We start from the raw sequence: 57,671 nt of genomic DNA, 5'->3' as shown, positions 1-57,671 counted from the left end.
CTAGCCATTTTTCAACGGTTCGTTTCCAGTATACCAATCAAAAGGGTACTAACTTCGATGGAATAGAAGACGATAACATCTTCACTATTCAATACATTATGTCTCTGGGGGCTCACGGTGCGCATCAATTCTAATTTAGCTAAATTGGCCGCAGTGGCCTTATCTGTCACTTACACTGGTTTGGCCCATGCCGAGCTGAATGTGTTTGCCTGTGAACCTGAATACGCGGCATTGACCAAGGAGCTTGCTCCAACGGCTAGCATCTATTCGGCAACGACGGCATTACAAGACCCTCACCAAGTGCAGGCGCGTCCGAGTTTGATCGCTAAAATGCGTCAGGCGGATCTTGTGGTGTGCGCAGGTGCCGATCTTGAAGTGGGTTGGTTGCCTATGCTGCAGATGAAGTCGGCAAACGCAAAAGTGCGCTCGACCGAGCAAGGCTTATTTTTCGCTGCCGATCAAATCGAGACCTTAGATAAACTGGCCACTGTCGATCGCAGCATGGGTGATGTGCATGCTCAAGGCAATCCACATATTCATTTTGACCCGACCCGACTGTTAAAAGTCGCCACGGCATTGAGTGCTAAGCTGGTTCAGTTAGATCCTGCTGGCGGGGCCGATTATCAACAGTCACTGGCAGATTTTACCACTCGCTGGCAAGCTGCTGTCCCACGTTGGGAAGCGCAAGCTAAGGGATTACAAGGTAAAAAAGTGATCGCTTACCACTCTAGCTTTAGATACTTATTCAACTGGATTGGTATCGAGCAAGTGGCAGATTTAGAGCCAAAACCGGGTTTAGCCCCCACTAGTGGCCACTTAGCGAGTCTGCTGACGCGCGCCGAGCAGGGGGATATTCTGGCCGTAGTTGTGGCATCTTATCAGGATGAGCGCGGTGCAAAATGGCTGGGTGAAAAAGCGAACTTGCCCGTGGTAATGCTGCCTATGTCTGTGGGGGGGAATGATAAGAGCCAAGATTTATTTAGCCTGTATGACAGCGTGATTTCCCTCTTAAATGGAGTGAAATAAACCTATGTTTGATCTTGAGCTGATGTCGATTCTGTTACCTGCATTGGCAGCGGGGATCTTAGTGTTGTCGACGCATATTGTACTTGGGAGACAAGTGCTTAAGCGTGGCATCATTTTTATTGATTTAGCGATAGCGCAAGTTGCCGCTTTAGGCGCGATTGTCGCTCACATGGACCACAGATTAGAAGATATGCCGTTTGCTAATGTGTGGATGCCAGCGCTGTTTGCCCTTGCGGGTGCAGGGTTTATCGCTTGGTTAGCTAAGCGTATGGCGGGTGAGTTGGAGGCTATGATTGGCTGCTTTTACGTCTTGTCTGCGGTGGCCGCAATGCTGTTGCTGGCAAACGACCCACATGGCGCCGAGTTGTTAAAGCAATTGATGTCAGGTCAGATCCTGTGGGTAAGTTGGTCACAACTGATTTTGCCGGCCGTAGTGTATTCACTGGTGTTATTAGCGATATTCCTACGCCCCCAGATGTTAGACGGGGCAGGATTTTATCTGCTATTTGCGCTAGTGATTACCTTATCGGTGGAATTAGTAGGCGTTTATCTGGTGTTCAGTACCCTGATATTGCCAGCTTTAGCGTTGAACAAGTACCGTGGTAAAGGTCGGCTATTTTACGCTTACCTCGTCGGTTTACTGGGCTATGTTTTGGGCTTAGTTCTATCGGCGACCTTAGACCTCCCTAGTGGTGCGGCAATTGTCGCGACTTTGGCCGTGAGTGCCTTAGTGATCCGCTTTGTGTTAAGTAAAGTCTCGCCTCAGGCAACTGAGTCTGAAATCCTACCCAAGCACCACGCTTAGTTCGATATTAATCTTAAAGCCCATCGATACACTGGAGGTTCAGTATATCGATGGGCTTTTTTGCTTGCTTGTTAGCAAGTCAGCTTACAGATGTAAACAATATATTGAGTCCCAAAGCCATGGTGGCTATACTGTCGCCACTTTTACAGTCGGAGTAAATCGTGCTTTTAATCGTCAGATCAATGTTGTTGGCGGTATCTTTGTTGCTTGCCTTTATTTTTGGTGGCTTAGTGTGTTTATTAAGGCCTCGCCATCGCGACAATGTACATATGTTCGCCAAGATCTTCTCATCGGTTGCGCCAATCCTTGGGATTAAAGTGATTGTTCGCCGGCACGAAGATGTGCAGGACGGCCCGTATATTTTCTTAGCAAATCATCAGAATAACTTTGATCTCTTTACTCACACGACAGCAGTTCCTAAAGGTACAGTGAGTTTAGGCAAGAAGAGTTTGGCGTGGATGCCGCTATTCGGTCAAATCTATTGGTTGTCAGGTAATATTCTTATCGACCGTAAAAACCGTCACAGTGCCTTTGATACTATGGCTAAAACGGTTGAAAAAATTAAGCAGAAGAATCTATCCGTATGGATTTTTCCTGAAGGTACACGTTCGCGTGGTCGTGGTCTGTTACCTTTTAAAGCGGGAGCTTTCCATACTGCAATCGCGGCGGGAGTGCCAGTGGTGCCAGTGGTTGCTTCGTGTCAGAGCCATATTAAGTTAAATCGCTGGAATAATGGTGTCGTCATCATCGATATGATGGCACCTGTGCCGACCGCAGGTTTAGATAAAGCCGATGTGAAAAACTTCTCTGCGCAAATTCATGCCAGCATGTCGGCGAGATTTGCTGAGATAAATCAAGAAGCGGCAGCACTTATGGGTAAAACTCTCGCGAGTGATGACGTATAATATACCCAAGCTACCTGAAGATACGAGTTTCAGAGCGCCTAGGGTGCTTCAATTCAAGGCGCATCAATGAAAGAATGTCGGTCACCTTTTGAATTGATGCAACACGGAAATGGAGTGCCCTAGGCGCTCCGTCCCGGCGGGTTTTAAAGCACTTTATGCTGAGTTGGTTATTTTTAACTTAGCCCGCTAGGTCTGCAAATAACCGCCTTGCCTAAAGTGCGTTAAATTCCCGCTGAATCCTGCATCTTCAGGTTGTTTGGGTATAATGCCAATTTGAGCCAGATTTACCTTAACGGAGACAAATCCATGTCTATTGAAAGTCAGTTAAAAGCCCAACTTGCAGAGAATCGTGACATAGTGCAAGCCCTGCTTGACGATGGCTCAGAGCCTGATGCGGAATATGTTATTGAGCATCACTTTTCATCGACCAATTTTGACCGTCTTGAAAAAGCGGCTGTGGATGCCTTCAAATTAGGTTTTGAGGTGAATGATGCCGAAGAAATGGAACTGGAGGATGGTTCAATTATCTTCTGTTTCGATGCTGTCGCACACCACAAACTGGATGTTGAATTACTGGACAAAGCGGCCGAGCAATTGCTGCAATTAGCGGTAAAGCAGAAAGTGGAATATGACGGTTGGGGCACCTATTTCGTCGGCGATGAAATGGATGACGAAGAAGATGAAGACGAAGAAGATGATGGTTTCCCTCATTAATTCGTTTGCGGATCTCGAGTTTAATCTCCACTCGTTTTAAATAAAAATGCCCATCATTGATGGGCATTTTTAATGGGTATATTTAGGATTTACTTGTTTTACTCGTATGTAAAACACTGCAGTTACGGCCTTTTTGTTTCGCTTCGTACAGGGCTTTATCGGAGCAAGAGATCCAGCTAGAACTGCTGGTAATATGGGAGCCAATTTCACATACGCCTAAACTTACCGTCACAGTAATCTTAAGGCTTTCATACACTATGACGGATGCGGCGATTTTCTCCCTGAGTCGCTCGGTAAAGTTCATCGCATCTGCGCCGCTGGTTTTAGGCAATACAACCGCAAATTCTTCGCCGCCATAACGCCCTGCACAGTCAGTATCACGTAAGGATTGGCTGAGTAAGTGGGCGATATGCTGAATGACTTTATCACCCGCCACATGACCATAGCTGTCGTTGATATGTTTAAAGTTATCGATATCTATCATGACTAAACTTGCTATACCTGAGTAGCGGGCATACAAGTCGTACTCGTGGTCTAAACACTCTTGCCAATGACGACGGTTGTGCAACTGAGTTAGACCATCGGTTTGGCTAAGGCGTTCGAGTTGTTCGTTGGCAGCTTTAAGTTGCAATTTGTTGATGGCGATATCTGTCACGTCATAAATAATCACACTGATATGGGTCACTTGTCCCGTGAGCGATGCCAGCGGCAGCAGGGTCACGTTCTGGTACATATAGTCTGCACGGCCTGTAATCGGGCGATAGTTTTTAAATTGGAAAACGTACGGACGTTGTTCCCAGCTGATAAAAGCACGGTTTTTAAGCATGAAAACCGATTCCATTTTCTGCTTTAACCAAGTGGCAGGCAGATCGGGGAAGCGGGTAAATAGGTTTTGACCTTTGATTGAATTAGGGGAAACACCGCTGTGATTCTCCATAAAACCGTTCCACAGCTGGATATTGTAATGGCGATCTAATACCACTAATCCCACCTCTATGGTTTGTACCATATCGATGAGCCAGTGTAGTTCGTTCATTGCGCTTTGGTCATTTGACATAGGATAAAATCCAACTGGTTAATCGAGTAAATAGCCGAGTTTATAGCTAAGTGTGGGGATAGAATCCTCGGTGAAGAGCAGTAGCAAATCGCATTGAATATTATGATCTTCAATCCGATAGTTGATCTCCATTGCCAAAGTTCGGTGCCATTTCTCTGAATTATCATGGATCAGATCGTTAACCGTGCAGTGCCGTCCCAGCACGACAGGGTGAGCCTGACTAAATTTCATATCGAGCTGTTCAGAAATGCCGTTAAGGAAAGCGCCTATCAGTACGTTTCCAGTATCAATTAGGACTTCTATCTCAGTATTTTTGTCTTCTGGATTAGCTAATCCCATCAACTTGGCCATGTCTTTAAAGCTGGAATCATGGAACAAAAGCAGGGCTTCTCCCGCAATACCCGCACCGATAAAACCTTGGCAGAGCGCTGATACAGTTGAGCTTTCTTCCGTGGCTTTGAGCGCCATGGTTAACTCACTGACTTCAAGCACGTTCACATTAGGGATAGGTAGTAACACGAATACATCGAGTAACTTAGCTAACAGATCGGCGGCGCGTCCCATGGCAACGTTGGCTATTTCTTGGCAAGCGTCGCGCATGTCGACTTTGATCATCGGGACTTCGTCGGTGAGATCTTTCTGCGTCAGCGTTAAGATGCCGTAATCTTGTAAAATGTTGCTGATGGCATCGGCGCTCACCGGTTTTTGAATAAAATCTAACGCACCCAAGGCTTTAACCCGCTCGTGAGCTTTGATTTGAATATCGCCGGATACCACAATAATCAGCGCGGGTAAGTCCTGTTGCTGCACTGTTTGCAGTACTTCATAACCGTCCATTACAGGCATGTTGAGATCGAGAAACACCACTTCGCCTTTTCCAGCGCGGATGGCATCAAGGCCTTCGGCACCATTGGTCGCATAAGTTATTTCCACATCCCACTCTTTGGGGAGTGTGCGGGCCATTTGCTTACGTGCCATGGCGGAATCGTCACAGATGAGTACAGATATTGACATGCTGACTAGTGATCCTTATTTGCCCATTTATTGAAGATAACACTTATTTTTTAGGTCTGACTGACGAATTGCGTTCTTCGGGCAAGTCTGATTAATATCTTTTATATGTAACTTATAGATATCATTGATAAATTTATATTTTCTGATGGCATTAAAATTTGAATCATTGTTGAATCATTGTTGAATCAAATCATGCTGAATCTTAAATCGAACTGGCTAATGTTTAGTAAATAACAAGGATATAGTGACTAAAAAAGGACTATAGAATCCATATATGGCTGCCCAATCATCCTTCGCTGCAGGTAGCATTGCGATACTGGTGTCGATTTTTAGCAGTTAAATAGCTAGCGGTTAAATACGCTTAATTATTGAGCTTGCTAAGGCTATCTAATCGAAAAATACATTAGGATTACTGCACGTAGTGATGACAGCCTAACATAAGTTGCCTTCAATCCATGATGGAATTGGCAATATTTTGACTTAAGTCAAAAAACAGGCTCATGTTATATCTTTTAGTGAATTATGCCAAACGTGTTAACATTTATTCTGGACTGACCAGTAACGGAATATTTCATGAGTGGCCAAAGTGTACAAGTTAAAATCGATGATGGCATCGCCTACGTGTTGCTTAATCGTCCTGAAAAAATGAATGCTATTAACTATTTAATGTTTAGTGAGCTTGACTGCGCGATTAAAAGTATTAAATCCAATCGTGCGGTGCGAGCCGTGATCCTCTCGGGAGCGGGTGGGCATTTTAGTTCAGGGCTTGATGTCAAAAGCGTGATGTCGGCACCGATGCATGCAGTTAAGTTACTGTTTAAGGGTTTACCGGGGAATGCGAATTTGGCACAGCGGGTGTCACTAGGTTGGCAAACCTTGCCTGTGCCAGTGATTGCTGTGCTTGAGGGCTGTTGCTATGGCGGCGGTATGCAGATCGCTTTAGGCGCAGATCTGCGTATTGCTAGCCACGACAGTAAGTTATCTATCATGGAAGCCAAATGGGGACTCGTGCCAGATATGGCGGGTTTAGTCGCATTAAGGCAAATTATGCCTAAGGATCAAGCCATGTTACTTAGCCTGACGGCAAAAGTGCTTGAGAGTCATGAAGCGCTGGCCTTAGGACTCGTGACACAAGTGAGTGAGACGCCCATGGAAGCCGCTGAGCAATTGGCGCGGCAACTGATGCAAACCTCACCGGATGCTGCTGCGGCCATCAAACTTAGCATTAATCGCAGTTGGACTGCTTCTATCCGTAGTCTGCTGTGCCGCGAGTCTATTAGTCAGATTCGGTTATTGTTAGGCAAAAATAGCAAGATAGCGGCGACGCGTCAGCTGAAAGATCCGCAGAAACCCTATCGGGATCGACAATCGGGTTGGTAATGCTATTTTGTCTGAATTAGCTTGAATCGCCGTTTTTACTGCGCGCCGCTCATTCGGGCAGAAAAGCCTTTAATCGCATTTAAGCAATTCTGCCATGCGCTCTCGTTATCTAAATTGAGCGCTAGGGTAGTTTGGCGATAGTTAGGGCTTTCTAAGGTCACCGCGAGTTTTTTGCGATTGTCGGCTGTTTCTAATGAGGCTGGGTGACCGTCTGGCGATTGAATATCTAAAATGGGCAGCGTGAGTTTTGCCAGTTGTTCTGCGAGTGCTTGATTACGCTGTTCGTCTTCTCGATAGGGATTGATGACAATCAGCACATCGGGATCGGCAATCTTCTTCTGGCTTAATAGGCTAATCAATAATCCTGCACTTTGGTCGGCGGTGATCAAAATACGTTTTCCTGCATAATCTGCACCGACGGCATCTAACTGCGACATGCTTTTGACGAGAAAATCTTCCTGCTCTTGCTGGTGCTTGCTGTTATCTTCGGGCTTGATTTTAGGGCTTGGTTTGTTGGACGGTGAGCTTAATTGCGCGGCGCCAGGCGAGGTCACTTCAGTAGCGGCGGTAGCAAAGTTAGCTGCGGGCATTTCAGTTGGCGGAGTTAAACTTAAGCTGGCCCAACCGGCAGGATTGATATTGCGGCGTACAAACGCCATCAATCCAGGCGCGTCTGCGGTACCATTGGTGGCGGGCAGGATTATCGCCGCACCAAGTTTCTTTTTACCTTCCCATGGTCGCACTAACAAATCGTAGGGCTGATTATCAATCGTGATTTGTTTAATTTCATTTGTGGGTAGATAGCTGTGATTCGACTTTTTGGCACTGATTTCGGCTGGCGCGGATGTTGGCGGAGTTGTTGTCGTGTCTGCCGCGTAGGTAGCGATGGTTGTGATGCCGAGAATGAGGCAAAAGAGGAGTGAAAGAATGCGCGGCATAGAATTGATAACCACCTGTGTAGTCTCATAAATTCATCAGTGTTTGAGTATAACCTGAACAATTACCAAAAAGTGAATTTTCCTCGCCAAAGAATTGCACCTGTCATTTAGTATAAAAAGTCACTTGTAATAAAAGGCCACTTTGAATCGAAAGCCACAGGGCATAAAAAAGCCCAACGCTGAGGCTGGGCTAATTGATGGAAACCTGCTGTTCCGCTTGGATCTATACGTGGCTGACGAGCACCATACGGATCGCATCGAGTTGTAACTGGCTGGCATCTAGATAAGTGTTTAACTCTTGCATCTGATTGCGCAGGTATTCCAATTCTTCCTCACGGATATTGGGGTTCACCGCCTTGAGTGACTCTAAACGATCAAGCTCTGCGCTCAGTTGCTGAGTCATTTTCTCTCTGGCTTGGGCGACCATTTCATCGACAACCACTTGAGCATATTCTTCACCCTTAGCAAATAGTGGATGCAAAATAGGCTGAGATGCCGTGACTAACTTGCCGCCAATGTGACGATTCACCGCGCTTAATTGCTTATCGAAACTGGCGTAATCCACTTTAGCCGATAGGTCGTTACCGTTTTTATCCAGCAACACACGAATGGGGGTAGGCGGTAAATAACGGTACAACTGGCTCGACTTAGGTGCAGAAGCATCGGCCATGTAGATGAGTTCTAAGAATAAGGTGCCTGCTGGCAGGGCTTTATTCTTTAGAATTGCGACGCTGGTGGTGCCAGTTTCAGAACCTGTGATCAGATCTAGCCCCGTTTGCACCAGCGGATGCTCTTGGGTGATCAGCGCAATATCATCGCGTGATAACGCTGTGTCACGATCAAAGGTCACTGTTACGCCATCTTCTGGCAAGCCAGGATAAGTTGGGAACATCATGTGCTCACTCGGTCGCAGAATAATCGAGTTTTCACCCTTATCTTCTTGATCAACACCGATAATATCCCACAGACGGATCACTGAGCCGATTAAATGAGTATCACCGTCACTTTGGGCAAGGCGGTTGACGATTGCCAGTGCCTTCTCGCCGCCGTGTGAGTTGATTTCCAGCAGCTTATCGCGGCCTTGCTCCATGGCGTGCTTGAGTTCTTTATAACGGCTCTGGGTGTGATTGAGCAGGTTTGTCAGCTCATCGCTGTCATCACCCACAAGCACGTTTAGCAGATCTTCGGCAAATTCACTGTAAAGCACATGACCACTCGGACAAGTGAGTTCAAAGGCATTTAGCCCTTGGTGATACCACTGCATCAAACGTTCTTGGGCAGTATCTTCAAGGTATGGCAAGTGAATTTGGATATCATTTTTCTGGCCGATACGGTCTAAACGACCGATTCGCTGTTCCAATAGATCGGGGTTTAGCGGCAGATCGAACAGCACTAAGTGGCTGGCAAACTGGAAGTTACGACCTTCAGAACCAATTTCAGAACAGATCAGCGCCTGTGCGCCGCCTTCCTCTTGGGCAAAGTAAGCGCCGGCTTTATCGCGCTCGATAATCGACATGCCTTCGTGGAATACCGTCGCTTGAATCCCTTCGCGAGTGCGCAGGGCTTCTTCTAAGCTCAGTGCCGTTTCCGCTTGGCTGGCGATGATCAGCACTTTTTTGCTGCGGTGGGATTTTAAGAACTCAATTAACCAATCCACACGGGGATCGAACTTCCACCAACTGGCGCTGTTATCTTCAAATTCTTGATACAGTTTTTCAGGGCTCAGGGCTTGCGCCGCTTTCGCCTCTAATGACTTGTGTCCGCCCATCATGCCGCTGACGCGTGCTGCAGTTTGATATTGATCTGGCATGGCGTGTGGGTAAGCGTTAAAGAAACGCTTAGGAAAGCCTTTTACTGAGGCGCGACTGTTACGGTATAACACGCGGCCAGTACCGTGACGGTCGAGTAATTCTTGCAGTAATTCGCTGCGGGCGGCCTGTTGTACTTCGGCATCAATACCGTCGGCTTGGATTAAACGAATACTTGGGCTGATGTCTTTCTCGCCCAGTAATTCGGTCAAGCTGTTGATGGCGGCATCGGGTAATTTAGCGTTGCCAGCCAAGGCTTCGGCGGCAATGGCGACGTCTTTATAACTGTCTTCTTCAGCTAAGAAAGCATCGTAATCGTAGAAACGATTCGGATCGAGCAGACGCAAACGGGCGAAGTGACTTTCATGGCCAAGTTGATCCGGCGTTGCGGTTAACAGCAAAACGCCTGGGATGACTTCGCTTAATGCTTCAACCACTTGATAGGCGCGGCTTGGCGCTTCTTCGGTCCATTCTAAGTGGTGCGCTTCGTCAACGACTAACAGATCCCAATCGGCATCTAGGGCTTGATCAAGACGTTTTTTCTTACGCAGTAATTCGAGTGAACAAATCACTAACTGTTCTGTGTAGAAAGGATTGTCATGATCGGCATAGGCTTCCACACAACGGTCTTCATCGAATACCGAAAAGCGCAGATTAAAGCGGCGCAGCATTTCCACTAACCACTGATGGCGCAGAGTATCGGGCACGATAATCAGAATGCGTTCGGCGCGGCCGGTCAGCAGTTGTTGGTGAATAATCAGACCTGCTTCAATGGTTTTACCTAAACCCACTTCATCGGCTAACAGTACACGCGGTGCATAGCGACGGCCGACTTCATGGGCAATCCACATTTGATGTGGAATAAGTCCAACACGTGGACCTTGCAGACCCAGCAAATCCGATGAGGCCAGTTTGTGGCGCAACATTTGGCATTGATAACGCACACCAAAACGGTCGAGGCGATCGATTTGGCCAGCAAATAAACGGTCTTGGGGTTTGTTGAAACGAATATTGTGGTTCAGCAGGGTTTCACGCAGTGTCGCTTGCTCGCCTGTCTCACTGTGAATGCCGTGATAGATCACTATCCCGTCTTTCTCGGTCAATTCACTGACCGCAAGGCTCCAGCCTTCATGGCTTTCAACCGAATCGCCGGGATTGTATATAACGCGTGTCAGAGGGGCTTCTGCTCGGGAGAACATGCGGTTCTCACCCGTGGCAGGGAATAATACAGTGACCATACGGCCTTCTACTTGAACCACAGTTCCTAAACCAAGCTCTGACTCGGTATCACTTATCCAACGTTGACCTAAGGCGAACGGCATCTTAAATTCTCATTTCTAGGCGGACTCTAACAAAGGGCGCGTATGTTATACCAATACTCGTGATATTTAAATCGCCCTCTCACCCGTTAGAGCCTAATTCCCAGAGTGCTAGATTACAAATTGTACAAGCGACAAAATTGTCGAGCCAGTACATGAAATTGTCACGCTAATGTCACATCCGCGGTTATACACTGCTTCGAGTCTGTAAGGTAAACAATGGTTGCTGTATTGTTATCTTGTGAGTTTGGTGCCAATATCAACTTAAGGTTTAAGTGCGAGTAAAGTGCTATCAACTTGAACCTTATGATCATTCTTTGCCATATGCTTAGCCAGTAATAGGAGCCGTGTAACTTTTATTGAGACTCAAAAGTGTGTTTAAACTTTAATGAAGCACTCTGGAGGCGCCATGGAACAAGACGACAGAAAGTTGTTTGTACTGGATACCAATGTGTTACTACATGAACCTTTGGCGATCTATTCGTTTAAAGAGCACGATGTGGTCATTCCGATGACAGTGCTAGAAGAGTTGGACCAGATTAAAGATCGAAAGAGTGATGTGAGTCGTGATGCTAGGGTTGCTATCAGGGCATTGGAAGATACCCTAGGTGGTGAAACTACCCCTGAGCAGATTATCAATGGCGTCCCTTTACCCAGCCGAGAGGGTCATGCCGATGCCGTCGGTTCGCTCTCAATTTTCCCTGATCACCTTGTCGATTTTACCTTAGGCGCACTGCCAGGAGATGGAAACGACAATCGCATTATCAATACCGCGCTACATCTACAAAACCTACATCATCCCCGTACCGTTGTCTTAGTCACCAAAGATATCAATATGCGCCTTAAAGCCAAAGGTGCGGGTATTCAATTGGTTGAAGATTATCGAACTGACCAGTTGATCGATGATATCCGCTTCCTCAGTAAAGGCTTTTACCAGTTCGAAGGTAATTTTTGGGAGCACTTGAACAAGGTTTCCACCGAGCGCCACGGTAGACATACAGTGCATGAAGTACCGCTCAAAGACCTCGAAAATGATAATTTTTATATTAACCAATATCTTATAGACACAGAGTCTGATTTTTGCGGTCGTGTTATCGAGCGCACAGACACCCATTTACATATTTTAGATTTAGGCCGTGAGCGGGTGAAAAACCTCGAGGCATGGGGTGTTAAACCTAAAAACGTCTATCAAGGCATGGCATTGCAGGCGCTGCTCGATCCCGATATCGATCTGGTGATCTTAACTGGCCCAGCGGGTTGCGGTAAAACCTTGCTCGCCATGGCTGCAGCGTTGGAACTGGTGGTCGAGCGTAATCGCTACGATAAAGTGATTGTCACCCGTAACACCCCTGAAATCGCCGAATCTATCGGCTTCTTGCCCGGCACGGAAGAGGAGAAGATGATGCCGTGGCTGGCCGCGATTACTGATACGCTCGAAGTACTGCATAAGAATGATGTGAATCCCACGGGCAGCATGAACTACATCATGGAGAAGGCTAACATTCAGTTTAAGTCGATAAACTTTATGCGCGGGCGGTCGATCCAAAACTCCATAGTGCTATTAGATGAATGCCAAAACCTCACTGCCTCGCAGATCAAAACCATGATCACCCGTATGGGCGAAGGCACAAAATTGATTTGTTGCGGTAACTTAGCGCAAATTGACTCTAACTACTTAACTGCTGTTACCTCAGGTTTAACCTATATTGTCGAACGTTTTAAGGACTTTGAAGGCAGTGCCAACGTGTATCTGAATGGCGTGGTGCGTTCACGCTTAGCGGAATACGCTGAAGAGCATCTGTAAAGCAGGTCAGTTTAATTTAGGGTAATGACTAAGGCCTCAGATATGGAGGCCTTAATTTTGTGGAGTAGTAGATTTTTAATCGACTTATCAGTGGTATGAGTAGGCTTTATCTGACAATTATTTTATGTGATTGGCAGTTCCTTCCTGCTACTATATGGAGCTCATAGTTTTTGCCGCCGTAGGCTGAAATTAAGCGCTGCAATCAAGGGTAGTGGATGAAATCGAGTGAGCCGGATCTCCAACTAAAATCGCCGATCCAGAAGAACTACAACCGTGCCGTTTTTTATACGTACATCGGCGTTATCGTCATGTCTTTGTTGACCGCATGGATGTTTTTCGACCGCCAAAAAGCACAGCAGATGGAACAGCGTGAAGAGCAGGTTCAGCGCCATGTATTGCAAATCGATTTGCTACTTGAGTCGAGCATTAGAGCGGTAAAAAGCTTACGCAACGTTGCTGTGGATCATTTACGTTTGGGCGAACTCGTACGTAAAGAACGCTTACCCCAATACGGTAAATTCAACGAAAGCGGCCAGTATTTTACCTTAGAACCTAGCTACGCCCAGAGCGGTGAGCCTTTTACCAACATGGGTAGGATTACTGGTGCGGGTTCCCTCGACGGCCGCGACGACAAGTTCTATCAAGAGCTTGAGATGTTGTTTGAGCTGTCACTGTCATTTCCCGTCGCCAAAGAAGCCGCCCCGAAAGCCTCGGCGATTTATTACCTGTCGAAACGTAGGATCATGTCCTACTTCCCTTGGTCGAATGACGATCAACGTTTTAGGGACGAATTACTCAACAAGAAACAGTTCCAATACGCCACCCCAGCAATGAACCCGCAGCGCAGTGTATTTTGGAGTGAAGCCTATGTTGACTCCACGGGCAAAGGCTTATTGACCACTTTAGGTGTGCCCATTTATTTGGATGATGAGTTCATTGGCTCAATCAACTTAGACATGACGCTTGCCTCGTTAGCGCGGCAAATTCGGGTTTACTTTAAGATGCCGGGCACAGTGATTTTGCTCGACCAACAGAACAATATTTTATCCCACAGCGATTTTGATAGCTCAGATATCAATCGGGTCTATCACATCAGCCAACGTATTCCCTCTGAGCTGCATTCTTTACCTGAGTCGGAATTGTTCGATGCCCACGATGGCATCATTCGTAACGGCTATTACATTCACTCGGTTGCCCTGCATAACGCGCCTTGGCGTTTACTGTATTTGCAGGATGAAGACGACCTATTCCAAGACTCGTGGGAAAAACTGCAGCTGACCTTTATTTTAGTGGTTATCGCCCTGTCGGTGTTGGTGACCATAGTGCATTGGCAGACGCGTCGATCTTTTGTGAGTCCAGCCTCGCGACTACTGTCGCACCTTGAAGGTTGCTCCCAAGAGCCGCGTAAGCCACCGGAGAAGATCACTCGCGGCTGGGAACCTTGGTTCTTGCTGGTGAGTCGGATTTTTGAGGAAAATAAACAATATACCCACCATCTGGCTGAGCAGAATAAGCGGCTCGATAAGCTAGTGGCACGGCGTACCGAGCGCTTAAAAGACACCACAGAGCGGCGTGAGCGTGAATATGCGCTACTGCGATCCCTGCTTGACTCGATTCCCGAAGCGATTGTCTTTAAAGATAAAGAAGGCAACTATTTAGGTTGTAACAAGGCGGCTGAACGCATGCTGGGTTACACAGAGAGCGAGATGATAGGTTTATCATCTGAGGATCTGACCTCGCCTGAAATGGGCATTCGTATCCGCGCCGAAGACGAACAAGTCTTAAAAGATCGCACGCCGCTGCGTTACCAAGAAAAGGTCGAGCTTGCGGGCAAACCTGTGCTGCTCGATACCCTTAAGCTGCCTTTCTACAATCGCCGCGGCGAACTGCAGGGATTGATTGCCGTGTGGCGTGATGTGACGCGGGAATACGAATCCGCCGAACAATTACGCCTGTCCGAAGAGCGTTATCACTTAGCCATGGATGCGGTGGAAGATGGCCTGTGGGACTGGTATTTAGACTCTGAACAGATCATTTGTAACCCAGCCTATTATTCTATGTTGGGTTATAAAACCAATGAATTCCCAGCTTTAGTATCGACGATTGATGAATTATCCCACCCCGACGATCGTATTCGTGTCGAGGAATACCGTGCTCAGTATCTTGCTGATCCCGTCGGTGCTTTCGAAATTGAATTCCGTATGTTAGGTAAAAATGGCGGCTATCACTGGGTGTTATCCCGTGGCCGTGTGGTGGAGTTCACCGCCGAAGGTCAGCCCAAACGTATGCTTGGTACCCATAAGGATATTACCCGCCATAAGAGTAACGAAGTGGCGTTGCTTGAAGCCAAGCAAGACGCCGAACTCGCTAACCTCTACAAGAGTGAATTCTTGGCCAACATGAGCCATGAGATCCGCACACCGATGAATGCCATTATCGGTATGTTGCAGTTGGCACAGCGCACTTCGTTAACGGCGCAGCAGAAAGATTACCTCGAAAAAGCCGGTTTCTCGGCGCAATCGCTGCTGAGGATCATCAATGATATTCTCGACTTCTCTAAAATTGAGGCGGGTAAGTTGGAGCTTGAGCGGGTGCCGTTCCCGCTGGATAAAGTGCTCGATCACGCTCTGGATCTCAATGCGCTTAAGGCACAGGAACAGGGCGTTGAGTTACTCTTATATGCCCCTGTGACGGCAGGACTCATTCTTAAGGGCGATCCGCTACGTTTAGGCCAAGTGCTGATTAACCTGCTATCGAATGCGGTGAAATTTACCCAATCTGGCGAGATTGAGCTCGGCTGTGAAGATGTCGGCGAGCGGGATCATCGGATTACCTTGAAGTTCTGGGTGCGCGATACGGGTATCGGCATAGGTAAAGATCAACAGGATAAGTTGTTTGATGCCTTCGCCCAAGCTGACGGTTCGACCACTCGTAAATACGGTGGCACTGGCTTAGGTTTGTCGATCAGTAAGCATCTGGTGTCTATGATGGGCGGCAAGATGCAAGTGCAGAGTGAGCTTGGGGTAGGTAGTACCTTTAGCTTTACCATCAGTTTTGAAATTGCCGAAGCCGCTAAGATTGAACCTTTGGTCGTGCCGGAAAAACTCAATAGTTTACGCACCTTAGTCGTTGACGATAACCCGACGGCACTGCAAATTTATTCGACCTTGATGCGAGATTTCCACTTCGACGTCGATACTGCCGCCAGTGGCGCCGAAGCGCTTTACAAACTGTCGCGGGCACCAATCGATCTGTTATTACTCGACTGGATGATGCCAGAAATGGACGGCAGCGATGTGGTCAGCGCCATAGACACTATGGTTGCCGAGGGCCGCTTAGCGAAACGGCCTGTGATTATCATGATGACGGCCTATGCGGCAGAGCCCTTGCAGCATGAAGTCGATAGTGCCAATGTGTTTGCCGTACTACAAAAACCGTTTAAGGCATCGAGTCTGTTCGATGAGATCATTGCCGCCTTTGCCGATGAACCGAGATTGAATGTGGTTCAGCCTATGGTTGAAGTTCAAGTTGAGGAAGGAGAGCACACAGGTTTAGTGCTGCTGGTGGAGGATAACTTTATTAACCAGCAAGTGGCCACCGAACTCCTTAAGAGCGCTGGCTACGAAGTGGTGCTGGCCGACAATGGTCAAGTGGCGCTGGATACCATCGACTCGCGGCCGTTTGATGCCGTGTTGATGGATATTCAAATGCCAGTGATGGACGGGTTAACGGCCGCAAGGGCATTGCGTGAGCGTTTTAGTGCCGATGAACTGCCTATCATTGCCATGACAGCCCATGCAATGTCGGGCGACAGGGAAAAGAGTTTAGCGGCGGGGATGAATGCCCACATCACTAAACCCATAGTGCTCAACGAATTATTTGAAACATTAAATCACTGGATCAAACACAAGAACCAGCATCAGAATCGTTAATTTATTTGCTCGGGGCCAGTGATGGCCTCGCGTTATTTACTTTAAATCAATCGCTTGAGATAAGCAGTCATCCAAGATGCCAATGACTTATAAGGTAAATAACGCAGCCAGCCGAATCAGGAGGAAAGATGAAACCCCAAAGTGTAGCCTTAGCCTTATTTATAGCGCTGTTAGGATTTCCCACCGTTACGGTCGCGGCAGCCGCGCCTAGCGCCAAGATCATTAAGCAGGGCCAAGAGGCGAAAGGGTTTCTTAATCTCTATTACGAGGAGTCTGAGGGAGAGTTATATCTTGAGGTCAATCGTTTAAATCAACCTTTTATCTTAGTTACTAGCCTGCCACAGGGCGCAGGATCAAACGACATTGGTCTCGATCGCGGCCAACTGGGTCAGACCCGTATGGTGCAGTTTGAGCGCCAAGGTCCCTATGTTTTACTCAAGCAACTCAATACTCAATATCGTGCGAATACCTCTGATGCCGCCGAGCAAAGAGCGGTTGAAGAAGCCTTTGCCGATTCTGTGTTATGGCAAGGCAAAGTGATTGAGGGCAAGCCAGATTTGGTAGCGATTAACGATCTGGTGCTCAATGATTTACACGGCGTGTCTTCCGTATTGCAACAAACAGAGCAGGGCAATTATCAGCTCGATTTGAGCCGTTCTGTCATCTTACCCAAAGGGATTAAATCCTTTGAGAAAAACGCCGATGTGGATGTGCAACTGACGTTCAAAGGCGATGTTGCTGGCGCGCAGGTCGCACAGGTAACACCCGATGGCACCTTAATGTCGGTGCGGATGCGTTATTCTTTTGTTGAGCTTCCCGATGCGGATTACCAGCCGCGGGCTTATCATCCTATGAGCGGTTATTTGTCCGATGAGTATCGCGATTATGCCATGCCCTTTGACCAACCTTTAGTGCAGCGTTTTATCCTGCGCCACCGTTTACAGAAAGTGCATCCAGGCCCAGCGCCAAGCGAAGTCGTTAAACCTATTACTTATTATCTCGATCCTGGTGTGCCAGAATCTATACGATCGGCGTTGCTCGATGGCGCGCGCTGGTGGGAGACGGCTTTTACTCGGGCGGGATTTATCAACGGCTTTAAAGTTGAGTTATTACCTGTAGATGCCGATCCGCAGGATATTCGCTACAACATGATCCAATGGGTGCACAGGGCGACGCGGGGTTGGTCCTATGGCGCCGCACTGACCGATCCTCGCACAGGTGAAATCATTAAGGGTCAAGTCACGCTCGGCAGTTTGCGTGTGCGTCAGGATTACTTGATTGCTAAAGGCTTAACCGCAGGCTGGCAGGATAGAGTGGCTGCCGAGAAAGCGGCGACAGCCTTGTCGCTCGCGCGTATTCGCCAACTGGCCGCCCATGAAGTCGGCCATACCTTAGGGCTCGATCATAACTTTGCTGCTTCGACTAATCAGGATGCCTCTGTGATGGATTATCCCCATCCGAAAATCCAGCTAAAGGGCAATGATATTGATATTTCAGCACCTTACACTACAGGTGTTGGCCCTTGGGATGATTTTACTATCGTCTATGGCTATAGCGAACAAGGCGATGCCCGTACCCAACAAGCACTGCAAGTCGACTTGCTGGCCGATGTGGCGAAACGTGGCTTACGTTATATCGGTGAGGCTGATTCTCGCCAAAAGGATGCGAGTCAGGCCTATGCCAGTTTGTGGGATAGTGGTGACGATCCGATCGACCAGCTTGGTAAGTTAGATAAAATTCGCACTAAGGCGATTGCGGGATTCTCCAGTGCGGCCTTGTTACCCAATGAGCCACTGGGCGAGCTAGCCGATGCCTTTGCGCCAATTTATTTGCTGACGCGTTATCAAATCGATGCGGTCGCGAAGTTTATTGGTGGCACTGACTATAACTATCAATCTATCGGTGAAGGCAGCCGCTGGAGCTATATTGCGCCGCAGTTGCAGTTAACGGGCTTAGACGCGCTACTTAACACGCTCGATGCGGCGAGTTTAACTGTGCCGCAAACCTTGCTCGACAGTTTAGTGCCAAAGGCGGGGAATTATCATGTCACGCGGGAATCCTTCGATTCAGGTCTAGGTGCTATTAACGATCCTCTTGGTATGGCTGAAGTGTTTAGCCGTCATACCGTAAGCTTGCTATTGATGCCTAAACGCTTGAATCGTGTCAGCCAAGCATCCATGGCCGATAGTGAGCAGTTATCGGTGACGACATTATTGGATAAGTTATTCGCGGCGACCTTGTATCAAGAGGATAAGCTCGCGCTAGTCGAAGGCGTGTGGATGCGAGTGAACGCTGTGGTGATTGATGAAGTGCTGGCAACGCTGCATGATCCTCAAACCTCACCAGAGGTGAGGGCAGCGATCAACGATCGCGCTCAGTTTGTGATTAAGCAATTGAAAGCGAAGTCGAATCGAGCGAATGTGAGTCTTGCGGCGCACTATACTTGGTTGCAACAGGGTCTGGCTGCGGGTTTGACCGATGCTAAGGTTAAGCTTATTCCTAAGCCGTTAACCCTACCGCCGGGATCACCGATTTAATCCGATGAACATAGGCGCCATTAGGCGCCTATTTCTTTTGGATTTTTCGGATAAAAGTGATCGGCTTTACGCTCTAGATGAGTAAAGCGGCGGGTGTTTTTGTAGGGCAGTTTCATAAAGCCCGATACGCCGTGACCTTGTATTTTTCCGACATGGTGCAAGATGCGATCGAGGCTCGCGCGAAACGCTGCTTGCTTACGTGGATTGAGCAGCTTCAAGTAACTGTGAATTTTTAAGTGATTCGGCAGCGCCTCAAAAATGATGCAGCCTGTGTGGTGAATTTGGTTGATGCGGGCTAATTCTTCCATGATTTCATGGGGTAATTCGAGGTTCTCATCGGGATCTTTACCGTCTTCAAAATAAGAATGTAAGCGCGACTTATCTTCTAAGGTGGGTACGTCACCGACTTCGAAGGGCAACTGCAGTGCGGCACTGGCGACAAAAGGCTCGCTGGTGTCAGCTCGTTCGATATGCAGTGTGTCTTTGGCGTTAAAGAAACAGGCCTTAAACACCCCTATCCGTTTAATTCCCCGTGCTAAGTCCACCATATTGTTGACCGCTATGATCAAGGCACTTTTTTGTTTTGCATCGTAAATCGCAAGATTGGAGTCGATAAACACGCCGGTTTCCTGCCAATGAATAGCCAGACCACCCACGATCGGATATTGCGCTAAACGACCCACTGCGGCGATAAAGCCTTTTTCGGTATCGCCCATGCCTGCGAGGAAGTTGCGGTAATATTTTTCGAGCTGAATATCATCCATCTTAGCGATGGGATCTTGGGCGTTGTGCTCCTTTAAAAAGGATTTGCGCGAACTGTAGCTGACGGTTTCAACATCTTTGTCGCGGGATTGTACCCAAACAGGAATTTCACCCTGTAAATCAGCTTTGGGCAGTTCAGGTAAATGTAATCTGTGGCTGTGGCGCATACTTTTTAAAAAGTAATCGCCGGCAATGTTGCGCTGCTGCGGATCAGTGCTGAGCATGCCCTCTAAGGTACGGGCTAATTCTATCGGTAAGCCAATGCTGGTGGGCGAGATCACCTGTGCACCGAAGCGACTTGCTTGCCCAGAGGCGAGGGCATACAGAGTCGCGGCAACTCCTTGCTCGTCAAAGCGCGGGCTGGAGAGTGCTCCATTGAGTTGCTCTTCGCCGATAAAGTACACATCACCCATGCGGGCGTTGGTATGTTGTTGATCGCTAGACATTAACGCCATCACATTGTCTTCGACGGGTTTGTTATGTTCATCCCGCTGCGCAAATACCGCTGAGCCCCAATCGATTAACGATAAGTGTTGTTGTTCAATATCGTAAACCAGATTCGAAGGTTTGATATCGCCGTGCACTAAAGGCTTGCCCGTGCGCAGGTAATACAAGATATCGGCGAGTTGGCGGGCGATGCTCATGACCATAGCGGTCGGTAGGGCGCCCATGCGGCGGCAAAGTTGGTCGAGATCTTCCCCTTTTGCCCGTTCCATCACGAGTATTCCCTGCTTACCTACTCGCTCAAATTTGATCGCCCCTGGCACATTAGGGTGCTTGAGTAAGGAGAGCATAAAGGCTTCTTCTTCGAGCCGATCTTGAATATGTTGCGGCAAATTAATCCGTGAAAACTTAAACACATGGGCATCGCCCGCTTGATTGATACCCGCAAACACGAAACCGTAGGCGCCTTTACCGACCAATTCGATATCGGTATAACCTAACTTGCTCAGCTGTTGTTTACAGAGGCGGATCCATGCCTTGTGTTTACGGGCATCATTGGCTTTGAGCAAGTAAATGGATTGCTCTTCAGAAATATAAAAATGCTGCAGCTGCGGTGTTTGCAAATTGTGCTCCTTGTTTTGTTCATTTAACCAGTAAGCGGGGGAGATAATCAAATAGCGGGTGGCTTTATTTTAGTATTTTGAATGGCATTGATGATCAGCGTCAGGCGCGGCTTACCTATACGATCATTTCGTCACTGACTTTGACTTACATCAAATTAAATCCTCGCGACTATAGGTAATCTTTGGGGCATTAGATGGAATCAATTTTTGTTAATTAACCCACAGACAAAGTGCAGCTAAGGAGGGCGTATGCCCACCCAATATAAAGCCTTGTTGATCGAACTTTTGGAATATCCGCGTAAGCGTATTTTACAGTCAATGGAAGTGACCCATTGCCCGCATGCGGTATTTTTTAATGATAGAGACGAGCAATGTTTAACGTGTCATCAGGGCATGGAATGCATCTGGATGAACCAGAATGACGAGCTGGTGGCCGTGAACGAAAAATCGATTGCCGAGTTAAAACAGCAGTTGTTGATCGCCGTGGACTTTATCGACTCATCTTTAAGTCCACATCATTTATCACGCCGTCAATGCCAATGCGATAACTGTGTTTGGCTGCGTAAAGTGCAAGCCACGTTAGATCAGTAAGTGAGTCTTTACATTGCTGAGTTTGCCGAATGGCAGGAGGCTTTGCATCTACTTTAAAATGTCATTAGAGTAAGGACAATATTAGCGAATAGAGATAAACCCATGGAACCCGGTTTTTGGCATGAAAAGTGGCAGCAGCAACAGATAGGTTTTCATCAGCAAGACATCAATCCTTTCCTCGTTAAGTATTGGCAGCAGCTTGCATTACCCGCAGATACCAAGGTTTTTGTGCCCTTATGTGGTAAGTCGCTAGACATGTGTTTCCTCGCAGAACAGGGGCATCAGGTCATAGGGTGTGAGTTGAATGAATTGGCTGTACAGCAATTTTTTAGCGATAACCAACTCGAGATGACGAAAACGGCCGTGGGTGAACACCAGCATCATCAAACCGAACAGATCAGCTTGTATCAAGGCGATATTTTCACCCTACCTAAGACTATCACCCAAGCGGTGACGGCTTTTTACGATCGCGCCGCGTTGATCGCTTGGCCAGAGAGCATGCGTGCACAATATGCCAAGCAGTTAGCGAGCTTATTACCTAGCGGTAGTGTCGGTTTATTAGTGACTTTAGATTATCCGCAAGAATCCCTTATCGGCCCGCCTTTTGCTGTATCCCCTACTTGGGTAGAGCAGCATCTGAGTGAGGATTTTGATATTGAAGTATTAGCGTCGCAAGATGTGTTGGCCGAGAATCCACGTTTTATTAAGAAAGCAGTGCCTTGGCTTAATGAAGCGGCCTATTTGTTGAAACGTAAGTAGGCTTGACTCGGAAGTTGGATCTGTAACCCTATTGAATTATTCGCGGCTTTCGAGCTTGGAGTTCAGTGGGGCTTGTCATTAAAACATCATATCTAAAGATTAGGCTGGCAAGGCTATTTAAAGGTGAATTGACAGATAGAAGACTTTGTTGCCGCTGGATTTTGGGACTAAGTTTGCTTGAGTCAGCGTGGTTTTAACTTGTCGGAACTTTGTTCGTGAGTGAGTTACCCTTTACCATGCTATTCGCGATGAACTCTATGCGACTTCGTAATAATTAGGCTCAAGCTCTAGTTGATTTTGAATGATCTGCACTGCCATTCTGGCGCATTTACCACATTGATCGGCAACACCTAAGCGCTTTTTTACGTCAGCAAGCGAGCTATCGCCCTGGCTTACTGCGTTTTTAATTTGCGTATCAGTGATCGCATGGCAAAGACAAACGTACATATATTAGTCTCCAATCGAATTGCGCTAATTCTAAATGAAAACGCTTATCAAATGCAATCATGTTTTTGGGTGATTTTCATACTTTAACGTTTTTGTTACATGGCGCACGTTTTATCGTCTATGCTAGGTGTGTTTTAGCACTAAAAAGCTAGGCAGTTTTAGAAGTAGGTTTAGGAATACAGAGTCAGGGTGATGATGCCTCACGGATGGATAACTCATGGATGAATAACGAAGAATTAATCAAAGATCCATAAGGTTTCATGAGAACTAATCTACCAGTTACACAGCGAGAATATGATTATCCAGCGGATTGGATTTTATTGTCGACCACGGATACTCAAAGTCATATCACTTACGCCAATCAATCTTTCTGTACCGTTGCCGGTTACGACCTCGATGCCATGCTAGGCAAGCCCCACAACATGGTGCGTCATCCAGATATGCCTCCGCAAGCGTTTGAAGATCTGTGGCGATGCATCAAAAAAGGCGAGCCTTGGAAAGGGATAGTAAAAAACCGCTGCGCCAATGGCGATCACTATTGGGTCGATGCCTATGTCTCACCGATTTCAGTTAATGGCAAAGTCGTCGAGTTTCAATCAGTACGCACTAAACCCACACGCGATCAGGTTAAGCGTGCAGAAATAGCCTATGCGGAGTTGAACAAAAAGGGCAGCGTCAGCGCGTTAAAACGTACCTTGGATATGCCAGTTAAATTGCTGTTACTCGCATTGGTTGCCATGCTACCCATGCTTTACCTTGCTCTGCAAATTGGCTTAATGGGCTTTATTGCCCTAGCGATAAGTGTCCTAGTATTGCTGGTGGGCGGTAATCTGGTGCTGAATCGCTATTACGCGATAGTGGCTAAGGCAAAGCATATCTACGATAATCCGCTGATGGCTCATATCTATAGTGGTAACTGTGACGATCTTGGCGCGATTAATTTAGCACTGCAAATGCAGAATTCAGAGCTTAAGTCGATTCTTGGGCGTGCATCGGATTCCTGTTATAACGTGTCAGAACAGGCCAAAATATCTGCCGCTAAGGGCAAACAAATCCAGAGTACCAGTCAGGCTCAACTATCTGAAATAGAACAAGTTGCTACAGCGATGCAGGAAATGACCGCCACATTAGGCGATATGTCCTCCAATTGTGCCGATGCGGCGAGTGCCACGCAAATGGCATCCGCTGAAACCATCAATGGTGATAAAACGGTGTCGAGTACTATTCGCTCGATTCAAGCGATGGCGGAGCAACTGCAACAAACGTCAAAAGTTATTACTGAGTTAGAAGCCCATAGTAAAGATATTGGCACTGTGCTCGATGTGATTCAGAGTATTGCGGGGCAGACGAATTTACTGGCATTGAATGCCGCGATTGAAGCGGCTAGAGCGGGTGAGCAAGGTCGTGGCTTCGCTGTCGTTGCTGACGAAGTACGGGCGCTGGCACAACGTACTCACGATGCCACAAAAGAAATCCACAGTATGATTAATCTGTTGCAGCAGGGGACGAATAAAGCTGTTATCAGTATGCAGCAAGGAGTGGTTGCCGCTTCCGAATGTATTTCAACGGCGGATTTAGCGGGTACGGCATTACGTACGATTCGTGAGGCCATTTCGACCATTACCGATATGACACACCATATTGCCAGCGCGGTTGAAGAGCAATCGAGTGTGGCAAATGAGATGAATCGCAGCGTGGTGAATGTGTCGCAATTTACCCATTCTAGTCATCAACTCGGCAGTGAAATGGTCGGCTTGAATGACGAAGTGACCCGCGAGATGGATTCTCACTCTGTATTAGTCGAGCAATTCTTAAAGCGCAGCTTTAGGATTTAACTGCCTAAAATTTAAAATAAAAAAAGGCAATAGTCTGACTATTGCCTTTTCTTTTTCTGATTTCTAACTCAATTTCTGCTCTCTGAATCAATTCCTGATCGTTAACTCAATAGCCTTTACTAAAGTCGACTCTATTCTGCAGTGGTTCACCCATGATGTAGCGGCGATAGTTTTGGCTAAAGATATCGACGATTTGTGCAGGATGGCTTGGCGCCGAAATATGCGGCGTGATCACGGCATTTTCCCGTTCCCAAATAAGATGGCTATTGGGCAAAGGTTCCTGAGCAAATACATCGAGGATCGCTTGCTGACTAGGATTAGCGATAAGTTGGATATTGAGTGCATCGAGATCGAGTGCATCACCGCGGCCAACATTAAACAGCACTGCATCAGTTTTTAACATGGCTAACATGTCAGCATTGAGAAGATTGTACGTTGCAGGAGTGCTTGGCAGTAGATTTGCAACCACATCGGCCTGTGTCAACACTTGGCCTAAATTGGACATAGCTTCTATGATATCAAAACCTTCTACGGCATTACCGCTGCTATTGATACCAGTAACATGCATGCCAAAGTGTTTTGCCGTCTTCGCTAAATGCTGGGCTATTGACCCTGTGCCAAGCAAGAGCAATCGCATGCCCTGTAAACTTGAGTGGCGCTGCTGGGGTTGAATCAGCCACTGTTTTTGTCCTTGTTGCTGGCGATAAAAACGATGGCCGCGGATATGCGCGAGTAAATAGCCGAATAGATACTCGCTCATCAGCGGGCCGAAAATGCCTTTAATATTGGTGAGTTGATAGTCTTTTCTGCCCCTTGGACTCATCAGGGCATCTATGCCAGCAAAGCTTGATTGTAACCATTGCAGATTTTTAGCATGGGGCAATAGGGGCGCGGCAAGTTTAGGTTCGGCTAACCAAATATCTGCATCAATTATGCCCGTAGGATTATCGTCGAGTAACGTTAAATCTGGGAGACTCTGCGCTTCAATCAAGTCGCGGTACTGTTGATTTGCCTTTGTTAGCAAGAGTAACTTGTGCCCCATGGCGTCTCCCTTTATGCTTGGTTATTGTTATTTTTCAATACGCTGTCGCGGCCACTCAGATGGATTGCGCTGCATCTTTTTAGGTTAAGTCTATGTTTGATCAATTAGTCGCCATTATTGCCCAGTTAGGTAATATGCTTCGCCCTTGGGCCTTCGATATTGCTACCGCTATGGTGGTGTGTCTTATTTTGGTTTTTTCAGCGGATGTAAATCGTATCTTAAGGCGTCATTTGTTGGGGCATTCTTTTGTGCTGCGAACATTTGTTTTTATTATTGTGAATGCCTTTGGCTATGGCCTATTAATCGTGAAAGCCACGCCTTGGGTGGCAAGACACATAGTGGCTATGCCATCCCATTGGATGTTTCTGTTAATTGTGGCCATGTTTATTTTTATCGGTTATTGGGCTCAGCGAAATAGCCAAGCTTAATATCGTTATTATTTTTGCCGCTACTCAAAGTAGCCAGAGTAATTGGCCATTGCCTTTTGAGTTAAGGCTTGCATGGCGCGATCGGGGTAATTGCTGAACACACCATCGACGCCCATCTGCTTAAGTGCATGAATATCGTCGCTATGATCGACAGTATAAACATAAACCTTAGCGCCTCTGTTGTGGGCGTCATCTACTAGCGCTTGGCTGATAAAACTCACATCTAAATGCAATGAATAGGCATTTAGGTCGCTTACTACCGCAGCCCCTTCGAGTGGAATACTGGCAAGCAGTGGTGCGACTAAAGCATCTGGCAACGCCTGTTTAAGTTCATACAGATAGGGGTGATTAAAAGAAGAGATCAGTAACTGCTCCTTATTAAAACCAAGCTGACTCATAGCCTTTGGATATAAGTCGATTAACGGCGTGACGGTATTAATGCCTTTTAACTCTATATTGACTATGCAGCGCCCCGCAATCAGCTCAAGTACTTGCCATAGCGTCGGAATGGATTCACCTTTCACATTGATGCTTGCTAGATAATCCTTGCTCACTAAGTGAATGACGCCCGTGCCCGAGCTTTTATTATCGAGTCGTCTGTCGTGAAACACGACTAACTCACCTTCGACATTATGTACATCGAGTTCGACGGCTTGTACACCCAATTCTAACGCTTTAGCCATGGCGGCTAAGGTATTTTCGGCCTGATAACCGCTGGCGCCGCGGTGAGCAAAAATAAGCATGGTCTGCGATCCTATTAGCTTCTAATAATGCCTTGTTGCTCGCGATTTTGACCATTCTTAATATGGATTTCCATCTGCGGGTAGGCGAGTTCGAGATTGTTTTCTTTGAGTTTTTTAGTCACTCGTTTATGTAAATCATGGCGCAGTGGCCAGCGTGCCGACATATCTTTCGCATAGGCGCGCACTTCATAATCTTGGGTATGCTTACCAAAGCCGGCAAACCAGACTTCAGGTTCTGGGCTGGCAAGTGCATCTTCACACTCTTGCACCGCTTGATACAGGGTCGCTTCAACTTTGGCAGGGTCTGAATCCCGCGCCACCGACACATAAACAATGACCCGAGTAATAGGATCTGACAAGGACCAGTTGATCAGCTGCTCTGTGATAAAGGCCTTGTTCGGGATGATAATTTCCTTTCTATCCCAGTCAATAATGGTGGTCGCCCGAATTTGGATTTTACTGACAGTCCCTGTTAAATCACGAATTGTCACCGTGTCGCCAATCCGCACGGGTTTCTCAAACAAAATGATCAAACCTGAGATAAAGTTGGCGAAAATTTCTTGCAAACCAAAACCTAAACCGAGAGACAGTGCGGCAATCAGCCATTGCAACTTAGACCATTCCATCCCGAGATTAGAGAAGCCGATTAATAGGCCAAGGAAAACCACCAGATAACGGCTGACGGTTGTGATCGCAAAACCCGTTCCGGGCGAGAGATCAAGCCTTTGCAGGATCATTAGCTCAAGTAGGCCGGGTAAATTGGTGGCAATCATTAACGAGAAACCTACTACTATCAGTCCAAACATCAGTGATTTCATGGTAATAGGCAATTGTTGCTCTAAGCCATTTACACTGGTATTGGTCGTCCACAGCGTAATGCCATCGAGGAAGGAAAACAGCGCCGTATGGGTTTGAGTCCACAGACCAATCAAACTGGCTAAAAAGGCCAATAACAAGAGTGAACGCACTAGGCCAAGGGATTGGCTCGAAATGGTTTCGAGATCGACTACGGGTTCTTCGTAGGTATCGAGTCCATCGACGGAAGGGTGATGCGTTTCGCCTTTTTCCCTTTGTGCTAAGCGTTCGGCACGTTTTGCCTTAGCGCGATCGAAGGCGATACGGCGGCGTTCGATTAACATCCACCGTTTGATCAATTGGTATAAGAGCAAGAAACCCAGACCCAGCACGATAGATAATTGCAGTTGTAACAGCATTTGGAAAGCGGTGAAGTAGTAACCCCTAAAGGCTAACACTGCGCTTAAAAGCGGCACAGAAATCAGCAAGGTCCAGAGTATTTTCTGAATGAGTTTTTTGTTTTTACCGTCTTTTTTTGCATCTGAGTTTTTACGGCTCAGGATTAAAATATCTTTGTATAACAAGAATAAAACGATACAGAAAATAATGAATGCGCCGCGGCCTATGCTATTACGCACCAGTGATGTGTCGAGTACTTCGGTAAAGCCCATCAGACCCAATAATGGGCTAGCAATCAGCACAAAGTGTCTGAGCCGTGATTGTCCCGCTTGAATGAGTTTTGAGGGGCGTTTGAAATGGCCCACGAGTACGCCTTTGTCGAGCGTCAGAATAAAGATAAAGCGATATAAGAGATACACTAAACCAATCGCCAGTATGCCCATACCCACAGCCTGCACAAAATTGCGATCGGAATGATAGAAAATCAATCCCGCCATGATCACTGGGAAAGGTTTTATCAACGCATAGCTGATACTGCAGGCGAGCGCTTTGAGAGTGTAAATGAATTTATCTTGGGTCACATTGCCCACATAAGTGGTGTAATGATTTAGCAAGCGATTGAATTTAGGCGTGATCAAGTCTTGTACGACTAAACACAGTACCAGCAATATGATCCACCAAGACCAATAATCGTTTTGTTCATCCCAGGCTTTTCCCAGTTCATCCCACTGTGCTTGTTGCACAAGCCAAACCGTGCTGCGCTCAAGATCCGTAAGCCATAACTTACTGATACTTGCAGCGTTAGGCACCCAGAATAAATGTTCGTTAAGGGTATTTTTGAGGGTGAGATTCTGTTGGCTCAGTTGTTGGTAATTGACCTTCAGCTTGCCTAATTCACTTAAGTATTGGTCATAGCTTTGCATCAACTGCGAGATCAAACTCTGTTGCGAGTGTAAGAGCTTAATCTGCTGCTCATTGTATAAGCCGGGTTGTTCTAATTCTTGCTCATTGAGGGCTTGTTGCTGCTCTAAATGGTATCTGTCTAAGCGCGCATCGGCGATCAGCGTTTGCAGTTTTTCGTGATTCGGTGGTTTAGGCAGTGATTGCAACATCTGCAAAAAGCGCTCACCAAAGGCGGAGTTCATTTTGACCCAAGTGATCTGCTCTTGGATGTTTGCCAGTTGTTTAGCTTGGGATTGATATTGGGTTTCTGCCTGTTCCTGCTGTTCGACCACATTATTGATCTGCAAAGTTAACGTTTGCAGCTTTTGGCCGTAAATCTGGTTAGTGTCGGCAATATTACGGGTGATAGGATCGATGACTTTTTCGGTATTAACTAAGTTTTTGGCTAGGGTGGCATCCGTTTGTTGCTGACGTTGTTTATTGATTGCCTTGTTGATGGTTTCGATCAAGGCTTCTTGCTGCACCAGTTGTTGGCGGACTAGCTGTAATTGTAATTGCGTCAGTTCAATGCGTTTTTGGCTGCTGGCAAGTTCTGCTTCATCGGTGGCAAGGCTTTGTTCAAAGAAGAGTCGTTGAGTTTGCTGTAACTCTCCCGTAGGGGTATCTAGCGGGGCGAGTTCTGCTTTTTTGTTTTGGGCGACAGTTTGCCTCGCGCTGGCGATAACTGTAGGTAAGTCATTGTGACGTAGTAATAAATCGTTAACTTGTCGGCCAAGGGTGGATTCGCTTTCTTTAAGTTCAGACAAGCGAATATAGGCCATGGAAGCCTGCTGGCTGAGGTCAGTACCTTTTTCCAGAGATAAAGGCTTATAGGCATCTTTCAGTGCTTGGTTAGTGCGCTTCTTATGTTGCTCAAAATCAATCTGCGCTTGTTGGAAACTGGCTGCGTTGGCGGCTAGTTTTTCTATGTTAATTTTTAGTTCGTTAATTTGTTCGTCAATGCTGAGATTTTGTTGCTGATCTTGCTTGTTCATGCCAAGACGTTTGTCCAACTGCAAAGGCGAATTGGCAAGTGCGGAAAATGTGAAAAAAGCAATAATGAACAATAAAATACGTGGCATATAGGCTAAAGACATTTAGGGGCGAAAGACGCTCCATATTAGCCAAATTGCGTTGAGATTGGTATGTTTCAGGCGTTCTTTTTTCGCCGCTGTGATTGGTGCGATTGATGGGTTTCGAAGATGGCGGTAGCGACTATGATAGTGCCACCAATTAGGGTGTTGAGATTGAGCTCTTCACCTAAAATGATCAGCGCTAACATGGCGCCATAAAAGGGTTGTAAGCAAGAGACTAGGCCGACAGTCTTGGCGCTCAGTTGCCTAAGGGCCGAGGTAAATAAGGCGTGGGGTGCGGCGGTAAAGACGACGCCGAGTAAAATAATTAATCCCCACACTTCTAATGAGATACTGCCCAGTTCCGTTTGGTGCCACGGCATCAGGAACATCACAGCGACCAAAGTTTGATAGAACATGGCATGGGGGCCGCTGTACTGGGAAAAGTAGCGTTTGTGCAATAAGTTACGGGTGGTGAACAAGATGGCGGACACTATGCCGATGGCAATCCCTAGCGTAGTGTCGTTACCTAAATTGGCTTCAGGGATCAGTAATATCACCCCAATCAGCACTAACACACCACTGAGCATATCGTGTAATTTTATCTTATTACCTGTCAGTAACGGCTCGGCAATCACTGTCATCACCGGATAGGTGAAAAATGCAATCATGCCAATGGCGACCGACGATAATTGCATGGCCGCAAAATAAGTCACCCAATGCAGGCTGACGATAACCCCAAGCCCGATGGCGACTAGATAATCTTGTTTGCTTGCCAGCGTTAGCCGTTTACGGCTGAATTTGACTAGCAAACCTAACACTGTGGCAGCGACGATACAGCGCAGAAAGGTGATGTCGAGGGCGCTGAGCGGGATTAATTTAGAAAACAAAGCTGTGCCGCCAAATAGCAGCACAGCCAGATGCAATTCAATTAATCCCGAAGGTTTAGCAGAACTCAAGAAAACTTAATCCGCTTGCTTAACGTCTTTCAGGTTAGCGAAGGCTTGTCCCATACGCGTTACTGCTTCGGCTTCGACACCTTCAGCAAATGTCGCGATAGCGTTTTTGGCAAACAACATCACCACAGTACTGCCTAACTTGAAGCGACCCATTTCTTCGCCCTTGTCTAAGGTGATGGCATCTGGGCCTTGGGTTGGATATTCCCAAGTGAAGACTTGCTTACCTGTCGGCGGCGTGACTGTGCCAGCCCATACGGTTTCAATACTGGCAACAATCGTTGCGCCAACCAATACCATGGCCAATGGACCTAATTCGGTTTCAAAAATCGCCACAACGCGTTCGTTACGGGCAAACAGACCGGGTACATGTCTCGCCGTTAACGGATTCACTGAAAACAGTTCGCCAGGTACATAGGTCATTTTTGATAACGTGCCTTTAATCGGCATATGGATACGGTGATAGTCTTTAGGCGCCAGATAGATAGTCGCAAAATCACCGCCTTCGAAGCGTTTAGCATCTTCGGCTTGATCGCCAAGCAAGGTTAACGATGAATAGTGATGACCCTTAGCTTGGAAGATACGACCGTTTTTGATGGGGCCTAACTGACTTACCGCACCATCGACGGGATGCACCATGATATCGGCGTCCATATCTAACGGACGAATACCGGGTTTAAGGGCGCGGGTAAAAAAAGCATTAAAGCTTTTATAGGCTTCTGGTTCGCTCTGCGCCGCTTCGCTCATGTCGATTTTATATTGTTTGATAAACCACTTAATGGCGGCAGTGGTTAAGGCGCCAGCTTCGGCTGCAGCGAGTTTACCCACTAAACGAGATAACAAGTGTTTTGGCAACATGTACTGCAGCGCTATTTTGACTTTATCCAATTTCAATTCCTTTTCTTACTGCTCAATCTTTGCTGAGACTGTTGTTATTTATCAATAAGTCGTTATTCATCAGTGGCCGCACGGAAATGGCGGGCATGACGTTGTTCATCTAAGCTGGCGATAATTTTATGGTAATTATTAAAGCGATCTGCGCTGATCTTACCTTGGCTCAGGGCTTCTTGAAGTGCACAGCCGGGATCGTCACCGTGTTTACAATCGCGGAATTTACATGCGCCAAGATACTCGCGAAACTCGATAAAGCACCAGCCGACACGTTGTGCAGGAAGATGCCATAGGGCGAATTCGCGCACGCCCGGAGAGTCGATTAAATCGCCGCCACTAGGCAAGTGCAACAGCTTAGCAGTGGTAGTAGTGTGTTGACCTAAACCTGAGTTATCGGAAACATCGCCGATAATAAGCTCTGCATCGGGTAGTAATGCATTGATGATCGATGATTTACCCACACCAGATTGGCCGGCAAACACGCTGACTTTATCTTTGAGTATGCCTTTGATGGTATCGATACCATCGCCAAGCTTGCTGCTGACCTTATAAACCGGATAGCCAATGTCTTTGTAGCGCTGTAGCGCTTCATCGATTGCCTGCGCTTCATCGGGATTGAGCAAGTCAATTTTATTTAAAATGATGATAGGCGGAATATCGGTATCTTCGGCAGCCACTAAATAACGGTCAATGATCTGGGTGGTAAAGCTGGGTAATACCGAGGAGACAATCAAAATTTGGTCGATATTCGAGGCGATGATTTTCACGCCATCGTATAAATCTGGGCGTGTAAGTGATGAGCGACGTGGATGAACGGCTTCAACAATACCTGCGATACCGCTATTGGCTTGGCTCTCAATGGCTAAGCGTACGATCACTTTATCGCCAGTCACTAAACTGGTGACGGCACGGCGAATATTACAGCGCACAATTTGGCCGCTTTCAGTTTCTATGTCGGCATGTTGGCCAAAACGTGAAATCACAGTACCGGGCTGTTCTTGCCCCAATGAACTATCCTGTAACTCTGGCGTATTTTTATCGCCACTGTCACGATTGAGTCGCTTCTCGTGATTAGCGCGCATACGGCGTAATTGACCTTGGCTTAGGGGTTTCTTTTTACTCACTGATTCGTCTTCGTCAATTAGGTGATTTTTTGTGTTGGAAAAAAGCAGTATGATACACGCTCTTGAATAAAAAAGCCTGAATTTAGGCTAACTGACATGATAAGGCTGATTTATGACGGCAGATGTAAATAATCTCATTTGGATCGATTTGGAAATGACAGGGTTAGAGCCCGACGTCGACAGGATCATTGAAATTGCCACTTTAGTGACAGATCAAGAACTCAATATTATCGGTCAAGGTCCGGTTATCGCGATTCATCAGTCAGATGATGTGCTGGCCGCTATGGATGATTGGAATCAAAAGCACCATGGTGAGTCAGGGTTGATTGATCGCGTTCGTGCTAGCCAAGAAACCGAAGCGCAAGCCGTGGCTAAGACTATTGCCTTCTTAGAACAGTATGTTCCTAAGGGCGCCTCTCCAATGTGTGGTAACAGCATTGGTCAAGATAGACGCTTTTTAAATCGTTATATGCGCGAGCTGGAAGATTATTTCCACTACCGCAATGTGGATGTCAGTACGATTAAAGAGCTAGTGAAGCGTTGGAGCCCAGAAACTATGGACGGTTTTAAGAAGCAAAATACTCACCAAGCCCTGCAGGATATCCAAGAGTCGATCGCTGAATTGCAGTATTATCGCAGCAAAGTATTTAAAATTTGACCGATCAGTAGATAAATATGCAAGAAGGGGTTGCAGCCGCATGAATTTTTCATATAATGCGGCCTCAACTTTTTGATGCGAACAGAGATGTGCGGTCATTTAGATTGAATGCGACGTTAGCTCAGTTGATAAAGGTTGATAGGCGATACCTTTGTTAATGTTGAAGGCAAATGTAGCAGCGATGCAAAAAGCGACATTAGCTCAGTTGGTAGAGCGATACCTTGCCAAGGTATAGGTCATCGGTTCGAACCCGATATGTCGCTCCAAATTAAAATTTAGTGATTTGCCAAATCATTAATACAGATTATGCGACATTAGCTCAGTTGGTAGAGCGATACCTTGCCAAGGTATAGGTCATCGGTTCGAACCCGATATGTCGCTCCAAATTAAAACTTAGTGATTTACCAAATCATTAATACAGATTATGCGACATTAGCTCAGTTGATAAAGGTTGATAGACGATACCTTTTTGAATGTTGAAGGCTGATGTGACAGCGATAATTATGCGACATTAGCTCAGTTGGTAGAGCGATACCTTGCCAAGGTATAGGTCATCGGTTCGAACCCGATATGTCGCTCCAAATTAAAACTTAGTGATTTACCAAATCATTAATACAGATTATGCGACATTAGCTCAGTTGGTAGAGCGATACCTTGCCAAGGTATAGGTCATCGGTTCGAACCCGATATGTCGCTCCAATTTCGTTCTATTTCCTTATTATTGCTTTAATTTTCAATTAGTTCAGTTCCTAATATCGCTATAACTTTCTTAATGCTTAAACAGTTAGCTAGAACATAGGCTCAAATTGTTGTGATTAAAATCATTTCGCTGTACTTCTCACATCATTCCCTCAATTAGTTCGTCTATATTTGTCTTGATTCACTGCCATCTACCTCAAGCACTCTATCTCAGATTCACCATGCACAACCAAAGACTTACGAATACCCTTTGGGAAAAGTGTGTTGAGATCTCTTTTGGCTTTTCTCTTTTATACAAAACAGTGTGATAGGATTTAGATGCGTGATCTATAGCGTGTTTCTTCAAGTTTTCCTAAATTAGATAGCTGCGTGAAAGTTAAATTATGACCTTGTTCAAATATTCGTAACGCTTTTACTCACATAATGGAATTAGACAAAATTAATAGCGCCAAGTAGTTGGCCTGACAATGGAGTGCATTATATGCGTATTCAACAATTACGTGATCTACTCGAGTATGTGGCAAATTGCCGCTTAGATATGGCGCAACTCTATGGCCGACTCAACAATCAAGCTGACTCGGCTCGTGTGAAAATGATGTTGGAATATTTTGAATCACACCAAAAAACCATGGCAGAAAAACTGCGTGATTATATGGATGAAGCACCACATCGTATTCTTGATACTTGGTATAAAGACTTCACTTTTGAAGACTTTACTAAGCGTTGCCAAGATACTATGTTGCCCGCAAACATGAATGAAGATGATGTGCTCAACTTACATTTAGACCTAGAGAATCGTCTGATTGGTTTGTTAGAAAAAACAGTTAACTCAACCACGGCGGAAGATGCGCGCAATGCGTTAGCCAATTTGATCCGAGTAGAGAAAACTCAGCAGCAACGTTTAGTCCATAGTACGATTCGGATGGACGATATCTAAACCGTCATGTCTTCTCGAATCTCAAAGCCAGCCCAGTGCTGGCTTTGGTTTTTATGTCGACTTTGTATAGGCCACTTTTACTCTACTTTGCTCCATTTGGGCGGGTTTCTGCGCCTGAACTGATTTACGTCATAATTTCTCGCTGCTTTTTTTGCTACTTTCTTGATCTATTGGCTGATTTTTATTGGCCTTGCTCAATTCTGCCAAGACTTCTATGGTGAGATTACTCATTGTGAAATGGAGTCATTGGTGTCTAAGGAGATCCTTCATGGCACAAGATCTATCGCAATTTCCCAAAGCTCTATACACCCAAACACAAGTTCGCGAAGCTGAACTGAGTGCAGTGTCTCAGGGAGTATCTAGTCTCTATGAATTGGTCGAGCGTGCTGGCGCGGCGGCTTTTGAGTGTTTAGCGAAACATAGCTCCAAAGTCTCACCGGTGTTAATCCTTGCCGGCAGCGGTAACAATGGTGCCGATGCTTTAGTGTGCGCCTGTTTAGCCCGTGCCAGTGGTATGGACGTTTCTGTGATGATGACGTCAGCGGCAGGTACACCTGAGTGTCAGCAAGCATTGACCCATTATCTTGCTGAAGGTGGAAAATTACTGCCGTTAGAGGTTGAACCTATTCTCGCAGCGAAAATCATAGTCGATGGTCTGTTAGGTACTGGGGTACATGATGCTGTACGCGACGATATGGCTAAATATATCCGTGCCATCAATGACAATTCGGCTTGGGTATTGAGCCTTGATTTACCCTCTGGAGTCATTGCTGATACAGGCGCCGTAGCAGGTGTTGCTGTGATGGCGGATATCACCTTATGTTTTGGAGGTTTAAAGCAAGGTGTGTTAACCGGTAAGGCGCGGCATTACAGCGGCGAGCTTGAATTTGCAGATTTAGAATTAACGCCTTTCTTTGCTGAAGCGAGCGCACAAAGAGTAGGAAGAGAGACTCTTAAGGACTATTTTGCCGCCCGAGCACGGGATAGCCATAAAGGCCAATCGGGAAAAGTCACTGTCATCGGCGGTGATATAGGCATGGCTGGGGCTGTGAGACTGGCAAGTGAGGCTTGCCTACGTGCAGGCGCGGGATTAGTCACTGTGATCAGTCGACCTGAGCATCAACTGACGGTGAATGTCTCCCGTCCTGAACTGATGTTTTGGGGTTGTGATTTAGTCGATATGGAAGTGTATCTGCGCCTTGGTTGGGCGCAGGTTATCGTGCTTGGTCCTGGTTTAGGTAAGCATGACTGGGGGTATAATTTGTTTAAAGCCGTGGGCTTGAGCGATAAGCCTTGTGTTTTAGATGCCGATGCGTTGAATCTGCTCAGTAATGAACCAAGGCGCCAAACTAATTGGGTATTAACACCACATCCGGGCGAGGCGGCGCGTTTACTTGGTTGTACCGTGGCCGATATTGAACTGGACAGATTTGCCGCTGTTCGCGCGATACAGCAAAAGTACGGCGGTGTTGTATTGCTAAAGGGCGCAGGAACGGTCATTTTTGATGGTCAGCAAATGGTAGTGGCACCAGTCGGCAACCCTGGGCTTGCCAGTGGTGGGTGTGGCGATGTGTTATCTGGTATTATAGGCGCGCTCATGGCTCAGGGAATGGATAATATGCAGGCAACGGTGCTTGGCGTAGTCGTACATGGTTGCGCCGCTGATCTTGCGGCAATACAGGGAGAACGGGGTATGTTAGCGAGCGATTTAATGCCTTTTATTCGCCAATTAGTGAATAGTGATTTACTCTAGGCGGAATGTGAGACTCAAGCAGGGCTTTGCCCTGTGCATTAGCAAGATTGAGTCGCTTCTCCATCAATAACAGCAGTGATATAAGCGGATATGACAGAGTTAACTTTTTTCTTAGACAACGAAGACGACACTATTGCGGTTGGGCAAAAATTAGCCCGCCATGTCCAAGCGCCTTTGACTCTGTATCTTACGGGTGATTTAGGAGCCGGTAAAACGACGCTGAGTCGTGGCTTAATTCAGGGATTAGGCCATAAAGGTGCAGTTAAAAGCCCGACTTACACTTTAGTTGAACCATATGAGCTAGAAGGTGTCGAAGTTTATCATTTTGATTTGTATCGTTTAAACGATCCAGAAGAACTCGAGTTTATGGGGATCCGTGATTACTTTACGGATAAGAGTCTGTGCATTGTTGAATGGCCAGATAAGGGAGAGGGTTTACTGCCCGCTGCCGATGTCCATATGCATTTAAGTTATCAAAATAGTGGGCGAGAAATACGCATAGAGGCCTTGTCTGAGCCAGGTGAAAAGTTATTAAAAGCGATAAAATAAAAACTAAAATGATAAAAAATAACCCGTATTTTCAAATTATTATTCTTTCTTTATGTTCTTTTTTTTCTGTGGCGGCCCATGCTGCTAATCAGTTAGAAAGCGTACGTATTTGGGCCGCGCCTGAGTCAACTCGAATCGTGTTTGACTTGAGTGGAGTGCCTGATTACACCTATTTCTCTTTAGATGGCCCTAATCGTTTAGTGGTGGATTTAAAAAAGACCACTGCTAAAGTTGTGCTTAAAAATCTTGAAAACAACAGTAAGTTGGTTAAGGGCGTGCGGGTCAGTAAGTCACCGACTAAAGGTGATTTGCGTTTAGTGATCGATCTCGTAAAACCATTGAATGCAAGCTTGTTTTCTTTGCCTGTTACTGCGCCCTATGGCAATCGTCTAGTGGTTGATTTAGAAGATAAAACGTTAACTACTGCAACGGCTATCGTGTCATCTACACCCGTTAAAACTGTCACCCAAGCGGCGCAATCATCCCGCGATATTGTAATTGCTATTGATGCGGGTCATGGTGGCGACGATCCTGGCTCCATTGGTCCTTCTGGTGTTTATGAAAAAAAGGTCGCCCTAGAAATCGCCAGACGTGTTTCCAGCAAGATCAATGACACGCCAGGCATGCGTGCTGTGATGATCCGTACTGGTGATTATTTTGTGAATTTAAATAAACGCTCTGAACTGGCGCGCAACAGTAAGGCGGATCTGCTGATTTCTATTCATGCGGATGCCTTTACCTCGCCCAATCCACGTGGCGCCTCCGTATGGGTGCTATCAATGCGTCGTGCTAATAGTGAAATTGGTCGTTGGTTAGAGCAAAAAGAGAAACACTCTGAGTTGCTGGGTGGCGCGGGTGAGATTATCCAAAACACGGATAATGAACAGTATTTGGCTATGACGCTGCTCGATATGTCAATGAACAGTTCGATGGCAATTGGCCATTCTGTAGCGGGGGATATTTTAAAAGATTTAGGTGGCGTGACTCAATTGCATAAAAGTCGCCCTGAGTCCGCGAGTTTAGCCGTGCTGAAGTCACCGGATATTCCTTCAATCTTGGTTGAAACGGGCTTTATTTCAAACCCTAAAGAAGAGCGTTTACTGTCGAGTAGTCGCCATCAAGAGAGCATTGCCAATGCTATTTATAAGGGGGTGAGCCGTTACTATCATAACAATCCGCCAGCGGATACTTTGCTTGCCCAAAGAAGGGGAGGAAGCTCTAGCAGTGCTAAGCCGGCCAAAGCCACAGCAAAAGCATCAGCAGAAAGAACCTCAACAGAAAGAACCTCAACAGAAAGAACACCTACAGCCTATGTTGGTGATGCCGTATCGACAAAGGTTAAACATAAGGTCCGTCGCGGAGAATCTTTATCTGCAATCGCGCAACGTTACAGTGTGCCTATGTCCAGCATCAAACAAGCGAATGGAATGAAGTCCGATGTGGTGCAGTTAGGGCAAACGTTAGTCATACCCCAGAGTTAAATAGGAAAGCATGATGGGCATTCAGATCCTGCCTCCGCAATTAGCCAACCAAATTGCGGCGGGGGAAGTGGTTGAGAGACCCGCTTCCGTAGTCAAAGAATTGGTCGAGAATAGCCTCGACGCAGGAGCGAGCCGAGTCGATATTGAAATCGACAAAGGCGGCAGCAAGCTGATTAAAATTCGCGATAACGGATCTGGCATACCTAAAGATGAACTTGCGCTAGCCTTATCGCGCCATGCGACCTCAAAGCTGCACACTTTAGACGATCTTGAAGCAATCCTTAGTTTTGGTTTCCGTGGTGAAGCGCTAGCCAGTATCAGCTCAGTCTCACGTTTAACTTTAACGTCACGCACGGCTGAGCAAACCGAAGCGTGGCAAGCCCATGCTGAAGGTGCCGACATGGCCGTTAAAGTGATGCCCGCCGCGCATCCAGTAGGTTCGACGATTGAAGTGGTGGATTTATTCTTTAATACACCGGCTCGCAGACGCTTTTTAAAGAGTGACAAAACCGAATTTACCCATATAGATGAATGGTTAAAGCGCATTGCATTAGTGCGCGGCGATATTCATTTCACGTTGACGCATAACGGCAAGACAGTACGTAATTATCGTCCTGCCATGAATGAAGCCCAGTATTTACAGCGTTTGACGCAAGTGTGTGGCCGTCCATTTGCCGAGCAAGCGCTTAAGATTGAATGTCAACACGATGATTTGCGCCTCAGTGGCTATTTGCAGTCACCTTGGTCACCGGTTATCAGCGATACCCATTACTTTTATGTCAATGGACGCCTTATCCGTGATCGCTTAGTCAATCATGCAGTACGTCAAGCCTTTGCCCAAAAAGCAGAACTTGAGCAACCCGGCTACGTGCTGATGTTGGATATCGATCCCCATCAAGTGGACGTTAACGTGCATCCTGCTAAGCATGAAGTGCGATTCCATCAGAGCCGCTATGTGCATGATTATATTCTGCAAGCATTGCAATCGGCGCTGGAAGAAGCAGGAGAGCTCAACTTTGTTCACTCTAGCTCTTTGGATGAGGTTGAAGATGTGTTTGTGGATGCCCCGATAAGCGCCACTGAAATCTCAGCCCCTTTTATACTTGGCGCTGATTCAGCTCTAGTTAATGCGCAAACTGATACACTTGAGTCTGCTCAAGATGTAGTTACCCCTGCCGTTCAAGTAAAGTCTCTAGTCGCAGGACGAGAAGGCGCCAGTTTTGGCACTCAAACCAATGCTTTTGGCAGCATGACAACGCCAAGGGACAGCAGCCGTGGCAGTTATTCTGCAGGTGAATCTCGACAACGTACTGAATTACCGTCAAAGGCGGCAATAGCAAGTTATGGTGCTTTACTGCAAACCCCTTCTTACAGTGTAAAAGATCAAGATTATCAGTCTGTGTTACCTATGCCATCGATATTAGATGGGCAATATTGGGTGATGACGTCGGAAGATAAACTCAGTCTATTATCAATAAAATCAGTAGCATTGGCGACGCGATGCCAAGAGATTGAAGCTAAACTAGCGACGGGGTTAATTGGTCAGCCTTTATTGATGCCAGTGTCTGTCGCGGCTGATGCGGATTGGCAGGCTGTGCTCATTGAACACGACACGCTGATCCGCCAATTAGGTTTAGAACTAACAATTCGTTACCAGCAGTTGATTATTAAAAAAGTGCCCCCATATATCAGAGAGAGCCAGTTAGCCAAAGTGATCCCTGAGTGGCTACAATCGCTACGTTTTGAAACACCTGCGCCGAGCGCATTGGCATTTTGGTTGGCAAAACACAGTTTAACGGGATTCGTTTCGGCACCAGAAGTCTGGGCAGCATTTTCGCAGTTAGCTGAAGAGAAAAAACAGCTTATTGCCAACAAAGCGATATTCTTACCTTGGCAATCGTGGCTAGAAGAGCAAGCAAGTGAATAAAGAATTACAGCCTAAAGTGTTATTTTTGATGGGGCCAACGGCCTCAGGTAAGACAGCTTTAGCATTAGAATTGGCCGAAAAGCATAACTGTGAAATCATTTCGGTCGATTCGGCATTAATTTATCGTGGTATGGACATTGGCAGTGCCAAGCCTTCAGCAGACGAACTGGCTCGTGGGCCGCACAGATTAATTGATATTCGTGATCCCAGTGAAAGCTATTCAGCAGCCGACTTTAGAGCCGATGCAATAGCCCAGATAGAAGAGATTGTCAGTATGGGGAAAACGCCAGTATTAGTTGGCGGAACCATGATGTATTTCAAAGCGTTACTCGAAGGTTTGTCACCTTTGCCGAGTGCGGACGACGCCATTAGGGCCGAGATCCAAGCGGAGGCGGATGAAAAGGGATGGGAAGCACTGCATGACCAATTAAGGGAGATAGATCCCGTGTCGGCAGAAAGAATTCATCCTAATGATCCACAAAGACTTTCAAGAGCGCTGGAAGTCTATAGAATAAGCGGCAAGAGCATGACTGAGTTGACTCAGACTAAGTCAGCTCCCTTGCCCTATGACGTAGTGCAGTTTGCTATTGCACCGCGCGAACGCAAAGTGTTACATGACTTAATAGCGCAACGTTTTGCGCTTATGCTCAAACAGGGCTTTATTGAGGAAGTCACAGAGCTAAAAGCCCGTGGAGACTTGCATTTAGACTTGCCTTCAATGCGTTGTGTCGGTTATCGACAGTGCTGGCAATACCTAGATGGTGAGTTTGACTATGATACTATGGTCGAAAAAGCGGTTGCTGCTACTAGGCAATTGGCTAAGCGTCAATTAACATGGTTGCGGAGTTGGCCAGAGTTGAATTGGCTTGAAAGTGGTGCTGAGGGGAATTTAGTTATGCTTATGCGTCAATGCCGCTAGCTTATTAGCCCTTGCTGTATAATACTAAAACTAAACAAAAAACTATCACTGATATCGATTTATTTTATATAAATTAAAAAAGGAAATAATAAAATGGCTAAGGGGCAATCTTTACAAGACCCATTTTTGAACGCATTGCGTCGCGAGCGCGTTCCTGTATCAATTTACTTGGTTAACGGCATTAAACTCCAAGGACAGGTAGAGTCGTTTGATCAATTTGTCATTCTGTTGAAAAATACAGTGAGCCAAATGGTTTATAAACACGCTATTTCTACTGTCGTGCCAGCACGCCCATTCAACGTTACTGGTCACCAAAATGCCCAAGGCGGATATGGTGCTCAAGATGATGCGCCTAGTGGCGAATAAGTATTATCTGAGGAGTTTGCTTCTTGTTTGATCGTTATGAGGCGGGAGAAACTGCGGTTCTTGTCCATATCGACTTTTCCGATGAGGAACGCCGAGAAGATTTAGTCGAGCTGCAGCTATTAGTAGAATCAGCTGGGGCAAGATCAGTCGGGGTGATTACTGGAAGTCGACGTTCACCGGATCGCAAATTTTTTGTGGGTTCTGGTAAAGCCGAAGAGTTAGCTGCATTAGTGGCGGCGACTGAAGCCAATGTGGTGATTTTTAATCATGCATTGAGTCCAGCCCAAGAGCGTAATCTTGAGCAAGTGTGTCAGTGTCGAGTGCTCGACCGTACGACACTTATTCTCGATATTTTTGCCCAAAGAGCGCGAACTCACGAAGGTAAGTTACAGGTGGAGCTAGCGCAATTGCGCCATATGTCGACTCGCCTGATCCGTGGTTGGACGCATCTTGAAAGGCAAAAGGGCGGTATTGGTTTACGTGGTCCAGGGGAAACCCAGCTCGAAACCGATAGACGTTTGCTCAGAGGACGGATTAAAAATATCAACAAACGCTTAGAGCGAGTTGATAAGCAACGTGAACAGAGTCGACGTGCACGTAAGCGTAGTGATTTGTCGACAGTCTCATTAGTCGGCTACACAAACGCGGGTAAATCAACGCTGTTTAATGCCCTAACATCATCTGATGTTTATGCTGCAGATCAGCTATTTGCCACACTCGATCCTACGCTAAGAAAGTTAGATTTACCTGATGGTGCCGTGATATTAGCGGATACTGTAGGGTTTATTCGTCATTTGCCCCATGATCTCGTTGCTGCATTTAAGGCAACCTTACAAGAGACAAGGCAAGCTGAGTTATTACTACACATAGTTGATTGTGCAGATGAAAACATGGCGGATAATTTTGATCAGGTTCAATCTGTACTGAAAGACATCCAAGCCGATGAAGTCATGCAACTCGTGGTCTGTAACAAAATCGATTTACTCGAAGATGTGACGCCAAGAATTGAATATAACGACATAGGCAAACCCGTTCGAGTTTGGGTTTCAGCACAGAAGCGTTTAGGATTTGATTTGCTATTGAAAGCCATCACTGAGCTTATTGGTGAGGTGATTAAAGAGCTAACACTTAGAATTCCGGCAACTGCTGGACATTATCTTGGCCAGTTTTATCGACTGGATGCGATACAGCAGAAAGAGTACGACGATCTGGGGAACTGTATTTTGTCTGTTCGTTTATCGGACGCCGATTGGCGCCGATTAACAAAACAGAGTCAGGGTGAGTTAGAAACCTTCATCTTCGAAGATTCGATAGATGAAGCTGTTTGTTAATAATCTAATTTATTTCATCCACTTATGGAGTGCTAAATGGCTTGGAACGAGCCCGGTAACAAGGGTAATGATCCTTGGGGAAATAAAGGTGGTAACGACAAAGGACCACCGGACCTTGACGAGGTTTTTCGTAATCTTTCAAAGCGCTTTGGCGGCAAAGGAAATGGCTCAGGCCAGTCTTTTAGTTCGTTTAGCCTAATCATCATTCTTGCTGTTGCTGTAGTTGTTTGGGGACTTTCGGGTTTTTATACAATTAAAGAAGCTGAGCGTGGTGTGGCACTGCGATTTGGTAAACACGCTGGCGAAATTGGCCCTGGACTTCATTGGAAAGCCACATTTATCGACCAAATTTATCCCGTCGACATTCAATCGGTTCGCTCTATTCCTGCGTCTGGTAGCATGCTGACATCCGATGAAAACGTCGTGAAAGTTGAGCTTGATGTTCAGTATCGTATTTTAGATGCTTACTCATATCTATTTAGTGCCGTCGATGCGAACGCCAGTTTGCGTGAAGCGACTGACAGTGCACTGCGTTATGTCATTGGACATAACAAGATGGATGATATTCTGACTACGGGCCGTGATGCTATTCGTCGCGATACGTGGAAAGAGTTAGAGCGCATTCTTGAACCGTACAAATTGGGTCTTGCTGTTGTTGACGTTAACTTCTTACCGGCACGTCCGCCAGAAGAAGTGAAAGACGCCTTCGATGATGCGATTTCTGCCCAAGAAGATGAACAACGTTTTATTCGTGAAGCTGAAGCTTATGCCCGTGAAATTGAACCAAAAGCTCGTGGTGAAGTTGAACGTATGGCGCAACAAGCGAATGCTTACAAAGAGCGTGAAGTCTTAGAAGCTCGCGGTAAAGTGGCTCGTTTTGAGTTGTTATTACCAGAGTATCAAGCTGCGCCTGAAGTGACTCGTAAGCGTTTGTATCTTGATACAATGCAGCAAGTGATGACAGATACGAATAAAGTGCTGATTGATGCTAAGAACAACGGCAACTTAATGTACCTACCGCTAGATAAGTTAATTCAGCAGAAGCCTGCGACAAATGAGCTGGAAGCTAAGCCACAGCAAAATGTTAATTCTTCATCTGTATCAACGACTCGCGCGAATGAGCCTTTGAGTGGACGTCCATCCCGCGATGATCGTACTCGCCAAGGGAGGGAGTAATCCATGGGTAGATTAAGCGTTATTCTTATCGCCGTGCTCTTAGGTATTGGTTTGTCATCTTTAATGGTGGTGAATGAAGGCGAGCGCGCTATTGTGGCGCGTTTCGGTGAAATTTTAAAAGACGACGTTGACGGTAAGCAAGTCACCCGCGTCTACGGTCCAGGCCTGCACATGAAAGTGCCTGTGATCGATAAAGTAAAATTACTCGATGCCCGTATTCAGACACTCGATGGTGCAGCTGATCGTTTTGTGACTTCAGAGAAGAAAGACCTTATGGTCGATTCCTATGTGAAGTGGCGCATTATGGATTTCGAAAAATATTACCTGTCTACAAACGGTGGTATTAAGTCGAATGCAGAATCGCTATTACAACGTAAGATCAACAACGATTTACGCACAGAGTTTGGTCGTCGCACTATCAGAGAGATTGTTTCTGGTAAGCGTGATGAACTGCAAAATGATGCGTTATCCAATGCCTCAGAAAGTGCAAAAGACTTAGGTATTGAAGTTGTTGATGTGCGTGTAAAGCAAATCAATCTACCGGCTAACGTCAGTAACAGTATTTACCAGCGTATGCGTGCAGAGCGTCAAGCTGTGGCAAAAGAGCATAGAGCGCAAGGTAAAGAACAGTCTGAAATTATTCGTGCAACAATAGATGCTAATGTGACGGTGAAGATTGCCGAAGCTGAACGTAAAGCCTTAACCATTCGAGGTGAAGGGGATGCGTTAGCAGCGAAGATATATTCTGATGCTTACAACAAAGATGCTGAGTTCTTCGGTTTTGTTCGTAGCTTAGAGGCTTATCGAGCCAGCTTCTCAGGCAAGTCCGATATTATGGTGTTAGAGCCTGATAGCGAGTTCTTCAAGTATATGAAGAGCACTGCACCTAAGAAGTAATGCATTAAAAGTATTGATTTAATAGGTCCTGTTACTCAGGGCCTATTTTTTTATCTGGCGATTGTTAACTTAGTTTGAAAAGTCTGGGCTAATTTATATTAGCGATGCATGCTTTATGCCGATGTCACAGACAAGAAGCTTAAAATATGATCCAAATGAATTAAAATGGGTTAATAGTTGGGTCTTTTTTAGGCTTTTTTTAAAAAACACGCAATCTCCCTAACTTACTTGCGTGTTTTCACTATGATCTGCTTCTAATTTTTAGCTATAATGAGCCCCGCTTCAAACTTCGATTTTTGACCCTAGTGATGACTAAGGGCTGAAAGTCTTTGAAATATAAAAATTCCAACACCCTCTGGGAGATAAGTGGATGAGCAATGCGCCAGTCGATACCGGACGTCGCAGATTCCTGACAGCCGCAACCGCCGTAGTAGGTGGTGCTGGTGCCGTCGCTGTAGCGGTTCCTTTCATCAAGTCATGGAATCCGAGTGCCAAAGCGAAAGCTGCAGGTGCACCGGTCGAAGTAAATATCAGTAAAGTAGAGCCAGGTCAGCTGATCCGTGTTGAGTGGCGTGGAAAACCTGTATGGGTTGTCCGTCGCACAGATGCTGTGATCAATGAACTGCCAACACATGATGATAAGTTAAGAGATCCTGCTTCTGCTGAGATGCAGCAGCCTGATTATGCAACAAATCCTTTGCGCTCAATCAAGCCAGAGTATTTTATTGCTGTCGGTATTTGTACCCACCTCGGATGTTCACCTACTTATTTGCCAGATTCATTTGGTGAGCAAGTTGAAGGTGTCACTTCTGGTTTCTTCTGTCCATGTCATGGCTCTAAGTTCGATATGGCTGGTCGCGTTTTCCAAGGCGTACCTGCTCCATTGAACCTAGTTATCCCTCCACATCAATATGTTGATGATGGCACCGTGATTATCGGTGTAGATAAAGGAGTGGCGTAATGGTTAAGAATTTAATTAATTGGATTGATGCGCGTATCCCAATGACGGCGACTTATAACCGTCACGTGGGCCAGTACGCTACGCCAACTAACTTTAACTTTTGGTATTTTTTCGGTTCGCTAGCGATGTTGGTATTGGTTAACCAATTACTGACAGGTATCTGGTTGACGATGAACTATGTACCAACAGCAGAAGGCGCATTTGCCTCTGTTGAATACATAATGCGTGATGTTGAATACGGTTGGTTACTGCGTTATATGCACTCAACGGGTGCATCAGCCTTCTTCGTTGTGATCTATCTGCACATGTTCCGTGGTTTAATTTACGGTTCATATCAGAAGCCTAGAGAACTACTGTGGCTGTTCGGTATGTTAATTTTCCTCGTGCTGATGGCCGAAGCCTTTATGGGTTATTTGCTGCCATGGGGTCAAATGTCATATTGGGGCGCGCAGGTAATTATCTCTCTGTTCGGTGCAATTCCAGTTATTGGTGACGACTTAACCCTGTGGATCCGTGGTGACTACGTGATCTCTGGCGCAACGCTGAACCGTTTCTTTGCGCTGCACGTGATTGCTCTGCCGCTAGTATTAGTCGTACTCGTGTTTTTACACTTAATTGCGTTGCATGAAGTGGGTTCTAACAACCCTGACGGTATCGAAATTAAGAAGAACAAAGACGAAAATGGCTGGCCAGTTGACGGTATTCCATTCCACCCATATTACACTGTAAAAGACATCATGGGCGTCGCGGGCTTCCTGATAGTGTTCTGCTATGTGTTGTTCTTTATTCCTGAAGGCGGTGGTTACTTCCTTGAAAAGCCAAACTTTGAAGCGGCTAACTCGATGAAGACACCTGAACACATTGCACCCGTTTGGTACTTCACTCCTTTTTACGCCATTTTACGTGCAGTGCCTGATAAATTGGGTGGCGTGATAATGATGGGTCTGTCGATTGCAGTACTGTTCGTATTGCCTTGGTTAGATCGCTGTAAAGTGAAGTCAGTTCGCTACCGTAGTACGCTACATAAGCTGAACATTGCTCAATTTGCTATATCTTTCATAGTATTGGGTTATTTAGGGGTAGTGCCTGCCACGCCGACGCTGACGATAGTTGCACAGGTGTTTACTTTCACTTACTTTGGTTTCTTTGTGGCGCTGTGGGTATACAGCAAGAATGAAAAAACTAAACCTGTTCCAGCGAGGTTGACACACTAATGAAAAAATTATTGATTGCATTAGTTACCTTGTTGCCGACCTTGGCAATTGCCGCGAGCGGACACGTACATTTAGAAGATGCCAATGTTGATCTGCATGATAAAGCTTCTTTAGAGCGTGGTGTGGACCTGTTCCAACATTACTGTTCTGGTTGCCACAGCACTCAGTATCAACGTTATGAACGTGTAGCGACCGATATCGGTATCTCTGCGGATGATATGCGTAATAAGTATATGTTCACCGATGCTAAAATTGGTGAGTTGATGCAAAACGCTATTCCACCTAAAGATGCTGCTAAATGGTTTGGTGCTACACCGCCAGACTTAACTTTAGTTGCTCGTGTGCGTGGTGAAGATTGGGTTTATTCCTATCTGAAAGGCTTCTATAAAGATCCAAGTCGCCCATTTGGTGTGAATAACACAGTATTCCCATCTGTTGGTATGCCACATGTACTCGAAGAGTTACAAGGCACACCAGTTAAACAAGAAGATGGCACTATTGTGGTGACTGGCGGTAAATTGAATGCGGAAGAATACGACCAAGCAGTACGTGATATCACTGGCTTCTTAGTTTATTCGGCTGAACCTGTTAAGCTAGAGCGTCAAGCTATGGGCTGGTGGGTACTCGGATTCCTATTTATATTCTTTATTGTGGCCTACCTCTTGAAGAAAGAGTATTGGAAAGATGTACACTAGGCACCAATAACGGGTAAAATGTAATATCCGCATAGTGTAAACGGGGGGCTTTGCCCCTCGTTTACTTTTGTTTTATTTCGATTCTGGAGGGTATCAATGGCTGTTGCTGCCAACAAACGCTCTATCATGACACTGTTTTCAGGTGCTGATGATCTGTATAGCCATCAAGTACGTATCGTGTTAGCTGAGAAAGGGGTTACTGTTGATGTTTTACAGGTCGACCCTAACGAAATGCCTGAGGATTTGCTCGAAGTAAATCCATATAACTCAGTGCCAACTTTGGTAGACCGTGAACTCGTTTTATACGAATCACGCATTATCATGGAATATTTGGATGAGCGTTTTCCTCATCCGCCTTTGATGCCAGTTTATCCAGTGTCTCGCGGCCAAAGCCGTTTGATGATGCATCGCATCGATACAGACTGGTATTCGCTCGTTGACCGTATCCGTAAAGGTGATCGTGTTGAAGCGGCTCGTAAAGAGTTGACTGAAAGCCTGATCGCAATTGCGCCTATCTTCGGTGAAGTGCCTTACTTCATGAGCGAAGAATTTGGTCTAGCGGATTGCTACCTTGGCCCATTGTTGTGGCGCTTACCTGTATTAGGTATTGAGCTAGATAGCCGTGTAGCTAAAGATATCAAAGCGTATATGACACGTATTTTTGAGCGTGAATCGTTTAAAGCTTCTTTAACTGAAGCCGAACGCGAAATGCGCATGGGTATGTAATGAAACCTTTGACTCCAAATCGTCCTTATTTACTAAGGGCTTACTATGATTGGTTGATGGACAACCAATTGACTCCTCACGTTGTGGTGGATGCCTTTGTTGAAGGCACTCAAGTACCGCAGCAATACGTGAAGGATGGCCAGATAGTGTTGAATATTGCTGCTGGCGCAGTGGGCAATTTGCAAATTAGCAATGAGTGTGTGGAGTTCAATGCGCGTTTTGGTGGTGTTCCTCAGCAGGTGATGTTGCCAATGGCGTCGATTGTTGCTATTTATGCCCGTGAAAACGGTGCTGGCACAGTCTTCGATATCGAAGATGCTTACCTGATGGACGATGAAGTCGATTCATCTTTATCTGTTGTTGAAACAACAGATAAAGCGTTTGAACCGACAGATGAGCCTCCTAAGCGTCGCAGTCATTTAACTGTGGTTAAATAACTGTGGTGAAATGCCCAAGTCGTTTAAAAACTAAGCCAGTCTAATGACTGGCTTTTTTGTCGCTGTATTTTATCGCCGTAATTGGTTAAACCTTAAGTACAAGGTGTGATAGCATTTGCGCCCGCATTCATCCGTTAGATATGCGTTACCTTTACCCATTTAGACCAATGGATCTTGTATGTTGCTAATGATCGATAATTACGACTCTTTCACCTTTAACTTAGTGCAGTATTTTCAGCAGCTAGGGCAAGAGATAGTGGTTAAACGTAATGATGAAATTAGCCTAGCCGACATTGAGGCGCTTGCGCCTAGTCATCTGGTGATTTCACCCGGCCCTTGCACTCCCAATGAGGCGGGAATTTCCCTTGCGGCGATTGAGCATTTTGCTGCGCGCATGCCAATCTTAGGTGTCTGTTTAGGGCATCAGGCGATGGCGCAGGTTTTTGGTGCCAATGTAGTGCGTGCCGAACGGGTGATGCACGGCAAGGTCAGCGTTATTGCGCATACAGGACAGCGGTTATTTAAGGGATTAAATCAGCCTTTAACCGTGACACGTTATCACTCGTTACTGGTTGATGCTGTGCCTGAAGGTTTTGTACTCGATGCTTGGTTTGACGATGCAATTCACGGCCGAGAAATCATGGCCATGAGCCATCAAGACTTACCGCTTTATGGGGTGCAATTTCATCCCGAATCAATTCTCACCGAGCAAGGTCTCGAACTGTTAGCCAATTTTTTAGCGCAACCGGCTGTGTCCGTATAATTTCCTCGCCTTAAAAACTCTCCACACTATCAATTTCTGTTACAAGATTTATCCTTCTTTTAAGCAAGTTTAGCGATTAACTATGCTATAACTGCCGCAAAACTACGCGAATAGGCGAAACCAGCAGATAAGTAGACTGGGTCATTTAGCCATTGCGATAACAATAAAAGGAAGGATAAATGAGAAGCGTAATGCGAAATTTGGGTTTTAGTGCGTTAGCGGTTGCCGTATTGGCAGGGTGCGCAGCGACATCGACTGAAACTGCAACTCCCGTAATAGCTCCGCCAGCATTCCAAGTTCCCTTAGCCCAACCGCCACAAGTTTCACAGGCGCTTACGCTTAATCAAATTATGGCAAATCCTGATTGGATGGGGATCTTTGCCAAAGAGGCTTACTGGAGCGACGATAGCCAAAGCGTGCTGTTTGCCCGCCAAGCGAGTGCTTCACCTCTGCGTAGCTATTATCAGCAAGGCATCAATGACAGTCGCGCCGTCGAGCTAGCTCTCGATAAGTTACATGCGGCAGATCAGCAGTTTGGTGTGTTTGACCGCACTAAGTCCCACAAGGCTTATCTGTATCAGGGCAACATTTTTGTTAAGCAATTAAGCACGGGTAAGATCAGCCAATTGACTCGCCAGCGCACCGCCATCGATGGTGTGCGTTATCTTAATAATGGAGATATTGCCTATTGGCAGGGCGACAATGTTTTCCAAATTCATCAAGATTCAGGCTTAGTCGAGCAACTTGCTGAAATTAAAATGGCGAAAGCACCAGAAGTGGTAAAAGAGCCGACGTCTTATATTGCGAAACAACAGCACAGATTGATTCAGTATGTAGCGCTGCAGCAAGAAAATGCTAAAGCTAAAGCGCAGTACCAAGATGAATTACAAAAAAACGATCCTACGCTCGCCGCCAGTACTTGGTATTTAGGCGATAGCGAAGTGGTGTCAGAGCTGAGTTTATCACCCGATGGCCGCTATATTTTAGTCGCTCTTACAGATAAAAATTACACAGGTAGCAGCGAACACGACATCATGCCTAATTACTTAGGTAGCGAAGGTTATATCGACCCAGTGCCAGTGCGCGCGCGCGTGGCTGAAGATACGCCACCAGGGCAACGTTTTGTGGTACTTGATTTAAACCAACATAAAAAAGTCGATATCACAATCGAGGGCCTTACTGGTTTTGATGAAGATGTGCTAGCCAAAGTGAAAGCTGAAAATGCTAAAGCGAAAGGCGAAACTTATCAAAGCACTAAATCGCCACGTAAAATTCAGTTGATGCAGGATTGGGGCTGGACTCAGAGTGCGATTCAATGGCATGAGTCGGAAAATAAATTAGCCCTGATGCTAGAAGCCACCGATAACAAAGATCGCTGGATCGCCAGTGTCGATCTTGCTAAGGGTAAATTTATTACCGAACATCGTTTGCATGATGATGCATGGGTGAATTACGACTATAACCAATTCGGTTGGTTACCGGATACGGATACCTTGTATTACTTGTCAGAAGAGTCCGGTTATTCGCAGCTTTATATTAAAGCTCAAGGCGAAAAGCCGCGTGCGTTAACCCAAGGCAAGTTTGTGGTGAGTGATATTACGCTGTCACCGGATGCCAATTACATCTATTACAAAGCGAACCAGAGTCACCCCGGTATTTATAATGTTCACCGCGTGAATCTTGCCACAGGTAAAAATGAGCAACTAACTCAGTGGGATGGAAACTTAGATTACAGCTTAAGCCCCGATGGCACTCAGCTATTACTCAATGCCTCACGCCGTACTCAGCCAAATGAGCTTTATGTTCAACCTATTGGCGGCGAGTTAAAGCAGCTGACGTCTTATACCAGTGATGCCTTCAAAAATTACCCATGGCAAGCGCCAGAAGTGGTAGCTGTACCTTCAAATCATGGTGCTGGCAATGTGTACGCTCGAGTTTATCTGCCGCAAGGCTATGATAAGTCCCGCGCTGAGAAATATCCTGCGGTTATTTTCAATCACGGCGCAGGTTATCTGCAGAATGCCGATTATGGTTTTAGCGGTTATTTTCGCGAGTTTATGTTCCACAACCTGCTGACTCAACAAGGTTATGTTGTGATGGACATGGATTACCGTGGCTCTAAAGGTTACGGCCGAGATTGGCGCACCGCTATTTATCGCAATATGGGTCATCCAGAAGTGGAAGACTTAAAGGATGGCGTAACGTGGATGGCGACTCATACCCATGTCGATACTAAGCGTGTCGGTACTTATGGTGGCTCTTACGGTGGATTCTTAACGTTTATGTCTTTGTTTACCGCGCCGGACTTGTTCCAAGCTGGAGCTGCATTGCGTCCTGTGGCGGACTGGGCACATTATAATGCGCCTTATACCTCTAATATCTTAAATACGCCTGATGTCGATCCTATCGCCTATGAGCGCAGCTCTCCTATTGAGCATGCCCAAGGATTAACTAAACCACTGCTTATCATGAGTGGCGTAATGGACGACAACGTTTTCTTCCAAGACAGTGTGCGTATGGTACAGCGCCTCATTGAACTGGAAAAACCAACCTTTGAAATGGCGATTTATCCTGTTGAGCCCCATGGTTTCCGTCAACCTTCTAGCTGGTTAGATGAATACCGCCGCATCTATAAGTTATTTGAACAAGAACTTAAATAATTCAGTTCGATTTCTTTTAAAGGTCTCCTAGTCGAGGCCTTTTTATTGGGTAACTGACTAGGAAATATCCGATATAACTCTTTGTTTGCGTTCTGCGACTTTGCATTATTGCTAAGATTAAGTGTATGTGCTGAAATTGTAATGATTTTGAGAGTTTGATTGTGTTGACGTCACTCGGGCATTAGCGATATAGGAAAGATTTATAGTGGCGATTTCGGTTGCGGGCGGTGTAAGACCCGGCAAAATTATAGAGATAGAACATAGACTCTATCAACAATTGATCCTCGGAAAGCAAAAAGCGAGCCCGACTCTTTTGGATGAACTCGACCTTGAATTAGAGGCCGATGCAAATAAGTTAGATGTTGAACGCGAAGCCATTTTGGTGCGTTTGATGAAACAAATTAAAGCTAAAGAAGTGTTTGAAGCCGTATCGAGCCAGTTGCATGAAACTGTCATTAACGCCATCGAGCATCAACTCGCGTCCCCTGAATCTGTTTTGGCTAAGTCAGATATCAATGAGTCGCAAATCCTCTTGTTGGAATTATTGCTGGCAAAAAATCTCGATGCAACGCGATTAAGGCCATTGATCAGTAGCTTAAATTGGTTGTGCCGCGACTTAACCAACATGGTCAACAGCCCATCTTTTCGCGCTCGCCGGTCTCAGAGCTCAGATGTGCGGGTCACTGATATCAAATTAGTGATGAATTACATCGGTATCGAAAACCTTCGCACCATTATCCCTTACTTTTGTTTGCGAAATTGGCTTCCTAGTGGCAATGCTAAGTTGTTATGGACTACCCGTAAATTATGGCGCTACAGCATAGTCAGTGGCATAGCGGCAAATGCTTTAGCTCAGCTTCATAATACTGACTCAGCCTTGGTTTATAGTAGTGCCTTACTTAATCAGTTAGGCACATCCGTTGTATTGAGTTTAAGTGCCCGTTTATTCGACCAAACATGGGGATCTTGGATAAGAGAAGCCAGTAGCAGCCGTGATAAGGAAGTGTATGATGCGGTGATTGCCACTGAGTTTCCTGCTAAGGCCGTGTTTGAACAAGTGTTAAGCCATGGCCTTAAACTTAATTGGCAATTATTAGAGTTACTTAAGTTTGAAGCGAGTCCCTTAACTCGGTTGTTAAAGGAGTTAGACCAAACCTTAAGCTATCGAGAATTGTCGCCTCAGTCGGCATTAGTCGCGCGGGCAAACTGTTATGCTAAGGTGGTATTGCTCGAAGAAATGCGTCAAATCGATCCCCAAGAAAAGCGCTTAATGTTTGATTATTATGAGTTAAATGAGCAAGAAGTACTGCGCTTAAAAGCACAAAACTATAGGAAGTTAGATCTGCTGTAATCCTCGGTCTGCTACGTAGCGCCATGATTGCGGCGTTTAAGTAGAGGAAGGGATATGCCAAGTTGGCAAGCATCTGTACTAAATACCATTTTATCCTATGTCGCTAGGCCATCCATCAGTCGTGGACAGGCCAAAATGCCCTTAGCGCAAGTGCGTGAAAAGTTGCTTGAGCTTGATAGACGTTGGCTCCCTTGGCCGGATAAGTTAGTCAGCGCTACCATCCCCTTACAACACTCAAACTTGTTACATTATGTGCTTCTCAACGAACCTTCTCGCCTTGGAAGTCTGTTTTATATCCGTGGCGGAGGCTTCTGTTTTAAAACGCCCCATGCCCATGCAAGACTGGTCGCAGATATCTGCCAGCGTTGTCAATTAGATGCTTATATTCCTGATTATCGTCTCGCACCTGAGTATCCTTTCCCCGCGCCATTTGATGATGTACTTGAAGCCTATAGACGGTTAATTGAGCTGAAAGGCACGGAGAATTTGATCCTCATGGGTGACTCGGCGGGCGGCAATTTAGCCTTGAGCTTGTTGCTGGAATTAAAGCGTTTAGCCCTGCCTTTACCGACCGCCTGTATCTTGCTATCGCCCGCGTTAGACTTAGCACTTACGGGGGATACTGAGTTGATACTCGCAGCCGACGATCCCTTCTTCACCATAGAGGCATTGCTGCGCTTACGTGGCGCTTATCTTGCGGGGGCCGATCCTATGTCGGCAAAAGTTTCCCCCTTACAGGGGAACTTGGCAGACCTGCCGCCTATCTTAGTGATTGCGGGTACGCGGGAGCTATTATTGCAAGATTCTGAACGTTTAGTCGCCCAAATAAAAGCCTGTGGTGGTGAGATAACGGGCTGCTTTTACCCTAACATGCCCCATGTGTTTCCTCTGTTCAATTTATTACCCGAAGCCCTTGAAGTGAGGTCGAAAATTGGCCATTTTGTACTTTCACTCTTGATTCGTTAAAATGGTGTAGTTATTCACATTCAGTGAATAGCTAGCAAAATGAGGGGCAAATAACTTTTTTTCTGACTAATTATGCTGCAAGCCATGGGCTTAACCGCTTGTATAGTTCTTAAACTGCAATCTTTATGCACTTTGGATGGAAGTGCGTGGATTGATGTTTGTGAAAAACTGGTATTTTGATCACATTTTCGCTAATAATGGTTATTAATAGACACAAGCAATCCCAGTATCACTAACTCTAGATAAAGATACCTATGGGACTCTGACGGTGCAAGGCGCCGTTAAACAAACACAAAGGACGAAGAAGAATGAGCGTTGATATGAAGTTGGACCGTGCCCAGTTTGACGCAGTGATGGTGCCTAATTATGCGCCTGCTGCCGTGATCCCTGTTCGTGGCGAAGGAAGCCGAGTTTGGGACCAAGAGGGCAACGAGTTTATCGATTTTGCTGGCGGTATTGCGGTAAATTGCTTAGGTCACTGTCATCCTGCCCTTGTGAATGCCCTAAAGACACAAGGTGAAAAATTATGGCATCTGTCAAACGTAATGACGAATGAGCCAGCCTTAGCATTAGCGACTAAATTAGTTAATAGCACGTTTGCCGACAAAGTGTATTTTGCCAACTCTGGCGCCGAAGCCAACGAAGCCGCATTAAAACTTGCCCGTCGTTATGCCTTAGAAAAACATGGCGTTGAGAAAGATGAAATCATAGCGTTCGATAAAGCTTTCCACGGCCGTACATTCTTCACCGTCAGTGTAGGTGGACAAGCTGCCTATTCCGATGGTTTTGGTCCTAAGCCGCAGAGCATTACTCACCTGCCATTTAACGATGTTGCCGCCTTAGAAGCCGCAGTGACGGACAAGACTTGCGCCATCATGCTTGAGCCGCTGCAAGGCGAGGGCGGTATTATTGATGCCGATCCTGCATTCCTAAAAGCCGTGCGTGAATTGGCTAATAAGCACAATGCACTAGTCATTTTTGATGAAGTCCAAACGGGTGTGGGCCGTACTGGTGAACTGTACGCTTACATGGGTACTGAAATCGTGCCTGACATCTTAACCACAGCTAAAGCGCTCGGTGGTGGTTTCCCTATTGCAGCTATGCTGACAACCGCTGAAATTGCCGAGCATTTAAAAGTGGGCACTCACGGTTCTACCTACGGTGGTAACCCGTTAGCCTGCGCTATCGGTAATGCTGTATTAGATGTAGTGAACACACCTGAAGTGTTAGATGGCGTAAAACATCGCGAGCAGTTATTGCGTGATGGTTTGAACAAAATCAATGAAAAATATCATGTTTTTTCAGAAGTACGCGGTAAAGGTTTACTCTTAGGGGCCGTTCTTAATGAACAATACCAAGGTCGTTCACGCGACTTTTTGGTGGCCTCTGTCGCTGAAGGCTTAATGAGCCTGATGGCGGGTGCTAACGTGGTGCGTTTTGCTCCTTCTCTGGTGATCCCTGAGGCAGATATTGCTGAAGGTCTAGCTCGTTTTGAACGTGCTGTGGCGAGCATAGCTGCCGCCTAAATGACCAAAGGAGTGCTGAATTTATTCGCACTCCTTTTTTGTCAGGGAATACTTACCTGCATCACTGCCTGTCTTTTTGAAGAGAGGTGCCTTGATGCACGGTAAGCCAAAGTGAGGAGACACTAAGATGTTAATCATACGTCCTATTCAGGCTGGTGATTTTGAGGCCTTATATCAAATTGCCGAAGAGTCTGGTCATGGTTTTACGTCATTACCTGTGAATGCGGATCTGCTCAGACATAAAATTGCTCGAGCAGAAGCCTCATTCGTCAAAGCCGTAGAGACTCCCTTCGATGAAGGTTATCTAATGGTGTTGGAAGATACCGATACCCGTGAAGTGGTGGGAACGTGCGCCATCGAAGCGGCGGTGGGAATGGAAGATGCGTTCTACCATTATCGACTCGGTACCGAAGTCTATCATTCTGAACAAATTGATGTGCGTAACGAGGTCGAAACACTCACCCTTTGCCATGACTACACGGGTGCTGCTGAGATGTGTACGCTGTTTTTGCGTGAAGCATATCGCAAGGGCAACAATGGCCGGATGTTATCCCGCAGTCGCTTTCTGTTTTTAGCTCAACATGCG

General features: G+C 46.2%; 47 protein-coding genes and 4 tRNA genes (2 of these 51 only partly in view). 39 read left to right on the top strand and 12 right to left on the bottom strand.

Translation table 11 applies throughout. From position 1 onward, the window contains the following. The 5 genes from RA178_RS19190 to rraB form a co-directional block, all read left to right on the top strand. Nucleotides 1–134: the 3' portion of a hypothetical protein gene (locus RA178_RS19190; RefSeq protein WP_105250297.1), read on the top strand. Its footprint begins 1,051 nt before the window's first position; only the last 134 of its 1,185 coding nucleotides appear in the window; the start codon falls outside the window, past its left edge; its stop codon occupies nt 132–134. Continuing rightward, a complete protein-coding gene (locus RA178_RS19185) occupies nt 118–1,026 on the top strand; it encodes a metal ABC transporter solute-binding protein, Zn/Mn family (protein WP_173247598.1) in 909 nt (302 codons plus the stop codon). The genes RA178_RS19190 and RA178_RS19185 overlap by 17 nt, the downstream gene beginning before the upstream one ends. 4 nt (nt 1,027–1,030) lie before the next feature. After that, entirely contained in the window at nt 1,031–1,831 is an 801-nt protein-coding gene (locus RA178_RS19180) for a metal ABC transporter permease (protein WP_173496258.1), read from the top strand. 161 nt (nt 1,832–1,992) lie between these two features. After that, nucleotides 1,993–2,736 (top strand): 1-acylglycerol-3-phosphate O-acyltransferase, encoded by a 744-nt coding sequence (locus RA178_RS19175; protein ID WP_105250295.1) that lies wholly within the window; start codon nt 1,993–1,995, stop codon nt 2,734–2,736. A gap of 306 nt (nt 2,737–3,042) precedes the next feature. After that, nucleotides 3,043–3,450, top strand: coding sequence for a ribonuclease E inhibitor RraB (gene rraB / locus RA178_RS19170; RefSeq protein ID WP_113939164.1), 408 nt, complete (start codon nt 3,043–3,045; stop codon nt 3,448–3,450). 82 nt (nt 3,451–3,532) lie between these two features. Here the strand turns inward: rraB and RA178_RS19165 are convergent, their stop codons facing one another. Beyond that, on the bottom strand, nt 3,533–4,507 hold the full coding sequence (locus RA178_RS19165) for a sensor domain-containing diguanylate cyclase (protein WP_131523954.1): 975 nt from the start codon (nt 4,505–4,507) through the stop codon (nt 3,533–3,535). 18 nt (nt 4,508–4,525) lie between these two features. Further along, nucleotides 4,526–5,521, bottom strand: a complete 996-nt coding sequence (locus RA178_RS19160; protein WP_028759518.1) for a response regulator — start codon at nt 5,519–5,521, stop codon at nt 4,526–4,528. A 573-nt stretch (nt 5,522–6,094) separates the two neighbouring features. Between RA178_RS19160 and RA178_RS19155 the strand changes: the two genes are divergently transcribed. Then, entirely contained in the window at nt 6,095–6,901 is an 807-nt protein-coding gene (locus RA178_RS19155; protein ID WP_173247591.1) for a crotonase/enoyl-CoA hydratase family protein, read from the top strand. Nucleotides 6,902–6,936: 35 nt separating this feature from the next. Here RA178_RS19155 and RA178_RS19150 read toward each other — a convergent pair whose 3' ends face one another. Next, nucleotides 6,937–7,839 carry a DUF3530 family protein gene (locus RA178_RS19150; RefSeq protein WP_173496260.1) on the bottom strand — a complete coding sequence of 301 codons (903 nt, stop codon included), beginning with the start codon at nt 7,837–7,839 and terminating at the stop codon, nt 6,937–6,939. 223 nt (nt 7,840–8,062) lie between these two features. Then, nucleotides 8,063–10,969 (bottom strand): RNA polymerase-associated protein RapA, encoded by a 2,907-nt coding sequence (rapA, locus tag RA178_RS19145; RefSeq protein WP_306683368.1) that lies wholly within the window; start codon nt 10,967–10,969, stop codon nt 8,063–8,065. A gap of 406 nt (nt 10,970–11,375) precedes the next feature. Here rapA and RA178_RS19140 point away from each other — a divergent pair, with 406 nt between their 5' ends. The 3 genes from RA178_RS19140 (at nt 11,376) to RA178_RS19130 (ending at nt 19,239) form a co-directional block, all read left to right on the top strand. Beyond that, nucleotides 11,376–12,770 (top strand): PhoH family protein, encoded by a 1,395-nt coding sequence (locus RA178_RS19140; RefSeq protein ID WP_105250289.1) that lies wholly within the window; start codon nt 11,376–11,378, stop codon nt 12,768–12,770. A 215-nt stretch (nt 12,771–12,985) separates the two neighbouring features. Then, nucleotides 12,986–16,702 (top strand): response regulator, encoded by a 3,717-nt coding sequence (locus RA178_RS19135; RefSeq protein WP_173496262.1) that lies wholly within the window; start codon nt 12,986–12,988, stop codon nt 16,700–16,702. A gap of 128 nt (nt 16,703–16,830) precedes the next feature. Further along, nucleotides 16,831–19,239, top strand: coding sequence for a zinc-dependent metalloprotease (locus RA178_RS19130; protein ID WP_306683365.1), 2,409 nt, complete (start codon nt 16,831–16,833; stop codon nt 19,237–19,239). Nucleotides 19,240–19,259: 20 nt separating this feature from the next. On the opposite strand, the gene RA178_RS19125 is transcribed toward RA178_RS19130, so the two are convergent. Continuing rightward, the gene (locus RA178_RS19125; protein ID WP_105250286.1) at nt 19,260–21,068 is read right to left on the bottom strand and encodes a protein kinase domain-containing protein; all 1,809 of its coding nucleotides are present in this window, start codon (nt 21,066–21,068) and stop codon (nt 19,260–19,262) included. Between the two features lie 249 nt (nt 21,069–21,317). Here RA178_RS19125 and RA178_RS19120 point away from each other — a divergent pair, with 249 nt between their 5' ends. Together RA178_RS19120 and RA178_RS19115 are read left to right on the top strand one after the other, a co-directional pair. After that, the gene (locus RA178_RS19120) at nt 21,318–21,659 is read left to right on the top strand and encodes a hypothetical protein (protein ID WP_105250285.1); all 342 of its coding nucleotides are present in this window, start codon (nt 21,318–21,320) and stop codon (nt 21,657–21,659) included. Nucleotides 21,660–21,761: 102 nt separating this feature from the next. Continuing rightward, a complete protein-coding gene (locus RA178_RS19115) occupies nt 21,762–22,418 on the top strand; it encodes a thiopurine S-methyltransferase (RefSeq protein ID WP_306683364.1) in 657 nt (218 codons plus the stop codon). 255 nt (nt 22,419–22,673) lie between these two features. Here the strand turns inward: RA178_RS19115 and RA178_RS19110 are convergent, their stop codons facing one another. Continuing rightward, nucleotides 22,674–22,865: a bacterioferritin-associated ferredoxin gene (locus tag RA178_RS19110; RefSeq protein WP_076498521.1), complete on the bottom strand. Its 192-nt coding sequence runs from the start codon at nt 22,863–22,865 to the stop codon at nt 22,674–22,676. 260 nt (nt 22,866–23,125) lie between these two features. Between RA178_RS19110 and RA178_RS19105 the strand changes: the two genes are divergently transcribed. Continuing rightward, the gene (locus RA178_RS19105; protein WP_306683361.1) at nt 23,126–24,700 is read left to right on the top strand and encodes a methyl-accepting chemotaxis protein; all 1,575 of its coding nucleotides are present in this window, start codon (nt 23,126–23,128) and stop codon (nt 24,698–24,700) included. Between the two features lie 106 nt (nt 24,701–24,806). Here the strand turns inward: RA178_RS19105 and RA178_RS19100 are convergent, their stop codons facing one another. Next, nucleotides 24,807–25,742, bottom strand: coding sequence for a D-2-hydroxyacid dehydrogenase (locus RA178_RS19100; protein WP_306683359.1), 936 nt, complete (start codon nt 25,740–25,742; stop codon nt 24,807–24,809). 92 nt (nt 25,743–25,834) lie between these two features. Here RA178_RS19100 and RA178_RS19095 point away from each other — a divergent pair, with 92 nt between their 5' ends. Beyond that, nucleotides 25,835–26,170 carry a DUF3392 domain-containing protein gene (locus tag RA178_RS19095; protein ID WP_113939153.1) on the top strand — a complete coding sequence of 112 codons (336 nt, stop codon included), beginning with the start codon at nt 25,835–25,837 and terminating at the stop codon, nt 26,168–26,170. 20 nt (nt 26,171–26,190) lie between these two features. Here RA178_RS19095 and RA178_RS19090 read toward each other — a convergent pair whose 3' ends face one another. From RA178_RS19090 to rsgA, 5 genes are all read right to left on the bottom strand, one after another. Next, nucleotides 26,191–26,913, bottom strand: a complete 723-nt coding sequence (locus RA178_RS19090; protein ID WP_306683357.1) for a glycerophosphodiester phosphodiesterase — start codon at nt 26,911–26,913, stop codon at nt 26,191–26,193. 14 nt (nt 26,914–26,927) lie between these two features. Next, a complete protein-coding gene (locus tag RA178_RS19085) occupies nt 26,928–30,131 on the bottom strand; it encodes a mechanosensitive ion channel domain-containing protein (RefSeq protein WP_306685428.1) in 3,204 nt (1,067 codons plus the stop codon). Between the two features lie 68 nt (nt 30,132–30,199). After that, nucleotides 30,200–31,081 carry a DMT family transporter gene (locus RA178_RS19080; protein ID WP_306683356.1) on the bottom strand — a complete coding sequence of 294 codons (882 nt, stop codon included), beginning with the start codon at nt 31,079–31,081 and terminating at the stop codon, nt 30,200–30,202. Between the two features lie 6 nt (nt 31,082–31,087). Then, a complete protein-coding gene (gene asd / locus RA178_RS19075) occupies nt 31,088–31,966 on the bottom strand; it encodes an archaetidylserine decarboxylase (protein WP_263139783.1) in 879 nt (292 codons plus the stop codon). A 62-nt stretch (nt 31,967–32,028) separates the two neighbouring features. Beyond that, nucleotides 32,029–33,093, bottom strand: a complete 1,065-nt coding sequence (gene rsgA / locus RA178_RS19070; protein ID WP_105250279.1) for a small ribosomal subunit biogenesis GTPase RsgA — start codon at nt 33,091–33,093, stop codon at nt 32,029–32,031. A 112-nt stretch (nt 33,094–33,205) separates the two neighbouring features. Between rsgA and orn the strand changes: the two genes are divergently transcribed. The 26 genes from orn to astA form a co-directional block, all read left to right on the top strand. Continuing rightward, nucleotides 33,206–33,751, top strand: coding sequence for an oligoribonuclease (orn, locus tag RA178_RS19065; RefSeq protein ID WP_131523968.1), 546 nt, complete (start codon nt 33,206–33,208; stop codon nt 33,749–33,751). Between the two features lie 190 nt (nt 33,752–33,941). Next, a tRNA-Gly gene (locus RA178_RS19060) sits at nt 33,942–34,017 on the top strand. Nucleotides 34,018–34,059: 42 nt separating this feature from the next. Then, nucleotides 34,060–34,135, top strand: a tRNA-Gly gene (locus RA178_RS19055). A 121-nt stretch (nt 34,136–34,256) separates the two neighbouring features. Then, nucleotides 34,257–34,332 (top strand) — tRNA-Gly (locus RA178_RS19050). A 42-nt stretch (nt 34,333–34,374) separates the two neighbouring features. After that, nucleotides 34,375–34,450 (top strand) — tRNA-Gly (locus RA178_RS19045). Between the two features lie 481 nt (nt 34,451–34,931). Further along, a complete protein-coding gene (locus tag RA178_RS19040) occupies nt 34,932–35,387 on the top strand; it encodes a hypothetical protein (RefSeq protein ID WP_028761762.1) in 456 nt (151 codons plus the stop codon). 268 nt (nt 35,388–35,655) lie between these two features. Further along, nucleotides 35,656–37,140 carry an NAD(P)H-hydrate dehydratase gene (locus tag RA178_RS19035; protein WP_131523969.1) on the top strand — a complete coding sequence of 495 codons (1,485 nt, stop codon included), beginning with the start codon at nt 35,656–35,658 and terminating at the stop codon, nt 37,138–37,140. A 90-nt stretch (nt 37,141–37,230) separates the two neighbouring features. Further along, the gene (gene tsaE, locus RA178_RS19030) at nt 37,231–37,689 is read left to right on the top strand and encodes a tRNA (adenosine(37)-N6)-threonylcarbamoyltransferase complex ATPase subunit type 1 TsaE (protein ID WP_028761764.1); all 459 of its coding nucleotides are present in this window, start codon (nt 37,231–37,233) and stop codon (nt 37,687–37,689) included. 8 nt (nt 37,690–37,697) lie between these two features. Continuing rightward, nucleotides 37,698–39,170: an N-acetylmuramoyl-L-alanine amidase gene (locus RA178_RS19025; RefSeq protein WP_306683355.1), complete on the top strand. Its 1,473-nt coding sequence runs from the start codon at nt 37,698–37,700 to the stop codon at nt 39,168–39,170. Nucleotides 39,171–39,183: 13 nt separating this feature from the next. Further along, nucleotides 39,184–41,097, top strand: a complete 1,914-nt coding sequence (mutL, locus tag RA178_RS19020) for a DNA mismatch repair endonuclease MutL (protein ID WP_371134949.1) — start codon at nt 39,184–39,186, stop codon at nt 41,095–41,097. After that, nucleotides 41,090–42,016 (top strand): tRNA (adenosine(37)-N6)-dimethylallyltransferase MiaA, encoded by a 927-nt coding sequence (gene miaA, locus RA178_RS19015; RefSeq protein ID WP_306683352.1) that lies wholly within the window; start codon nt 41,090–41,092, stop codon nt 42,014–42,016. The genes mutL and miaA overlap by 8 nt, the downstream gene beginning before the upstream one ends. Before the next feature lie 93 nt (nt 42,017–42,109). Continuing rightward, the gene (gene hfq, locus RA178_RS19010) at nt 42,110–42,382 is read left to right on the top strand and encodes an RNA chaperone Hfq (RefSeq protein WP_006084207.1); all 273 of its coding nucleotides are present in this window, start codon (nt 42,110–42,112) and stop codon (nt 42,380–42,382) included. A gap of 23 nt (nt 42,383–42,405) precedes the next feature. Next, nucleotides 42,406–43,713: a ribosome rescue GTPase HflX gene (hflX, locus tag RA178_RS19005; RefSeq protein WP_028761769.1), complete on the top strand. Its 1,308-nt coding sequence runs from the start codon at nt 42,406–42,408 to the stop codon at nt 43,711–43,713. Between the two features lie 36 nt (nt 43,714–43,749). Further along, complete coding sequence (gene hflK / locus RA178_RS19000) at nt 43,750–44,889, top strand: FtsH protease activity modulator HflK (protein ID WP_028761770.1); 1,140 nt, start codon at nt 43,750–43,752, stop codon at nt 44,887–44,889. 3 nt (nt 44,890–44,892) lie between these two features. After that, complete coding sequence (gene hflC, locus RA178_RS18995) at nt 44,893–45,786, top strand: protease modulator HflC (protein ID WP_113939145.1); 894 nt, start codon at nt 44,893–44,895, stop codon at nt 45,784–45,786. Nucleotides 45,787–46,156: 370 nt separating this feature from the next. Next, the gene (petA, locus tag RA178_RS18990) at nt 46,157–46,747 is read left to right on the top strand and encodes a ubiquinol-cytochrome c reductase iron-sulfur subunit (protein WP_006080059.1); all 591 of its coding nucleotides are present in this window, start codon (nt 46,157–46,159) and stop codon (nt 46,745–46,747) included. Beyond that, on the top strand, nt 46,747–47,961 hold the full coding sequence (locus RA178_RS18985) for a cytochrome b (protein ID WP_105250274.1): 1,215 nt from the start codon (nt 46,747–46,749) through the stop codon (nt 47,959–47,961). Before petA ends, RA178_RS18985 begins: the two co-directional genes overlap by 1 nt. Then, complete coding sequence (locus RA178_RS18980; RefSeq protein WP_306683350.1) at nt 47,961–48,656, top strand: cytochrome c1; 696 nt, start codon at nt 47,961–47,963, stop codon at nt 48,654–48,656. The genes RA178_RS18985 and RA178_RS18980 overlap by 1 nt, the downstream gene beginning before the upstream one ends. A 96-nt stretch (nt 48,657–48,752) precedes the next feature. Beyond that, nucleotides 48,753–49,382, top strand: a complete 630-nt coding sequence (sspA, locus tag RA178_RS18975) for a stringent starvation protein SspA (protein WP_006080065.1) — start codon at nt 48,753–48,755, stop codon at nt 49,380–49,382. Then, entirely contained in the window at nt 49,382–49,819 is a 438-nt protein-coding gene (locus RA178_RS18970; protein ID WP_105250272.1) for a ClpXP protease specificity-enhancing factor, read from the top strand. Before sspA ends, RA178_RS18970 begins: the two co-directional genes overlap by 1 nt. A gap of 178 nt (nt 49,820–49,997) precedes the next feature. Continuing rightward, on the top strand, nt 49,998–50,582 hold the full coding sequence (locus RA178_RS18965; protein WP_263200971.1) for an anthranilate synthase component II: 585 nt from the start codon (nt 49,998–50,000) through the stop codon (nt 50,580–50,582). Between the two features lie 179 nt (nt 50,583–50,761). Beyond that, nucleotides 50,762–53,242 carry a S9 family peptidase gene (locus RA178_RS18960; protein WP_263200973.1) on the top strand — a complete coding sequence of 827 codons (2,481 nt, stop codon included), beginning with the start codon at nt 50,762–50,764 and terminating at the stop codon, nt 53,240–53,242. Between the two features lie 205 nt (nt 53,243–53,447). Then, a complete protein-coding gene (locus tag RA178_RS18955; RefSeq protein WP_263192090.1) occupies nt 53,448–54,593 on the top strand; it encodes an HDOD domain-containing protein in 1,146 nt (381 codons plus the stop codon). 54 nt (nt 54,594–54,647) lie between these two features. Continuing rightward, nucleotides 54,648–55,559: an alpha/beta hydrolase gene (locus RA178_RS18950; RefSeq protein WP_263184501.1), complete on the top strand. Its 912-nt coding sequence runs from the start codon at nt 54,648–54,650 to the stop codon at nt 55,557–55,559. A 308-nt stretch (nt 55,560–55,867) separates the two neighbouring features. Further along, nucleotides 55,868–57,085, top strand: a complete 1,218-nt coding sequence (locus RA178_RS18945) for an aspartate aminotransferase family protein (RefSeq protein WP_105250267.1) — start codon at nt 55,868–55,870, stop codon at nt 57,083–57,085. A gap of 127 nt (nt 57,086–57,212) precedes the next feature. Next, nucleotides 57,213–57,671 carry the 5' portion of an arginine N-succinyltransferase gene (astA, locus tag RA178_RS18940; RefSeq protein WP_306683346.1) on the top strand. It continues 561 nt past the right edge of the window, so 459 of the gene's 1,020 nt are visible here — the first part of the coding sequence; the start codon lies at nt 57,213–57,215; its stop codon lies off the right edge, out of view.

Source organism: Shewanella oncorhynchi, assembly GCF_030848765.1.
Taxonomy (GTDB): domain Bacteria; phylum Pseudomonadota; class Gammaproteobacteria; order Enterobacterales; family Shewanellaceae; genus Shewanella; species Shewanella oncorhynchi.
The sequence above is the reverse complement of the archived record's forward strand: the minus strand, read 5'-3'. Positions and strand labels throughout refer to the sequence as shown.

Coding starts and splice junctions, on each gene's coding strand:
- RA178_RS19155 (WP_173247591.1), top strand. CDS start 6,095: ATGAGTGGCCAAAGTGTACAAGTTAAAATCGATGATGGCATCGCCTAC.
- RA178_RS18960 (WP_263200973.1), top strand. CDS start 50,762: ATGAGAAGCGTAATGCGAAATTTGGGTTTTAGTGCGTTAGCGGTTGCC.
- RA178_RS19130 (WP_306683365.1), top strand. CDS start 16,831: ATGAAACCCCAAAGTGTAGCCTTAGCCTTATTTATAGCGCTGTTAGGA.
- RA178_RS18950 (WP_263184501.1), top strand. CDS start 54,648: ATGCCAAGTTGGCAAGCATCTGTACTAAATACCATTTTATCCTATGTC.
- RA178_RS19100 (WP_306683359.1), bottom strand. CDS start 25,742: ATGGGGCACAAGTTACTCTTGCTAACAAAGGCAAATCAACAGTACCGC.
- tsaE (WP_028761764.1), top strand. CDS start 37,231: ATGACAGAGTTAACTTTTTTCTTAGACAACGAAGACGACACTATTGCG.
- RA178_RS19140 (WP_105250289.1), top strand. CDS start 11,376: ATGGAACAAGACGACAGAAAGTTGTTTGTACTGGATACCAATGTGTTA.
- RA178_RS19040 (WP_028761762.1), top strand. CDS start 34,932: ATGCGTATTCAACAATTACGTGATCTACTCGAGTATGTGGCAAATTGC.
- RA178_RS19160 (WP_028759518.1), bottom strand. CDS start 5,521: ATGTCAATATCTGTACTCATCTGTGACGATTCCGCCATGGCACGTAAG.
- RA178_RS18965 (WP_263200971.1), top strand. CDS start 49,998: ATGTTGCTAATGATCGATAATTACGACTCTTTCACCTTTAACTTAGTG.
- RA178_RS19165 (WP_131523954.1), bottom strand. CDS start 4,507: ATGTCAAATGACCAAAGCGCAATGAACGAACTACACTGGCTCATCGAT.
- RA178_RS19025 (WP_306683355.1), top strand. CDS start 37,698: ATGATAAAAAATAACCCGTATTTTCAAATTATTATTCTTTCTTTATGT.
- RA178_RS19115 (WP_306683364.1), top strand. CDS start 21,762: ATGGAACCCGGTTTTTGGCATGAAAAGTGGCAGCAGCAACAGATAGGT.
- RA178_RS19090 (WP_306683357.1), bottom strand. CDS start 26,913: ATGCTTATTTTTGCTCACCGCGGCGCCAGCGGTTATCAGGCCGAAAAT.
- orn (WP_131523968.1), top strand. CDS start 33,206: ATGACGGCAGATGTAAATAATCTCATTTGGATCGATTTGGAAATGACA.
- RA178_RS19085 (WP_306685428.1), bottom strand. CDS start 30,131: ATGCCACGTATTTTATTGTTCATTATTGCTTTTTTCACATTTTCCGCA.
- rraB (WP_113939164.1), top strand. CDS start 3,043: ATGTCTATTGAAAGTCAGTTAAAAGCCCAACTTGCAGAGAATCGTGAC.
- RA178_RS19150 (WP_173496260.1), bottom strand. CDS start 7,839: ATGCCGCGCATTCTTTCACTCCTCTTTTGCCTCATTCTCGGCATCACA.
- RA178_RS19095 (WP_113939153.1), top strand. CDS start 25,835: ATGTTTGATCAATTAGTCGCCATTATTGCCCAGTTAGGTAATATGCTT.
- RA178_RS18970 (WP_105250272.1), top strand. CDS start 49,382: ATGAAACCTTTGACTCCAAATCGTCCTTATTTACTAAGGGCTTACTAT.
- RA178_RS18980 (WP_306683350.1), top strand. CDS start 47,961: ATGAAAAAATTATTGATTGCATTAGTTACCTTGTTGCCGACCTTGGCA.
- petA (WP_006080059.1), top strand. CDS start 46,157: ATGAGCAATGCGCCAGTCGATACCGGACGTCGCAGATTCCTGACAGCC.
- hfq (WP_006084207.1), top strand. CDS start 42,110: ATGGCTAAGGGGCAATCTTTACAAGACCCATTTTTGAACGCATTGCGT.
- RA178_RS18945 (WP_105250267.1), top strand. CDS start 55,868: ATGAGCGTTGATATGAAGTTGGACCGTGCCCAGTTTGACGCAGTGATG.
- RA178_RS19035 (WP_131523969.1), top strand. CDS start 35,656: ATGGCACAAGATCTATCGCAATTTCCCAAAGCTCTATACACCCAAACA.
- RA178_RS19180 (WP_173496258.1), top strand. CDS start 1,031: ATGTTTGATCTTGAGCTGATGTCGATTCTGTTACCTGCATTGGCAGCG.
- mutL (WP_371134949.1), top strand. CDS start 39,184: ATGGGCATTCAGATCCTGCCTCCGCAATTAGCCAACCAAATTGCGGCG.
- RA178_RS18985 (WP_105250274.1), top strand. CDS start 46,747: ATGGTTAAGAATTTAATTAATTGGATTGATGCGCGTATCCCAATGACG.
- hflC (WP_113939145.1), top strand. CDS start 44,893: ATGGGTAGATTAAGCGTTATTCTTATCGCCGTGCTCTTAGGTATTGGT.
- rapA (WP_306683368.1), bottom strand. CDS start 10,969: ATGCCGTTCGCCTTAGGTCAACGTTGGATAAGTGATACCGAGTCAGAG.
- RA178_RS19105 (WP_306683361.1), top strand. CDS start 23,126: ATGAGAACTAATCTACCAGTTACACAGCGAGAATATGATTATCCAGCG.
- RA178_RS19120 (WP_105250285.1), top strand. CDS start 21,318: ATGCCCACCCAATATAAAGCCTTGTTGATCGAACTTTTGGAATATCCG.
- RA178_RS19110 (WP_076498521.1), bottom strand. CDS start 22,865: ATGTACGTTTGTCTTTGCCATGCGATCACTGATACGCAAATTAAAAAC.
- RA178_RS19135 (WP_173496262.1), top strand. CDS start 12,986: ATGAAATCGAGTGAGCCGGATCTCCAACTAAAATCGCCGATCCAGAAG.
- sspA (WP_006080065.1), top strand. CDS start 48,753: ATGGCTGTTGCTGCCAACAAACGCTCTATCATGACACTGTTTTCAGGT.
- hflK (WP_028761770.1), top strand. CDS start 43,750: ATGGCTTGGAACGAGCCCGGTAACAAGGGTAATGATCCTTGGGGAAAT.